Raw genomic sequence first — 42,181 nt, forward strand, 5'->3', positions numbered from 1 at the left:
GCAACGTCCTAAACGTTCCTGCTTGAAAAATTGAGTGCCTCTCAGGTACGGCCTTGCCACGCCTGAAGGAAATGCTGCGTCCGCATTCGCGGATGCGGAGGAATGACTATGTTTAAAAATATTACCCGGCAGCTGCAGGCCCTGCTGAGCCGCCACCTGCCACACCGTCTTGTTCAGCGCGACCCCCTGCCAAACGCCAAAAACATGGCGGGCACCGCGATCCCCGCGTCCCTGACCGAGCGCTGCCTGAATGTGGCGGCAATGGATGAAAACGAAGTCTGGCGCGCCTTTGGCGGACACCCGGAAGGGCTAAACGCGGCCGAAGTGGAAAAAATCCGCGCCGTGCACGGCGATAACCAGATCCCGGCGCAAAAGCCGTCTCCGTGGTGGGTGCATCTGTGGCTCTGCTACCGCAACCCGTTCAACCTGCTGCTGACGGTGCTTGGCATCATTTCCTACGCGACGGAAGATCTGTTTGCCGCAGGCGTGATTGCTCTGATGGTGGGCATTTCCACGCTGCTGAACTTTATTCAGGAGGCCCGCTCCACCAAAGCGGCGGATGCCCTGAAGGCAATGGTCAGCAACACCGCGACCGTCTCGCGTGTGATTAACGATCTCGGCGAAAACGCCTGGGTGGAGCTGCCTATCGACCAGCTGGTGCCGGGCGATCTGGTGAAGCTGGCGGCAGGGGACATGATCCCGGCGGATTTACGCATCATCCAGGCGCGCGATCTGTTCGTCGCGCAGGCCTCCCTGACCGGGGAGTCCCTGCCCGTTGAAAAGGTGGCGCGCAGCCGTGACCCGCAGCAGATGAACCCGCTCGAGTGCGACACCCTGTGCTTTATGGGGACCACGGTGGTCAGCGGCACGGCGCAGGCGATTGTCACCGCTACAGGGGGCAACACCTGGTTCGGACAGCTTGCCGGGCGCGTCAGCGAGCAGGAGAGCGAGCCGAACGCCTTCCAGAAAGGGATTGGCCGCGTCAGCATGCTGCTGATCCGCTTTATGATGGTAATGACGCCTATTGTGCTGCTGATCAACGGCTACACCAAAGGCGACTGGTGGGAAGCGGCGCTGTTCGCGCTCTCCGTGGCCGTTGGCCTGACGCCTGAAATGCTGCCGATGATTGTCACCTCCACGCTGGCGCGCGGGGCGGTGAAGCTCTCTAAACAGAAAGTGATCGTTAAACACCTCGACGCCATTCAAAACTTTGGCGCGATGGACATCCTCTGCACCGATAAAACCGGCACCCTGACGCAGGATAAAATCGTGCTGGAGAACCACACCGATATCTCCGGCAAAACCAGCGAGCGCGTCCTGCACAGCGCGTGGCTGAACAGCCATTACCAGACCGGGCTGAAAAACCTGCTCGACGTCGCGGTGCTGGAAGGGGTGGATGAAGAGTCCGCCCGCACGCTCTCCGGCCGCTGGCAGAAGGTGGATGAGATCCCGTTCGACTTTGAGCGCCGCCGTATGTCGGTGGTGGTGAGCGAGCAGACGGACGTGCATCAGCTGATCTGCAAAGGGGCGCTGCAGGAGATCCTCAACGTGTCGACGCAGGTTCGCTATAACGGTGACATCGTGCCGCTGGACGACACCATGCTGCGCCGCATTAAACGCGTCACCGACAACCTGAACCGTCAGGGGCTGCGCGTGGTGGCGGTCGCCAGCAAGTTCCTGCCTGCGCGGGAGGGGGACTATCAGCGTATCGACGAATCCGATCTGATCCTTGAGGGTTACATCGCCTTCCTCGATCCGCCGAAAGAGACCACCGCACCGGCGCTGAAGGCGCTGAAGGCGAGCGGTATTACCGTCAAAATTCTCACCGGCGACAGCGAGCTGGTGGCGGCTAAAGTGTGCCATGAAGTGGGGCTGGACGCGGGCGACGTGGTGGTGGGGAGCGATATTGAACACCTCTCGGATGACGAGCTGGCGAAGCTTGCCCAGCGCACCACGCTGTTTGCCCGCCTGACGCCGATGCACAAAGAGCGCATCGTCACCCTGCTTAAGCGCGAAGGGCACGTGGTGGGCTTTATGGGCGACGGCATCAACGACGCGCCCGCGCTGCGTGCGGCGGATATCGGTATCTCCGTGGACGGGGCGGTGGATATCGCCCGCGAAGCGGCGGATATCATTCTGCTGGAAAAGAGCCTGATGGTGCTGGAGGAGGGCGTGATCGAAGGACGCCGTACCTTTGCCAACATGCTCAAGTACATCAAAATGACCGCCAGCTCCAACTTCGGTAACGTCTTCAGCGTGCTGGTGGCGAGCGCGTTTCTGCCGTTCCTGCCGATGCTGCCGCTGCATCTGCTGATCCAGAATCTGATGTACGACGTGTCTCAGGTGGCGATCCCGTTTGATAACGTTGACGACGAGCAGATCCAGAAGCCACAGCACTGGAACCCAGCGGATCTGGGGCGCTTTATGCTGTTCTTTGGGCCGATCAGCTCCATCTTCGACATTCTGACCTTCTGTCTGATGTGGTTCGTGTTCCACGCCAACACCCCGGAACATCAGACGCTGTTCCAGTCCGGCTGGTTCGTGGTAGGCCTGCTGTCGCAGACGCTGATTGTGCATATGATCCGCACGCGTCGTATCCCGTTCATTCAGAGCCGCGCGGCGTGGCCGCTGATTGTGATGACGGGGATTGTGATGGCGCTCGGCATCGCGCTGCCGTTCTCACCGCTGGCAAGCTACCTGCAGCTGCAGGCGCTGCCGCTGAGCTACTTCCCGTGGCTGGTGGCGATCCTCGCCGGTTATATGGTGCTGACGCAGATGGTGAAAGGGATTTATGCGCGTCGGTATGGGTGGCAGTAAAAACATACCTTTACCCTCACCCTAACCCTCTCCCTGGAAGGGAGAGGGGACCGCTCGGTGCCGCCTTTCACCCTCGCCCCTTTGGGGAGAGGGCCGGGGTGAGGGGACTGGCTTTCCTCTCAAATTCAACAACCTGTGATCTCCGTCGGCGCATTCGCTTGACGACAAATTGAGCGCATGTTAACAGAATGTTTTGCCTTTATTTGGCCCGTCAGATAAGGAACATTCATGTTACGGTACAGTCTCTTAACCGCCGGGCTGATGCTCGGCGCCTCTGCCTTTGCCGCCCCGGCAGGCGATCTCCCCTTAATGCCCTGGCCTGCGAAGGTCGAGCGCCCGACGACCCAGGGCACGCTGGTGCTCAGCAACAACGTATCCATTAGCGTCAGCGGGGACGATCTCGGTGACGCCGTCAACCGCCTGCGCCAGCGCATTGCCCTGCAAACCGGCTGGACGCTGCAGCCTCAGGCTGAAAAGCCCAACAAACCGACCATCCGCATCGCGATTGCCAAAAAGGTCAAACCGCAGCCGCTGCCGGACAGCGATGAGAGCTATAAACTCACGGTGGATGCCAACGGCGTTGATATATCCGCCAACACCCGCTTCGGCGCATTGCGCGCCATGGAAACCCTGCTCCAGCTGATGCAGAACGGGGCGGAAAACACCTCGCTGCCGTGGGTCACCATTGAAGATTCGCCGCGCTTCCCGTGGCGCGGGCTGCTGCTGGACTCGGCGCGCCACTTTATCCCGCTGGTGGATATTAAGCGTCAGATCGACGGCATGGCCGCGGCGAAACTCAACGTTCTGCACTGGCACCTGACCGACGATCAGGGCTGGCGCTTTAGCTCAAAGCGCTACCCTAAGCTGACGCAGCTTGCCAGCGACGGGCTGTTCTACACGCCAGAGCAGATGCGCGAGGTGGTTCGTTACGCCGCCGAGCGCGGCATTCGCGTGGTGCCGGAGATCGACATGCCGGGGCACGCCTCGGCGATTGCCGTGGCCTATCCGGAGCTGATCAGCGCCCCGGGGCCGTACGCCATGGAGCGCCACTGGGGCGTGCTGAAGCCGGTGCTGGATCCGACGAAAGACGCAACCTACGCCTTTGCCGACGCGATGGTCAGCGAACTGGCGGCGATCTTCCCCGATCCGTATCTGCATATCGGCGGTGATGAGGTGGACGACAGCCAGTGGAAAGCGAACACGGCCATCCAGCAATTTATGCGCGATAACAAGCTGGCGGACAGCCACGCGCTGCAGGCTTACTTCAACCGCAAGCTGGAGTCCATTCTCGAGAAGCATCACCGCCAGATGGTCGGCTGGGATGAGATCTCCCATCCTGACCTGCCGAAAAGCATTCTGATCCAGTCCTGGCAGGGGCAGGACGCGCTGGGGCAGGTGGCGCAGAACGGCTACAAGGGCATTCTCTCTACCGGTTTCTACCTCGACCAGCCCCAGTCCACCGCCTATCACTATCGCAACGAAATTGTCCCGCAGGGGCTGGACGGCGTGGATGTGATTGCGGACACCGACAGCGCCCAGAGCTGGGCCTTCACCATGCCGCGCCTGAAGGGCAAGCCGGTGGAGGGGAGCTTCACGCTGGTGAAAGGGGATGCCGGCTGGCGCGGATTTATTGATTTTGCCGGGAAATCCCGCCGTGCGGTGCAGGATATTGAATGGCGCGACGACAACCAGGTCACGTTTACCGTCGACACCTGGATGGGGGAAACGCGTCCGGTCGTCTCCGTTGATAACGATAAGTTGAGCGGTTATTTCCTTGTCGGGAATACGCGCTACCCAATCAGCGGCACGCGTCTGGACGAGGTGCCGAAAGGCATTCCGCCCGTTGTACCGGACGTGGCGAATCAGGCCAATCTGCTCGGCGGTGAAGCCGCGCTGTGGGCGGAAAACGTGGTGGCGCCGGTACTGGATATCCGCCTGTGGCCGCGCACCTTTGCGGTGGCGGAGCGGCTGTGGTCCGCGCAGGACGTCAACGATGTCGACAACATGTACACCCGCCTGCAGGCGATGGACAGCTGGTCGACGGTATCGGTCGGGCTACAGCAGCATACCCAGCAGCAGGTGCAGTTCACGCGCCTCGCCGGCAATGCCGACACGCTGCCGCTGCAGATCCTCGCGCAGGCGCTGGAGCCCGCGCAGTATTACACCCGTCAGCACCTGAAGTTCCAGGCCGGAAATTATCATCAGTTCGAACCGCTTAACCGCTTCGCGGATGCGCTTAACGCCGAAAGCGCCACCGTGCGCCAGATGCACAAATGGGCGGACCGTCTGGTGAGCGACGCGGAAGACGCGGAAAGCGCCGACGCGCTGCGCCACGTCTTTAACCGCTGGCAGAGCAACACCAGCGACGCGCTGGCGTTAAGCGAAAACAGCTATCAGCTGAAGGCGATGAAGCCGGTGATCCAGGAGGTGGATAAACTGGCCTCGATTGGCCTGAGGCTGACGGATCTGGTGGCGCGTCAGGGCACGCTGGATGATAAAGAGATCGCGTCGATTCAAAGCGAGCTGGATAACGCGGCGAAGGTTCAGGATGAAGTGGTGATTGCGGCGGTGTATCCGCTGGAGACGCTGCTCAGGGCGACGCGGAATCAGTAGCAGGTCATAAAAAAAGGCAGCCCAGGCTGCCTTAACTTCGACAAAGCGAATTAGCGACGTACGGCAATTGCTTCGATTTCAATTTTCACGTCTTTTGGCAGACGGGCCACTTCCACGCAGGAGCGTGCCGGGAAGGTGGCGTTGTGCTCGGTGAAGAATGCTTCGTAGGTGGCGTTAACGGTCGCGAAATCGTTCAGATCTTTCACGAAAACGGTGGTTTTCACGATATCACCCACTTTCAGACCCGCTGATTCAACGATCGCCTGCACGTTTTCCAGCGACTGACGCGCCTGTGCCGCGACATCTTCCGGCACCGCGCCGGTTTTTGGGTTCACCGGGATCTGCCCGGAAGTGATGATCATGCTGCCAAGATCAACGCCCTGAACGTAAGGGCCGATAGCCGCTGGTGCATTTTCCGTCGCGAGTACTTTGCTCATGTTTTCTCCAGAATTACAGCGTTAAGAATGTTCCCGGCCATTATAACAGCCGGGATTTCATTACCAACCTCAATTAGTTGGCCAGCACCACATAATGAGAAAACTCTTTTTCGCAGTATTTGCATTTGAGCGCGATATCATCGGCGCGTTTTTTCACTGCAAAGCTGGAGTAAACCGGCTCGGCATGGCTGATGCAGTTGCTGTTCGGGCAGACCAGCACGCGCTCGATGCGATCCGGCAGGCTCGGACGGGATTTGCCGACCACTTCATACTCGTCGATGCGGTTGACGGTGGCGTCCGGCGCGTACAGCGACAGCTGGTTGACCTGCTCGTCGGTCAGGAAAGTATTCTCGATTTTAATCAGGTCTTTGCGGCCCATCTCGCCCGACGGCAGGTTCAGGCCGATGGTGATGCGCTGGTCGGTTTCGGTCAGTTTGAACAGCGTCAGCAGCTTAAAGCCCACCTGCGCAGGGATGTGGTCAATCACGGTGCCACGCTTGATGGCTTCAACCTGGAGTTTGTTATCGTGTGTCATGGTCGTTTCCCCTTACAGTGCCAATTCGCGATTCAGAACCAGTGCCAGTAACGCCTGGCGGGCGAAGATGCCGTTCCCGGCCTGCTGGAAGTACCAGGCGTGCGGCGTTTTATCCACGTCTGTGGTGATCTCATCAATGCGCGGCAGCGGGTGCAGCACCTTCATGTTGTCGCGCGCGCCCTCAAGGTCGCTGGCGCGCAGCACGAACTGCGCCTTCACGTTGGCGTATTCGGACGGGTCCAGACGCTCTTTCTGCACGCGGGTCATGTAGAGAATATCCACGTGGCTCATCACCTCTTCGATGCTGGCGTGCAGGCTCCACTGAATGCCTTTCTCATCCAGCATGTCGAGAATGTACTGCGGCATCGCCAGCGCGTCCGGGGCGATGAAGAAGAAGCGGTTGCCGTTAAATTTCGCCAGCGCCTGGGTCAGGGAGTGGACGGTGCGGCCATATTTCAGGTCACCAACCATGGCGATATTCAGGTTCTCGAGCTTGCCCTGCGTCTCCTGAATAGTGAACAGATCCAGCAGGGTCTGCGTCGGGTGCTGGTTGGCACCGTCACCGGCGTTCAGCACTGGAATGCCGCCGGAAAACTCGGTCGCCAGACGCGCCGCGCCTTCCTGCGGATGGCGCATCACAATCGCGTCGACGTAGGTGCTGATCACTGAAATGGTATCCGCCAGGGTCTCGCCTTTTTTACCCAGCGACGTGTTGCTGCTGTCTGAGAAACCCACCACGCTCGCGCCCAGGCGGTGCATGGAGGTCTCAAAGGAGAGGCGGGTGCGGGTCGAGGCTTCGAAGAAGCAGCTCGCAATCACCTTGTGCTTCAGCAGCTCCGGTTGCGGATTGGCCTTCAGTTTTGCCGCGGTTTCCAGAACCAGTTCCAGCTCTTCGCGGCTGAGGTCGTTTATGGAAATGATGTGTTTTTGATAAAGCGGATTCATGTTTATCTCCTGACGCCGGGCAAAAAAAAGCCCCTCAAATGAGGGGCTCTGGGAATAGGTTGAGCAACGGGAAGAAAAACGGCAGGCCAGCGTCTGATTTCAGACGCGGTAAGACGTTATGTCGTACACGCTTGACCATGCTTCCTCCCGGCAAATTGTCGGGCATTATACGCAGCTCGCTTTTCGGATCAAGCGATTTAATGCACGCTTTACTCAATGCAAACGGTTCTTTATGAATATTAATGCGTTCTGAGTAAATAATTAATTTGCTTGTGAACCAATGCGGTGCGCTTCACCACCCGGGGAGCGACCCAGACGATACTGCTGCCAGCCACCACGCCTAAAATTTCCGGTAGCTGGTGATAATCCAGAATACGCGCCACCGCGCGGCCATATCCGGCAACGGTATGAACAAGGATAAACTCGCTATTATGCTCGACGCTGACCACCATTTCGGACACGGTACGCGCGGCGTCGGGGGCAGGGCGCAGCTGGGGATTCAGCGAATAAATCTTTAGCCCTTTGGCATTTCGAATTTTTATGACGCCGAGCAATTTAAGCAGACGTGAAACGGTGGACTGGCTGATGGTCTCAAAACCACGTTCCTGCAAATCCCGGCGGATCTCCTCCTGAGAGAGATAACTCTTTTCTGCGATCAGGCGCTGGCAGACCGTCAGCTGTAGTTGCTCTTTGGGAGAGTACTCTTCGTAATCCATCATAGTTCCCATATCAGTTCCCGAAATAACCGGTGGCACCGCACCGATCCGTAGGCCGGATAAGCGCAGCGCCATCCGGCAAATCACAACAAGGCACCCAGGCTTAACGCCACCATAATCACCACCGTTAAAATGCCCAGCAGCGGCGCCACCCATTTCAGATAACGCACGTAGGGCACACGGGCGATAGCCAGCCCGCCCATCACGACGGCAGAGGTGGGAGTGACCAGGTTAACGATACCGGAGGCCGACTGGTAAGCCGTAACCACCAGGTCGCGGTTGACGTTAGCGAAATCGGCAAGCGGTGCCATGATCGGCATCGTCAGAACGGCCAGGCCGGACGAAGAAGGCACAAGAAACGACAGCACCACTTCCAGCCAGTACATCACGTTGATGAACGCCACCGTCGATAACCCGCTGACCAGCCCTTCCGCGCTGTGCAAAATGGTGTGGGTAATCATGCCCTTATCCATGATGACTACGATACCGCGCGCGATGCCGATAATCAGCGCGACGCCCAGCAAATCTCGCGCGCCGTTGATAAACGTCGACGTCAGCTCCTCTTCGCTCATGCGGGCAATCAGGCCGACGATAATCGCGCTGGCGAGAAACACCGCTGAGATCTCCGCCATCCACCAGCCCAGCACCGCCACGCCGTAGATCATCACCGCGAAGGCGAGGGCGAAAATCACCAGGATGATTTTGCGCACCGGAGTAAATTCCAGCGACTGTTCGCCCTTGTCGCCGAGGAAATGGGCGCGGTTCTCTTCCTGTTTGTCTGCGACGATAGAGAGGGAAGGATCCTGGCGCACCTTACGGGCGTAACGCATCACCCACGCCACGCAGATGACCCAGCCAATCACCAGCAGCGCCACGCGCAGGGCGATACCGTTGGTGAAGGGGATCCCGGCGGCGTTGGCGGCGATCACCGTGGCAAACGGGTTAATGGTGGAGCCGAGCGTGCCGATCCCCGCCCCGAGCAGCACGGTGGAGGCGGCGACCACCGGATCGAAACGGGCGGCCAGCATCACCGGCACCAGCAGGGTGTAGAACGGCAGCGACTCCTCGGCCATGCCGTAAATCGTGCCGCCTGCGGCAAACAGCGCCATCAGGATCGGGATCATCCACTCCTCGCGTCCGCGCAGCCGGGTGGTGACGCGTTCGATCCCGGCGTCAATCGCCCCGGTTTTGGTGACGATCCCGAGAAATCCCCCGATGATCAGAATAAACAGCGCCACGTCGATCGCTCCGGCCTGGCCGGAAACCGGATCGTACAGCCCGGCGATGGGCGCCATCAGGACGGAAACCAGCCCCTGCGGATGCGCCGCCACGTGGGCGTACGTTCCGGCAATCGGGACTTCTTTACCGAGGGTTTCGTTCATCGCCATCTGGTACTGACCGGCGGGGACGACCCAGCTCAGCGCCGCCACAACGGCAATCAGAAAAAAGAGAATGGTGTAAGCGGAGGGAAACTTAAACTTGCCCATGATGTGCTCCTTAAACCCGGCGCACCCTGCGGCGCGCCGGGCGGTGATTAGTCGCCGAGTGTCGCCACCATGACCGCTTTAATGGTGTGCATGCGGTTCTCTGCTTCGTCGAAGACGATGGAGTTCGGTGATTCGAAGACCTCTTCCGTCACCTCCAGTCCCTTCAGGCCGTACGCCATCTCGATCTCGCGACCCACTTTGGTGTGCTCGTTGTGGAACGCCGGCAGGCAGTGCATGAACTTAACGTTTGGGTTACCGGTGGCTTTCATCACCTGCGCGTTAATCTGATACGGCTTCATCAGGCTGACGCGCTCGGCCCAGGCTTCCTTCGGCTCGCCCATGGAGACCCACACGTCGGTGTAGAGGAAATCGGTTCCCCGCACGCCTTCTTCCACGTCGTCGGTCAGCGTGATGCGCGCGCCCGTCTCTTTGGCGATGGCACGGCACTGTTCAACCAGACCGGCTTCCGGCCAGAAGGATTTCGGCGCGACGAGGCGGATATCCATCCCCATCTTGGCCGCCCCGACCATCAGGGAGTTGCCCATGTTGTTGCGCGCGTCGCCAAGATAGGCAAAGCTCAGCTCCGGCAGGGTTTTGCCCGGCGCGTGCTCGAGCATGGTCATCAGGTCGGCGAGGATTTGCGTTGGGTGGAACTCGTCGGTCAGGCCGTTCCACACCGGCACACCAGCATATTCGCCCAGTTCTTCGACGATGGCCTGTCCATAGCCGCGGTATTCGATGCCGTCATACATGCGGCCCAGCACGCGGGCGGTGTCTTTCATCGACTCTTTATGGCCGATCTGCGATCCGCTTGGCCCCAGGTAGGTGACCTGCGCGCCCTGGTCAAACGCGCCCACTTCAAAGGCGCAACGGGTGCGGGTGGAGGTTTTTTCAAAAATCAGGGCGATGTTTTTCCCGACCAGGGTTTGCTTTTCACGCCCGGCTTTTTTGGCGGCTTTCAGCTCGATGGCGAGGTCGATCAGGTACTGGATCTCTGCCGGGGTGTAGTCCAGCAGTTTCAGGAAGTTGCGGTTTTTCAGGTTAATGGTCATGTGGGAAATCCTTTTTAAATAAGTGTTCAGTTACGAATCAACGTGCCTTTCTCGCCTGCCAGAATCTCCGCGCCGTCGGCCAGCGCGCCGATCCCAGCAATGCCGTTGCAGGCCTCAACAAACTCGCGGCAGGCGGCCACTTTCGGCCCCATAGAACCGGCGTCGAACTGCATGCCTCTGAGCAGCTCCGGCGTCACCTGCGCCAGCGGGCGCTGGGTCGGCTTGCCCCAGTCGAGGTACACCGCGTCGGCATCGGTCAGGATCAACAGGGCGTCGGCCTCGATCTGCCTCGCCAGCAGGGCGGCGGAGAGGTCTTTGTCGATCACCGCCTCAATGCCGCGATAGCCGTTGGCGTTTTCCACCACCGGCACGCCGCCGCCGCCGTTGCAGATCACCAGATGGTCACGCTGGATCAGCGCCGTGATGGCGTCGCTCTCGACGATGCGCTTCGGCTGTGGCGACGGCACCACGCGGCGGACGTAGCTCCCGTCGGCCTTAAACACCCAGCCTTTTTCCGCGGCCAGCGCTTTTGCCTGGGCTTCGCTGTACACCGGGCCGATGTATTTGGTCGGGTTGCTGAAGGCCGGGTCGGCGGCGTCCACTTCCACCTGCGTCAGCAGGACGCTCACCTCGCGCTGCGGCAGGTTGTTTTTCAGCGCCTGCTGGAGCATGTAGCCGATCATTCCCTGGCTTTCGGCACCGAGAACGTCCAGCGGGTAGGGCGTCACTTTGTCGTAGGCGCTGTTCTGCAGCGCCAGCAGCCCGACCTGCGGGCCGTTGCCGTGCACCAGCACCACGCGCCACTGTTCCGTCAGCCCGGCGATGGTGCGAGCGGCCTGCTCGATGTTCTGGCGCTGGATTTCCGCTTCCAGCGGCTCGCCGCGTTTCAACAACGCATTACCGCCGAGGGCCACAACCAGAGTGGGTTTTCGTTCCATGATGGCTCCTTAAATTCCGTCGCGTTCCAGTGGGCAGCTCATGCAGCGCGCGCCGCCGCGACCGCGTCCGAGTTCGTCGCCAGGGATGGGCAGCACGGTGATGCCCGCTTTGTCGTACTTCTCGTTGGTCCAGACGTTGCGCTCGTAGCCAATCACCACGCCCGGACGAATGGTCAGCACGTTGTTGGCGTCGTTCCACTGTTCGCGTTCGGCTTCAAAGGCATCGCCGCCGGTGGTGATCAGGCGCACCTGGGTAATGCCGAGCGCTTTCTCGATGGCGTGCAGCAGGTCGGTTTCCTGGGTGCGCAGCAGGCCGCCGCGTCCGTCCGGGGTGAGCGTCCAGCACTGGGCGTCTTTGCGCACCACTTCCGGGTAGACGGAGAAGGTGTCCACGTCGATGTGGGTCATGACGGTGTCGAGGTGCATGCAGGAGCGGTGTTTTGGCAGCTCAACGGCGATCACGCGCTCGGCCTGACGGTGTTTGAACAGGCTGTTGGCGAGGAACTCCACGCCCTGCGGCGTCGTGCGCTCGGACATGCCGATCAATACGGCACCACGACCAATCACTAATACGTCGCCGCCTTCTAAGGTGGCGTGGTCGTAATTAATATTCTCATCGCCGAAATACTTAATAAAATCGCCGTCGGTAAACGCCGGGTGCCAGCGATATATTGCCCGCAGGTTATTGGTTTCACGCTGACGCGCCGGTTTCGCCATGGGGTTAATAGAGACGCCGTTATAAATCCAGCAGGAGGTATCGCGGGTAAATAAATGGTTCGGCAGCGGCTTCATAATAAAGTCATTCGCTGTGTGGGTATCCACCACCATATTTTTAATGGCCGCCGGAATTTCACCGTAAGTTAATCCACCGCTTAAACGCCGCGCCAGTTCTCGGTGTGGCATATCCGCCAGCCAGCCACGCACGTCACTCGCAAAGGTTGGCCCGAGGCGGTAGTCAGAGATTTGTGTATCCAGCAGCCAGGATTTCGCTTCTGCAATATCAAGGGTTTGTGTCAGAAGGTCGGTCAACAGCAGGACTTCCACACCCTGCTCGCGCAGCGTGTTTGCGAAAATGTCATGCTCCTCACCCGCCCGTTCAACAGAGAGCACGTCATCGAAAAGCAACTCCTGACAGTTTGATGGCGTTAAACGTTTCAGACTTAAATTTGGGCGGTGCAGCATAACGCTACGCAATTGACCAATTTCAGAACCGACGTAATGCTTTTCCATAATTATTCCTTTAACTGTTTTTCAGAATAAAAAGGGCATGCGCCATGTGATGTATTTAATTGCATGGCGGCTAAGCTCAATTGATTTCGTGATTCATACTAGGCAGTTAAATAATTCGTATTGTGATGTTGCTCACGCGAAATAGGATATTAAGAGGTTTATTTTCATTTGCATGATTCGCATCAGATAATGATTAATTTCATATTATTGATGGGTGAATAGCTAAGCAGGATCCGGTGGCATTATTTGAGGTTGTTATTATTTTGTAGATTTTAATTTTTTGAAATATATTGTTATATCGTTGATTTTAAATGATAAATATCATGCATAAGAATGGCTATGCAATTAACGTAATTAACTATTTTTGACTTAAGAAAAATAAATAAATAATTATGGTTTTTTAGAGCAAATTATCAAAACAGTAAAGTGTGAGACGGTAACGGGTTTTGTTAATTAGAGTGAATGATCAAGAGGTTAGAACAGTCGCGCGATAAGCGCTGATCGAGGTTATGCATAACCCCTGCATAATTGCCTGGGCAGGATTAACAGATAGTTAACACCTTTTCCGATAAACATGCGCTCGCGCAAACCTCTTCCAAAAAGGGCTGGTATGGCAGCCTGGATTCTCGTATAAAAGATAAAAATGAAACATTGTTTTATATTGAGGGTTGAAACATGATTATCGGCAACATCCACCATCTGCAGTCCTGGCTGCCTGACGAGCTGCGTCAGGCGATTGAGCACATTAAAGCGCACGTCACCGACGCCACGCCGCTCGGTAAACACGACATCAATGGTAACAGCCTGTTTTATCTGGTCTCCGAAGACACGACCCAGCCGTTCGCCGAGCGCCGCGCCGAGTTCCACGCGCGTTATCTGGACATCCAGATTGTGATGCAGGGTCAGGAAGGGATGACCTTCAGCACCCTGCCGCACGGCGCGCCGGAGACCGACTGGCTGGCGGACAAAGACATCGCGTTCCTGCCGGCAGGTGAGCAGGAGAAAACCGTGGTGCTGAGCGAAGGGGACTTTGTGGTGTTCTGGCCGGGCGAAGTGCACAAGCCGCTGTGCGCGGTTGGGGCGCCTGCTAAGGTCAGGAAAGTGGTCGTTAAAATGTTGGTTGCAAGGTAAAAGCAAAAACGGCAACCCTGTTGTCGTTTTTTAGTGTTTTCTCCCTCTCCCTGTGGGAGAGGGCCGGGGTGAGGGCATCAGGCCGCACTTACTAATATGTGATCCAGCTTAAATTTCCCGCACTCCTTCCTCATCTCCCATTTACCTGCCCTTTTTCTGCGTCGTAGTATGATCGTTAAATTAACGAACGCTGTTCTATAATGTAGAACAAAATGATTCAGCAAGGAGATCTCATGCCGCAGTCCGCGTTGTTCACGGGAATCATTCCCCCAGTCTCCACCATTTTCACCGCCGATGGTCAGCTTGATAAGCAGGGCACCGCCGCGCTGATCGACGATCTGATCCGTGCGGGCGTTGACGGCCTGTTCTTCCTGGGCAGCGGCGGCGAGTTCTCCCAGCTCAACGCCGAAGAGCGTAAAACCATTGCCCGCTTTGCTATCGATCATGTCGATCGTCGGGTGCCGGTACTGATCGGCACCGGCGGCACCAACGCCCGGGAAACCATTGAGCTGAGCCAGCACGCGCAGCAGGCGGGCGCTGACGGCATCGTGGTGATTAATCCCTACTACTGGAAAGTGTCGGAAGCGAACCTGATCCGCTATTTCGAGCAGGTGGCCGACAGCGTCACGCTGCCGGTGATGCTCTATAACTTCCCCGCGCTGACCGGGCAGGATCTGACCCCGGCGCTGGTCAAAACCCTCGCCGACTCGCGCAGCAACATCGTCGGCATCAAAGACACTATCGACTCCGTCGCCCACCTGCGCAGCATGATCCACACCGTCAAAGGCGCCCACCCGCACTTCACCGTGCTCTGCGGCTACGACGATCACCTCTTTAATACCCTGCTGCTCGGCGGCGACGGGGCGATCTCGGCCAGCGGCAACTTTGCTCCGCAGGTGTCGGTAAATCTTCTGAAAGCCTGGCGGGATAAAGACGTAGCGAAAGCGGCTGAGTATCATCAAACCCTGCTGCAAATCCCTCAGATGTATCAGCTGGATACGCCGTTTGTGAACGTCATTAAAGAGGCGATAGTGCTTTGTGGTCGCCCGATTTCAACGCACGTCCTGCCGCCAGCCTCGCCGCTGGATGAGCCGCGTAAGGCGCAGCTGAAAACTCTGTTACAACAGCTCAAGCTCTGCTGAGCCGGAGATAACGATGACCATTGAGAAAATTTTCACCCCGCAGGACGAGGCGTTTTATGCGGTGATCACCCACGCGGCGGGGCCGCAGGGCGCGCTGCCGCTGACCCCGCAGATGCTGATGGAATCTCCCAGCGGCAATCTGTTCGGCATGACGCAGAACGCCGGAATGGGCTGGGACGCCAACAGGCTGACGGGCAAAGAGGTGCTGATCATCGGCACCCAGGGCGGGATCCGCGCCGGGGACGGACGCCCGGTTGCGCTGGGCTACCACACCGGGCACTGGGAAATCGGCATGCAGATGCAGGCGGCCGCGAAGGAGATCACCCGCAACGGTGGGATCCCGTTTGCCGCCTTCGTCAGCGATCCGTGCGACGGGCGCTCTCAGGGCACGCACGGGATGTTCGACTCCCTGCCGTACCGCAACGATGCGGCGATTGTGTTTCGTCGTCTGATCCGCTCTTTGCCAACGCGCCGGGCGGTGATTGGCGTGGCAACCTGCGATAAAGGGCTGCCCGCCACCATGATTGCGCTGGCCGCTATGCACGACCTGCCGACCATTCTGGTGCCGGGCGGGGCGACGCTGCCGCCGACCGTGGGGGAAGATGCGGGCAAGGTGCAGACCATTGGAGCGCGCTTCGCCAACCACGAGCTGTCGTTGCAGGAGGCCGCTGAGCTGGGCTGTCGCGCCTGCGCGTCGCCGGGCGGCGGGTGTCAGTTCCTCGGCACGGCGGGCACCTCTCAGGTGGTCGCGGAAGCGCTGGGGCTGGCGCTGCCGCACTCCGCGCTGGCGCCGTCCGGGCAGGCGGTGTGGCTGGAGATCGCCCGCCAGTCGGCGCGCGCGGTCAGCGAGCTGGATAACCGCGGCATCACCACGCGCGATATCCTCACCGACAAAGCCATCGAAAACGCGATGGTGATCCACGCGGCGTTCGGCGGCTCCACCAATTTACTGCTGCACATTCCGGCCATCGCCCACGCGGCGGGCTGCACTATTCCGGACGTTGAACACTGGACGCGCATCAACCGCAAGGTACCGCGCCTGGTGAGCGTGCTGCCAAACGGCCCGGACTACCACCCGACCGTGCGAGCTTTCCTGGCGGGCGGCGTGCCGGAAGTGATGCTCCACCTGCGCGATCTCGGCCTGCTGCATCTGGATGCCATGACCGTGACCGGCCAGACGGTAGGCGAGAACCTCGACTGGTGGCAGGCTTCCGAGCGCCGTAAGCGCTTCCGCCAGTGCCTGCGCGAGCAGGACGGCGTGGAGCCGGATGACGTGATCCTGCCGCCGGAGAAGGCAAAAGCGAAAGGGCTGACCTCGACCGTCTGCTTCCCGACGGGCAACATCGCGCCGGAAGGATCGGTGATCAAGGCCACGGCGATTGACCCGTCGGTGGTGGATGACGATGGCGTTTACCGCCACACCGGCCGGGTGCGGGTGTTTGTCTCCGAAGCGCAGGCAATTAAGGCCATCAAGCGGGAAGAGATTATGCAGGGCGATATCATGGTGGTGATCGGCGGCGGACCGTCCGGCACCGGCATGGAAGAGACCTACCAGTTGACCTCTGCGCTGAAACATATCTCCTGGGGGAAAACGGTATCGCTCATTACCGATGCGCGCTTCTCGGGCGTGTCGACGGGGGCCTGCTTCGGCCACGTATCGCCGGAGGCGCTGGCGGGCGGGCCGATTGGCAAGCTGCGCGACAACGACATCATCGAGATAGCCGTGGACCGCCTGACCCTGACGGGCAGCGTGAACTTTATCGGCACGGCGGACAACCCGCTGACGCCGGAAGAGGGCGCGCGCGAGCTGGCGATGCGGCAGCCTCACCCGGACCTGCACGCCCACGACTTTTTGCCGGACGATACCCGGCTGTGGGCGGCGCTGCAGTCGGTGAGCGGCGGCACCTGGAAAGGCTGCATTTATGACACCGATAAAATCATTGAGGTAATTAACGCCGGAAAAAAAGCGCTCGGCATTTAATTATTTTTTAGATAACTCCGTCTGCGAAAAATATTTCGCGGACGGTTTTCGCTTGTCTGTAATTTGCTAATTTAAACAATGAGTTGTGATGTATCGTTGGCGTCACAAAAGCAAAATAACGTAATTCAGAAATAAGATATGACCATTGCTGGTTAATTGAACAGCTCATTACACTCTATTAACACGATGTTGTAATTCAGCACACTACATAAGGGTGTAATTCTGATGACGCAATTAACCATGAAAGATAAAATTGGCTACGGGCTGGGTGACACCGCCTGCGGCTTCGTCTGGCAGGCCACGATGTTCCTGCTGGCCTATTTCTACACCGACGTATTTGGCCTGTCGGCGGGGATTATGGGGACGCTGTTTTTGGTCTCCCGCGTGCTCGACGCCGTGACCGACCCGCTGATGGGGCTGCTGGTAGACCGCACCCGCACGCGGCACGGCCAGTTCCGCCCGTTCCTGCTGTGGGGCGCCATCCCGTTCGGCATCGTCTGCGTGCTGACCTTCTACACGCCGGACTTCTCCGCGCAGGGCAAAATCATCTACGCCTGTGTGACCTACATTCTTCTGACCCTGGTCTATACCTTCGTTAACGTGCCGTACTGCGCCATGCCGGGCGTGATCACCGCCGACCCGAAAGAGCGTCACGCCCTGCAGTCCTGGCGCTTCTTCCTGGCGGCGGCGGGCTCGCTCGCCATCAGCGGCATCGCGCTGCCGCTGGTCAGCATCATCGGCAAAGGGAACGAGCAGGTGGGCTATTTCGGCGCCATGTGCGTGCTGGGGCTGAGCGGCGTGGTGCTGCTCTACGTCTGCTTCTTTACCACCAAAGAGCGCTACACCTTTGAGGTGCAGCCGGGCTCGTCGGTGGCGAAAGATCTTAAGCTGCTGCTGGGCAACAGCCAGTGGCGCATCATGTGCGCGTTCAAGATGATGGCGACCTGCTCCAACGTGGTTCGCGGCGGGGCAACGCTCTATTTCGTCAAATACGTGATGGATCACCCGGAGATGGCGACCCAGTTTTTACTCTATGGCAGCCTCGCCACCATGTTCGGTTCGCTCTGCTCGTCCCGCCTGCTGGGCCGCTTCGACCGCGTCACCGCCTTCAAGTGGATCATTGTCGCCTACTCGCTGATCAGCCTGCTGATTTTCGTTACCCCGGCGGAGCATATCGCGCTGATTTTCGCCCTCAACATCCTGTTCCTGTTCGTCTTTAACACTACCACGCCGCTGCAGTGGCTGATGGCCTCTGACGTGGTGGATTACGAGGAGAGCCGCAGCGGGCGTCGCCTCGACGGGCTGGTGTTCTCCACCTACCTGTTCAGCCTGAAGATTGGCCTCGCGATTGGCGGGGCGGTGGTGGGCTGGATCCTGGCATACGTGAACTACTCCGCCAGCAGCAGCGTGCAGCCGGTGGAGGTGCTCACCACCATCAAAATTCTGTTCTGCGTGGTGCCGGTGGTGCTCTACGCGGGCATGTTCATCATGCTGTCGTTATACAAACTCACCGACGCCCGCGTGGAGGCCATCAGCCAGCAGCTGATCAAGCACCGCGCGTCGCAGGGTGAGGCCGTTCCCGACGCCGCGACAGCCGCATCCCATTAACCGGAGGCAATATGACAACCATTACTAATCCTATCCTGACCGGCTTTAACCCCGACCCGTCCCTCTGCCGTCAGGGCGAGGACTACTACATCGCCACCTCGACCTTCGAGTGGTTTCCGGGCGTGCGCATCTACCACTCCCGCGACTTAACAAACTGGTCGCTGGTCAGCACGCCGCTGGACCGCGTGTCGATGCTGGACATGAAGGGCAACCCGGACTCCGGCGGCATCTGGGCGCCGTGCCTGAGCTACGCCGACGGCAAATTCTGGCTGCTCTACACCGACGTGAAGATTGTCGATTCGCCGTGGAAAAATGGCCGCAACTTCCTCGTCACCGCACCCTCCATCGAGGGGCCGTGGAGCGAACCGATCCCGATGGGTAACGGCGGGTTTGACCCGTCCCTGTTCCACGACGACGATGGCCGCAAATACTACCTCTACCGTCCGTGGGGGCCGCGCCACCACAGCAACCCGCATAACACCATCGTCATGCAGGAGTTCGATCCACAGACCGGCACGCTCTCGCCCGAGCGCAAAACCCTGTTTACCGGCACGCCGCTCTGCTACACCGAAGGCGCGCACCTGTATCGCCACGCGGGTTGGTACTACCTGATGGTTGCCGAAGGCGGCACCAGCTACGAGCACGCCGTCGTAGTGCTGCGCGCAAAAACCATCGACGGGCCATACGAACTGCACCCGGACGTGACGATGATGACCAGCTGGCACCTGCCGGAGAACCCGCTGCAGAAGAGCGGCCACGGCTCGCTGCTGCAGACGCATACGGGGGAATGGTATATGGCCTACCTCACCAGCCGCCCGCTGCGTCTGCCCGGCGTGCCGCTGCTGGCGTCCGGCGGACGCGGCTACTGCCCGCTGGGGCGCGAGACCGGCATCGCCCGCATTGAGTGGCGCGACGGCTGGCCGTACGTGGAAGGCGGTAAGCACGCGCAGCTGACCGTGCCCGGCCCGCAGGTGGCGGAGCAGCCTGCTGTCGCTCAGGGCAACTGGCGGGATGATTTTGACGGCAGCACGCTCGACCCTGAACTGCAGACCCTGCGCATTCCGTTCGACGACACTCTCGGCTCGCTTACCGCGCGCCCGGGCTATTTACGGCTCTACGGCAACGACTCGCTCAACTCGACCTTCACCCAGTCGACCGTGGCGCGCCGCTGGCAGCACTTCGTCTTCCGGGCGGAGACGCGGATGCAGTTCTCGCCGGTCCACTTCCAGCAGAGCGCGGGGCTTACCTGCTACTACAACAGCAAAAACTGGAGCTACTGTTTTGTGGACTATGAGGAGGGGCTGGGGAGAACGATCAAGGTGATCCAGCTGGACCACAACGTGCCGTCGTGGCCGCTGCACGAGCAGCCGATTTCGGTGCCGGAACAGGCCGAGAGCGTCTGGCTGCGGGTGGATGTGGATACGCTGGTCTACCGCTACAGCTACTCGTTTGACGGCGAGACATGGCACGCCGTGCCGGTAACGTATGAGGCGTGGAAGCTGTCGGACGACTACATCGGCGGGCGCGGCTTCTTCACCGGCGCATTTGTGGGGCTGCACTGCGAGGACATCAGCGGTGACGGCTGCCACGCGGACTTCGACTACTTCACCTACGAGCCGGCCTAACGGCTCAGGCCGGGTAGCCCAGCGCACGTGAGAGCTGGAGCCCGGCCTGCTGAAGCTGCTCGCGGAAGTTAGCCAGCTCGGCGTCGTCCACGCGGGAGGTCAGCGTCGACAGGCTCAGGGCGGCGATGACGCGGGACTCGTGGTTCCACACCGGCACCGCCACGCAGCGCACGCCCTGCTCGTTCTCTTCGCTGTCCAGGGCAAAACCCTGCTCGCGGGTCTGCGCCAGGGCGCTCATTAAGGCTTCGCGAGAGGCGAGGGTAGCGGGCGTAAAGGTGGTGTACTGATAGCCTTCCAGCAGGGCGTTCAGCTCGGGTTCGCCCAGCCAGGCAATCAACACCTTGCCGATGGCGGTGGCGTGAACCGGCAGGCGGCGGCCGATGCGCGAATAGGCGATGGCGGCCAGCTTGCCTTCAATCTTCTCGATATAGACCCCTTCACGCCCGTCCAGGATCCCCAGATGGGTGGTCTGCCCGGTCCGCTGGGACAGCTCCGTCAGCCAGCCTTTCGCCTTCTGGCGAATATCCATCGAGCCCACGACAAAATGGCCGCGCTCGACCAGCTTCATGCCGAGGCGATACTTGCCGTTCTCCGGGTTCTGATCGATATAGCCGTGAAGCTGCAGGGTTTTCAGCAGCGAGTGGAGGGTACTCTTGCTCAGCCCCATCAGTTTGCTGATGTCGGTGATCTTAAGCTCGGTGGCCTGCTCGTTGAACAGGTCGAGGATCTGCAACGCACGTTCAACAGACTGAATAATCGGCATAATGCTGGTATGTCCACGCTGGAATTAAGGCGAAAACGTACCTTTTTCGGGGTGAAAAATCAATGAAATGGCGCCGGTGTTCTCCCTCTCCCCGTGGGAGAGGGCCGGGGTGAGGGCATCAGGCCGCATCGTCACCTGATTTGCCCGGCGGCGCTTCGCTTGCACGGGCCTACGGGTTGGGTGTTCTCCCTCTCGCCGTGGGAGAGGGCCGGGATGAGGGCATCAGGCCGCATCGTTGCCTGATTCGCCCGGCGGCGCTGCGCTTGCACGGGCCTACGGGCTGGGTGTTCTCCCTCTCCCTGTGGGAGAGGGCCGGGGTGAGGGCATCAGGCCGCATCGTTGCCTGATTCGCCCGGCGGCGCTTCGCTTGCACGGGCCTACAGGCTGGGTTTTCTCCCTCTCCCTGTGGGAGAGGGCCGGGGTGAGGGCACCAGCACGCAGAATACCCAATCACTCCCCAAGCGTCGCCACCATCACCGCCTTAATCGTATGCATCCGGTTTTCCGCCTGGTCGAACACGATGCTCGCCGCCGACTCAAACACCTCGTCGGTCACCTCCATTCCGCCGTGCAGATCGAACTCTTTCGCCATCTGCTTGCCGAGCGTGGTCTGGTCGTCATGGAACGCCGGCAGGCAGTGCAGGAACTTAACGTTCGGGTTGCCGGTCAGCGCCATCATCTGCGCGTTCACCTGATACCCGCGCAGCAGCGCAATCCGCTCTGCCCACTTCTCTTTGGCTTCGCCCATCGACACCCACACATCGGTATAGATAAAGTCCGCGCCCTTCACGCCCGCCGCCACGTCTTCCGTCAGGACGATCTTCCCGCCGTGCTTCTCCGCCAGCGCGCGGCACTCCGCCACCAGGCTCTCTTCCGGCCAGCAGGCTTTCGGGGCCACCAGACGCAGATCCAGCCCGGTCAGTGCCGCCGCTTCCAGCATCGAGTTGCCCATGTTGTTGCGCGCGTCGCCCGCGTAGACCAGCGTCATCTCGTTAAACGCCTTGCCCGGCAGGTGCTCCTGCATGGTCAGCAGGTCAGCCAGCAGCTGGGTCGGGTGGAACTCGTTGGTCAGCCCGTTCCACACCGGCACGCCTGCATACTGCGCCAGCGTTTCGACCACTTCCTGGCCGTGACCGCGATACTGAATGCCGTCGTACATCCGCCCGAGCACGCGCGCGGTGTCCTTAATTGACTCTTTATGCCCAATCTGGCTGCCGCTCGGCCCTAAATACGTGACGCGCGCGCCCTGGTCAAATGCGGCAACTTCGAAAGAGCAACGTGTACGGGTCGAGTCTTTTTCGAAGATGAGCGCGATGTTTTTACCGGTAAGCTTTTGTACTTCCTTGCCATTTTTTTTATCAGCTTTGAGCTGTGCGGCAAGAGTCAGCAGAGAAGTGAACTGTGCAGGGGTAAAGTCGAGCAGTTTCAGAAAGTGTTTCTTGTATAAATCGGACATCTTATCCTCGCATGGCGAACGCCACTTATTGAATTAAAATTCACTTTATATGTGTAATTATTCATTTGCAACCCCGTTTCACAATTCTTTCTTACAAAGGTGGAGGCAAACCCGTCCGTGTGTGAAAATAGAAGTATCTGCCGCACTTTAAAGAGGATTGAGCCATGGCAAACCCGGAACACCTGGAAGAGCAACGCGAAGAGACGCGTCTGATTATTGAAGAACTGCTGGAAGACGGTAGCGATCCGGACGCGCTGTACACCATCGAGCACCATTTCTCTGCGGATGATTTCGACGCGCTGGAAAAACTGGCCGTGGAAGCCTTCAAGCTGGGTTACGAAGTGACCGAGCCGGAAGAGCTGGAAGTGGAAGAGGGCGACACCGTCATCTGCTGCGACATCCTGAGCGAAGGCGCGCTGAAGGCGGAGCTGATCGACGCGCAGGTCGAACAGCTGATGAACCTGGCCGAGAAGTTTGAAGTGGAATACGACGGCTGGGGAACCTACTTCGAAGATCCGAACGGTGAAGACGGCGAAGAAGGCGACGACGAGGATTACGTCGACGAAGACGACGACGGCGTGCGTCACTAAGCGTTTCAGGCGGTGGCGCACGCCACCGCTTTTTCAAGGCAGAACCATGGATTACCCGCAGATACTCGCCCCCGTACTCAACTTCCTCCAGTGCCCGACCCCGCAAGCATGGATTGATAAAGCCCGCGACCCGGCGAACCTGCCGCTGCTGCTCACTGACCACATGGTGTGCGAGCTCAAGGCCGCCCAGACCGCGCTGCTGCTGGTGCGTAAATACGTCGCCGACGAAAGCGGTGCCGACGCGCTGCTCGACTGGCTCAAGCCCTACGAACAGTTCACCTTCCGCGACGGCCCAGAGCCGGACTTCATCGCCCTGCACAGGCAGATTGGCAAAAGCGTGATGCCCAAAACCGACGACCCGTGGGGCCAGGCGCTCATCGACAGCATGGTGCTGCTGATCAAAGAGGAGCTGCACCATTTCTGGCAGGTGCGCGAGGCGATGCTGGCCCGCGATATTCCGTACGTCAAAATCACCGCCAGCCGCTACGCCAAAGGGATGCTGAAGGAAGTGCGCACCCACGAACCGCTGACGCTGATCGACAAGCTCATCTGCGGTGCCTACATCGAAGCCCGCTCCTGCGAACGCTTCGCCGCGCTGGCCCCGTTCCTCGACGACGACCTGCAGAAGTTCTATCTCTCGCTGCTGCGCTCGGAAGCACGCCATTATCAGGACTACCTGACGCTGGCCCAGCAGGTGAGCGACGACGATATCTCACCGCGCATACAGCTTTTTGGCGAAATTGAAGCCACACTTATCTCGACACCGGACAACGAGTTTCGCTTCCACAGCGGCGTGCCGGTGTAAACCGGCACAACTCAAGGATAAGGATGCGAGATGAATAAAACGTGGACCCGTACCGTGATGGTTGTTGTGGTGGCCGCCGCCGTGGCGTTCTGGGTGTTCTTCGACAGGCAGCGTGCTCCGGAACGGCAGATGGATACCGCCCTTAACGAAATGCCCGCCTGGCAGGTGATTAAGGAGCAGGAGCCCGCGCTGCATCAGCGTATCTTGGACCAGATGGCCGCCCTGCAAAAAGCGGGCGAGCCGGAGCAGCAGATTATCGACACCATCCAGCCGCAGATCCTGCATCTGCAGATGTCGCGCCTGCAAAACGCCCCGGACGCCAACGTGGTGAACTACATGACCATCAACATGGAGCAGACCGCCGCCATTCAGAAGGTGAGCGATGACGCCTGCTTCCGCTTCCTCTACCCGACGGTGAAGGGCGGCGTGAACCCGATGCGCATGCTGGATAAAGACCTGATGGCGCGGCGCATGCAGGCCGACGCCGACATGATGCGCGCGGCCTACGGCAAAAACCGCCACACCGTGACCCCGGCCGAACGCGAGGCGGCTGTCGAGGATGTGCGACCGATTATGAAGGCACTTGCCGATAAGTACGGCGAGGACATCCAACTGCTGCAGATGCCGGAGAAGGCGGCGGGCAAAGAGAAGCTCTCCTGCGATATGGTGCAGGAGATGTGGGCGAAGGTGCTGGCGCTGCCGGAGCAGAAGGCGGCGGGGGTGATTCGTCTGGCGGTGTCTGAGCTGGAGTGACGAAGGGCGCTGGTTTTTTGGGCACTTAGCGCGGGTTTAGCGCGTCGTCGCTTGCATGGCGGCGCGCGACAGGTATAATCCACAACGTTTCCGCATCCCCTTCAGTGCCGAAGTGGCGAAATCGGTAGACGCAGTTGATTCAAAATCAACCGTAGAAATACGTGCCGGTTCGAGTCCGGCCTTCGGCACCATTAGTATGTAAATGGACCTCAACTGAGGTCTTTTTTTATGCCTAAAATCCAGTCCCCGCAAGGCTTTGCCCCGCTTTTCAGTCAACCGACATCAATCTGACTTACCCCACATCAACCTGCTTGTGAGTATACAACCGAGTATATATGCTGGTTCGATAATGCTTATATACTCACGGCAGCATATGGAAGGAATACCATCATGGCCCTGACTGATACCAAGGTGCGCTCGGCAAAACCTGAAGCAAAGGAATACTCGCTCATCGATGGCGACGGCATGTTTTTGCTGATACACCCTAACGGCTCCAAATATTGGCGCTTTCGTTTCCGTTTTGGCGGTAAACAACACCTGATGGCATTTGGTATTTACCCCGAAACCTCACTGGCTGGTGCTCGTCAAAAGAGGGAAGAGGCCAGGAGGCTTGTTGCTGCCGGTGTTGATCCTCGTGAGCATAAGCGTGCCGTAAAAGAAGAACAGGCTAAAGAGGTCATCACTTTTGAATCTGTTGCCAGAGACTGGCATGCCAGCAATCAAAAGTGGTCTGAGTCGCATAGTGGCCGTGTTCTTAAAAGCCTGGAAGATAATCTGTTCGATGCGATTGGTAAGCGTAATATCGCTGAGCTAAAAACCAGAGATTTACTTATTCCCATTAAAGCCGTGGAGATGTCTGGACGTCTTGAGGTGGCGGCACGACTACAACAGCGAACAACAGCAATTATGCGATTTGCCGTGCAAAGCGGTTTAATCGACTACAACCCTGCACAAGAGATCGCTGGAGCGGTTGCTACAGCTAAACGTCAACATCGCGCTGCGCTAGAGCTTAATCGCATTCCTGAACTACTTCATCGTATTGACACATATAACGGCAGGCCACTAACACGCTTAGCTGTGGAGCTGACGTTGTTAGTCTTCATACGATCAAGTGAACTACGTTTTGCACGCTGGAAAGAAGTCGATTTTGAAAATGCAATGTGGACGATTCCGGGAGAGCGTGAGCCTTTGGAGGGGGTGAAGCATTCACATAGAGGATCAAAAATGCGGACTCCTCATCTTGTTCCTTTATCTCTCCAGGCTTTGACCATTCTGGAGCAGATCAAAAGCATGAGTGGAAATCGTGAACTGATCTTCGTTGGCGATCATGATCCACGTAAACCAATGAGTGAGAACACGGTCAACAAGGCGCTACGGGTGATGGGCTACGATACGAAGGTTGAGGTTTGCGGGCATGGTTTCAGGACTATGGCATGTAGTTCATTGATCGAATCGGGGTTGTGGTCGAAGGATGCGGTAGAGCGGCAGATGAGCCACCAGGAGCGTAGTTCTGTTCGGGCGGCTTATATCCATAAGGCGGAGCATCTTGCAGAACGCAAACTTATGCTGCAGTGGTGGGCAGATTATCTGGATGCAAATCGGAAGCAAGGAATCAGCCCGTTTGATTTTCACACGATCAATTCTCCAGGGAAATTAGCGGGCATTATCCCAAAGTAGACAGTATATTAAATAGATAGGTTCATATTCTATCTATTTTGAATTAAATTTCGCTTTTATAGATAAAGCCTCTGGGAATGGATGTATAAAAATGCAAATAATCGAAATAGTATATTTTCTTATTTTTAATTAGTTATGTGAAATAAATTAATTATATTTCAATTGGTTAACGAGAGGGGATATGGGAAAGTATAAATTGGATTTATATGCTAATGCAATTGATAGTCTTAATGAGGCTTTGCTCAAGTATGAACTTGGACTCCGAGGTGAGGCCAGGGCCCATAAATTTGTATTGCTCCATTTCTGCCATTTTATGGAGTTAACACTCAAAGCATATTTATGGGATAAAAATGAAAATTTAATTTATTCTAAGGTTTATAAAGAGATAAAAAAAGAAGCGAAAAAACGAGCGCTTGGGATTTTCAATACCTTCGAGCTATTGGAATCAGAATCATATGACTTTTCAAGAATAGTACAAAATGTTGATGATCCTTATACAATTACAGTGGATGATGCAATTGAGTTTATTTATTCAGAAGGAGAGTTAGATGATGAATTGGTGCAAGATATTAAAGCTATAAAAAAAATAAGAAATAATATTGAACACTATGCATTTGAAATGGATACAAAGCAAATTAGATTAACTATTGGTAGATTAATGAGAGGATTTTATGAGTTTACCGATTATGTTGGGCTAGGTGATCTTAATGATGCTGTGCATAAACAAAATATTAAAATTTTTGAAATGCTTGCTGATGAATATGAAAGTAAATTACAAGAAGCACATGCTGATGTGAGAGAAGCTCATTCAGAAGCGTTCAGAGGTGTTCGATTTAAGGAATATAATCTTGTAGATTGGAATTGCTATATTTGTGATTCTTGCGGAGAAGAAACTATGATACCAAACCATAACTCACCGACAGGTTATGAATGTACCCATTGTAGGGCTACGGAAAGTGGTAATATAGAGGTTGAATGCGATGTGTGCTCAACAAGCTGGCCTAAGGACGAAATGGACTATTGGGATGGCGTTGGTAATCTATGCCCATGTTGTACAGATTTTGACTCTAAACCTTAGTTTAAACGATGCGTGGGGAATCTTCCCCACGTAATGAAATTAGTCATGTAAAATGTGCAGCAATAAAAACTAATTGTGTGAAAATAGAATATGCGATCTATTCTAGATTTAATATATCTTTTACTTCGGGTAATTCTCTATGTGCTCTTAAATAAACAACGGCAGCGCGTGAGAATTTTTCAGTATCACGTACCATACGCTTAAGTTTCGCCTTTGCTCCTTGTATATCATCATTGTTCTTTATTTTTTTAATTTGTTCCTCTACTTCAATACGTAATCTATTCCGTGCTCTAACAATACGGGCTTCGTGTAAATGAAATATATCGATAGAATTTTCGACTTTTATTTTTTGCTCCGCAGTTGCTCCTGGCTTAGAAGTAGGAAGACCATCATTATCAAACCAAAGGAGCTTTTCATCATCTTGATTATATGGGTCAAGAAAATTAGGCCGTTCGTTACAAAGCTTATCATTGTCCTCAGGATTCGATGCTCGTTCATCTGGATTTTCAAGAGGAAATCTACATGCTTTTCCCCCTTGAGTTTCTTCAAAATTTCTGCGGCTATTACAGAATGTACATGCACAGCGATAGTTATCCCAATCAAATGCAAGCCACCAATAACCGTCATGTTCTTTATCATTCTCCACTTTATTTTTTGGTCTGAAGTGATCAATTGCCACGTCGGAACGGATTTCTTCAGATTCACAATACCAGCACTTTTTCTTCAATGTATCGGGTAAAAGATCATAAAAATCACGCCAGACCTTACTGGAAGTAAGCCGTTTTAATATCTCTTTTCTTGATTTTGCATCAGGAGCAGCGAGTATTTCAGCTTTAGCTTTTTCGGCCATTGTGTGCCAAGCTTGAGTTAAGCATTCTTCGATCTCTCCCTTACATATCCAGCGCATTATGCTCCCTCCTCTGACGTAGGGTGATATTTTTTACGCAGAAATTCATGATAATCAGGGTCATCAGTCGCTAGATTGAAGCCTAGTTTTCCCAGTTCAGTATTTAGCCGGGTGAGATATTCTTCTTCATCTTCAGGTTGCTTACCCATTTCACGAACAAGTTGAACTTTTGATAAATTATCTTTTGCAGCCAAATAATTTCTAGCGATTAGCTTTTGATTAGTGTCATCGTCAAGAGTTGTTAATAGGCCAAACATATCACTGCGCAAGATAAGATTGATACCCATTCCTCTAGGACTTTCCTCTGGTTCGATTGCGTGGATCTGATACTTGCTATCTTTTTTCATAACTTGTATCTGCCCTTTTTGCAATTCTGCAATGGCTAGAGGATGATGAGTGACCATCAATAAGTGGCTAGTTTCATGATTGGGCACAAAGTCATGAAGAAATTTTAAATATTTCACCGCCCAAGAAGGATTTAAGTGAGTATCTGGCTCATCAAGTAAAAATAGAGAGTCTTTTCCACCCGTAAATTTAAGTAGGCCTAAAACGGTTAATAATTGCTGTTCGCCTTCACTGAGCTCTCGGAAGGTGAGTGGTTCTTCACTACTTGAAATTTTTACACGAATACTAACTTCGGAAATTATTTCAGATAGTAACGTACTCTCTAGCATTTTAAATAATTCATCGGCACTAAGATCTTTGGCAAATTTGCGTAGTGCATTTACGTCTGGTAAAAATAAATGAAAAAACTCGTTGCGGATGTTTTTTCCTGTTAATGATGTATCTTCGAGGCGCGTCACTTTTACTGGAGATAAGCTATGCTTAATTAATTCGTCTAAAAAACGACGCACAACGCCGTATGATCCCCAAAAAAGCTCTCCTTTTTCTTTGGCCCAACCAGGTTGTCTCATCACAAAATGAATACTGTCTAACTCTTCGATGCCTAAATGTTCGCGCAAAAAGTCTTTCTCAATACTATCATTTTCGTTCAAGAAAAAAGCTAGTAAAACGAATTGGCTGTGGAATGGCTTGGCGTAAAAAAGAGGGCGAATATCTCCTTTTAGATCCAGTTTGTCTTGAAGTAAACGTCTGTAAAAATCTGTTCGGTGTTTTTTAAAGTAGTTTTCCAGTCGATCACTGGGACCTGAGTAGTAGGCAAATACATACTTAGGCAAATAAGGTGCATTGCCATTTTTGTCACGCTTTAACTTTGAAAAAGGTATTGGCTGCTTCTTTGAATTTTCGTCAAATAAATCTGTCAGTTGATCACTTAATAGATTACGAATACTAACTTCATATTGCTTGGACAAAGCCCCTCGAGTTGGGTCGGCATCAATCGTTACTTCTAACCATCTATCGCTAGGTTGGTCTGACTTATGAGGCTGGCCAAGTCTGTAAACCAGTTCATAAGAAAAAAGTGGTGGTTCGCCCAAATCGATGTTGCGGAATATTGATACCAAAGCCTCCAGCACATTGGATTTTCCAGAACCGTTACGACCTACAACAACAGTCATTAAGTGCTCTTCATCAAAATCCACTTGAACATCTTCAAGATTTTTAAAGCGCGTACGAATATGTAATTTATCGACTTTCATTGGCTTTCCTTAGCTCTTTTTATTAATATCAGCCAGTGCAAACCAGTCTTGTCCGTCATCACTGCGTTCCAGTTTCAATATGGATTTTTCACGAATTAAGGATTCACGAATGTCCAAAAAGAACTTCTCTAACTCTTCAGTGGTACTGTCAATAGGGTAGCCAGCGGCAGTTAAAAGCTGTTGACCAGTAAGTGGACCAGCGACTTGTTTTAATGCTTCTACAACTGGGATAATTTGTTTTTTCATACGGCTCCCCACCTTTGTTTTAATTATCGTACTCTTTGTCTTTGGATGTTCTTTTATTATCTCGCGCTCTGACTTTATTTTTTTTAGCAGCGCTTGCGCACTATTCTTTCCAGCGATTAAGTCTGGGTTAGCTATCCGCCAATTAGTTGTAAGGTCACCACGAAAAGCTTTGGCTAAAATGGATTGTACGAGATTGTTAGCTCGATCTAATGCAATATTTGTTTTTTTTTCGATCGTATCAGCAAATATGAAAAGCTCTTCAACTCGCCGAACTATTTCTACCTGTTCTTTCAGGGAAGGAACGGGAATAGGATAGTTTCGAATATCCTTCATGTTTACTCTCGAAGCAGTACTCCCAAGTGTTTTACTTCTAGCAATTGAGAGAATTTTTTCTGAGTTAAGAACAATTGTTAAATATTTTGAATTAACTTCACGCCCAGAACGAATGAGTACCATACGTTGCCCTAAACATAGCTCAATCCCTGGAGGAATTTGGCAGGCAACTCCAACAGTTCCTTCTCTACTGTATAGGATATCCCCTTCAATTGGTTTTAGGCGACGAATGCGATCCTGATATATGGCCTCGCTGACGAAACCTTGCTCAGACAAATCTAAATAGAATGGGCTAAATGCAGTAGTTCTAACACAATATTTCCCTTTCTCACTCCATTCAGGAGTTGAATGTGGGCAATCCACAATGTTAGCGGCGATATTCTCAAGTTTTTTTTCAACCCATTCTGGGCTTGTTTCTTTCTTCCATCCCTCAGTTAACCTCCCACTTACCGCTGAAACCAACACTGATTGGCGGAAGCGTTTTAGGATATTATGGATACGAATTAGGCTTGTTTTAGCATTTTCAACCTGCGCCAGTAGAATATCGAGTTTATCAGCGATGATTTTTTGTTCTGCTAACGGGGGGAGAATGAAGGGCAATGTCTTAGCTGTCGAACCTGAGATCTCTTTAAACGTGGTACCTGTTCCCAAGTTTTCGGCTAACTCACGTATGCTTCGGAGAAAATAATAGGCATAGCTTGAATCAATTCCATTTGGGAGAATAAAGTTTTTAAAACCTTGATTTGTAGATATATTGTTTTTGGCGATAACTACGTATCCAATAGGCGCTCTACTACTGAATAATATGCTTCCTGCGGGAATTAATTTGGCTGAGCTGGATTCATAACCAGTTTGAGTAAGGTCTCTAGCTCCGTGACTAATATATTTCGCTGTATAACCACTTAGGTCGGCTGGAGTTAGCCAAGCAATCCCTTTAGCAGGTTCAGCAAAGTTATCTGGATTATTGGCTTTGGGTGTTCCACCAGATACAACATCAGAAATTGCACCTATAGAAGTAATAAGCCAATCATCAGGTAAACTCTCTCGCTCACGAAAATGATGTGAGTTTGTCATCAATTGTCCCCTTCTAGTGCAGCTAATATTCCATCTATTTCTCCTAACACAACTTCTAATTCATATTTGGCTTCACGTGCTAACGCCTCAGGTTCCGGAATGTTCATCTCATCGACACTATTTTTATCTTTCAGCCAACTAATATCTAGAGAATCATCTTTATATTCGCGGATCCAATCGCGTGAAAATTTTCGCCAGCGACTATGGGCTAAACGAGGATCAATATGTTGATTTTCATCTGTTTGTGTTATTTCTACTTGCTCGGCATTAAAACTGTACTCACCCTCTTTACGCATGTTTGGGCTATTGTTGTCTACACCATACACCCGCTCGAATGGCGCTAAATGTATTTCACTAAAGGGAGTTCGTTTTCCAAAATTAGGCATATTAGTACGCAGGTCATAAAACCAAACATCTTTGGTGCAATTTTCGTTCTGGGTCTTATTGATTGCCTTACCTTTCGTGAAAAATAATACATTAGTTTTCACTCCCTGGGCGTAGAAGATACCCGTAGGAAGACGTAAGATGGTATGCAAATTGCATTTATTCATTAGATCACGACGCACATCCGTACCGACGCCGGATTCGAACAATACATTATCCGGTAATACAACAGCAGCTCGTCCCCCTTCCTTAAGACCAAGATAAATATGCTGTAAGAAAGCGAGTTGTTTATTGGTGTTGGGAAATGGAATATCTTTCCGCAGAGTGCGTTTACTTCCTGCTTTATTTCCAAACGGTGGATTAGCTACTATTACATCTGCGGCTTCCAGCTCGACTGCATCATCAGTGAGTGCGTCACCGTAAATAATATTTGCATTTAGGTCGTGTAAAAAAGTATTCATCAAACAAATTCGACGAGTGTTTTTCTCTATTTCAACGCCTTGGTATTTTGGTGGATTTTTATTGTATAGATCCGTAGGTACTGAACGACGAATGTAACTATCTGCAGCAACTAAAAAACCACCACTCCCTGTTGCTGGGTCTTGTATCAACTCATCAACTGTTGGTTGAATCAGCCTAATAATAGATTCGACCAGCGGTCTTGGTGTGAAGTACTGACCGGCTCCAGAGCGACTGTCTTGGGCACTTTTATCAATTAAACCACTATAAAGATCACCAAAGCCGTCTTTTCCAACTTGATGCCATGCTATTTTAGAAATACCGTCAACCACTGCCTTCAGGTTCGCTGAATGTGAAAAAACAGTCGTTGGAAAAGCATAAATTGCTTTGATAACCTCGCTGTCTACGGACGCCCCTAACCGGGTAAGCATTTCCTGATAGAAACCGAGTAGTCCCTCTTCGCCGTGCCCAGTTAGATCTGCCCACCGACAGCCTTCTGGGAGCTGCTTTTCTGAACCATTTTCTTGGGCAATTTTTAGAAACAGTAGGTAACTTAGTTCTGACACGTACTGATAATAGGTAATCCCGTCGCCACGCAGGATGTTACAAAGACTCCATATTTTTTGGATGACCGTTTCTTGTTTCATCTGTCTCTCTGGTCTAGGTGATGGTGCTTTGACTTTGTAGGTTAACGTCAGTACAGCCACAAATTCTTTGTGTCAGGGTATCATATTTTAGGCAATAAATCACTTTGTCACTGGAACCATTGATGACATATATTGCGTATTATAATATGCTGGGGACATCGGCCTTTAGATTCATGATTTCGAGTTAACTTGTTGATATAATATTGTTTTATAATTGCCCGGGAGTTTAAAATTCTTACGTTAGTGATACTAAATGAGTTGTGCCAACTGAGTCTCCACGGGTTTAACAGGCACCTTCGAGCCATTTAAGATGACTTACAGAGAGGTGTCATAAGCGGCAAGCGTTATTCCGAAGAGTTTAAAATTTAAGCAGTCAAACAGTTTGTTTATCGTGGCCATTCTACTTCCAGCGTGGTAACACGTCTCGATATCACCACCCACAGTCTTTACGCCTGGATAAAGAAGTACGGGCTGGACTCTTCCACCAACAAGAAACAATTAGATGCTCAGGCCGAGAAGAGCGTCTAGGGTAGCCAATACACAAGCTATGAGTGGCAATCGTTCCTGAAATCGCACAGCCTAGAGTTAGCATGAGTGCCGCGGTAACTGTCATGATCACGCAGTTGCAGGCAGTTTTTCCAGCTACTGAAACGCGAGAGTATAAAGAAAAAGGTCTACCGAACGCAGGAAGCAGCCCGCAGAGATGTTTTTGATTACATCGAAATATTTTATAACAATAAGCGTCGATATGGTTCGAGCGATCAGATGTCACCGGCGGAATATGAAAACCAATACTATCAACTGCTCGGAAGTGCCTAGATGACCCGTGGTGATTCAGATCGTGGATAACTACATCAATTATAAAAGCCATGAAACACATTGCTGGCTGAAGGTTAGCATTGGAGATTACCTACCAGTTTTATATAGAAAAAAACATCGCTAAAATTGCTGATGCCTCTGAATAAACTGGCGAATGAGATGTGCGATTTAAAGTCTGTTGTCACGCCCGATTTATCTTCGACACGATTTCGATACAGCCCCAAAAAATGACGAGCCTCCACCAGCGCATGCCTGTACAAAAACACTTTTATTTTTTTGTTTTGATCTAGTTCCGCCAAGCGGATGATTTCTGCGATCACCTCGATATAGCTCATTGCACGAACATAGTAGTAATCAGGTCGGTGCGTGATAGATGCTGTATTACTGATATAGATATAATCCTTAACATCCAATATACCGAACCGGCCATTATTCGCCGCAAGATGAACCGTCCACAGAATGTCTTTATGGCTCTTGCCGGACTGGAAGCATAGTGAATGCTGTCTGATATAGGATGACCTGACCATTTGCAACCACAAGTAATGCGGCCATTCACGGCGGGTAACGCAGTGTCTGATCCACTCATGACCTAACAGAGTCGCCTCATAGGGCTGCTTTGTGTGAACGGCTCTTCGATGATGGTCAGCGCCAGAATGCCAGCCATTAAAGATCACGACGTCGGCTTGCGACGTACTAGCTGTTTGCCATCGTTTTTCAATGAACCCGTCGACAATATCATCGTCAGCATCGAGGAAAATCACCCACTCTCCCTGGTGCAAGGCTAGAGCAGCATTTCGGGCAGCATAGACCCCTTGATTGGCCTGCTCAATGAGAATGAGCCGGTCATCGTGGATTTGACGGATAATGCTGCCGGTATCATCCGTAGAACCGTCGTCGACAACGATAAGTTCAATAGCTACGTGGGTTTCGCTGAGGATTTTATTAACCAGACAACCAATAGTCGCAGCGGCATTGTAAGCAGGAATAATGACGCTAATGTCGATACTATTCTTCATACCGGGCTACGATTTCCCTTGGTTGTCATCTTTAAAGCGCCTAATAGGAATAATTCGTCTTTCCCTGATCTCCTGGGTGATATCAAATAAGCACTCATCGCAGAATTCTTTATCGAGTGAGAGCCACCGCTCAAGGACGCTTCTTTTTTTGTTGCATCGTGCACATCTCTTCATCTTTCCACGCCTTTGTGGCCACTAGATTTGGGTTACTTGAAAAATGGGCGCAGCAAGCTTAGGCTGGATAACCAACCGTAATCAAAGGCTTTTCTGCGAGCATTGTGAGACAAGGATAACTAGGCAGGGTGGAAAAAAGATAATCGTTTTAATAGATCGGTTTTTCGATATTGATCGTTAGCGCCGATCGATTCTGCACGGGGAAGTACCCAGCCTACTGTGCAAATTTCTTCGGTCTGGTTACCGTATCCAGGTCCTTCATTTCGGTTATGTAGATATGTTCACCACATCCAGGGCATTGTCTGGAGCCATGATATTCATACTGACAAAGCACACAGACATAATCCCTGGAACTCGGCTTCTTTGGTTTCGATTCAGTACGTTGCAAAATTTCACTGACCGCTTGAGTGAAAGGAGACGGTGGTGGAGGTGATGAGGTGATCAGATATTCGCAATGTTTCAGTATGATGTTTTCTGCCACCTCAAGGTCGTGTTCAAAGTACCCACCGTTGTCGTGCCTCCAGCACAGTCGAAGAGCACTACGACAGGAGCGGCATAACCAGGTTCCTCGGGAGCGAGGCGTCAACTCGCTGGCACGAACAATATTGTCCTCATGGTCAAATGCGGTACGAATAGTTCGAAATTGCATAATAATATTCCTTATGTGATACCTCGCCTGAGCGACGGCACAGGTATGAAGGCGCGGGACCAGCTATTGATGGTAGATTTCAGTACTGTATTCACCGGTACTGCAATCCACGCAGTAGCGTTCTCCGCGGTAATGGCTGTCGCAACCAGAACAGAACCAGTCAGCCTTACGCACTATCGGGAGTACATCCGGTACGTAACGGCGTAGCATGCGTATCCGGCGCTTCCTCCGCCTCCGGGAGCACGTACGGGAAGTAGTGGCGACTGTTATCCGTGGGCTCAAACCATGGGCGGTTGGTACTCCACTCAGGATGAAATACCAGCGGGCTGGCGCAGAGGTGACAGGTGTAATGGTCGTAAGGGTAAATCTGGGCAGCGTTCGCACCCGTGAGGTGCACGTTGCCATCGTGAGCTAAGAAGGATTTTGCGTACATCGTATTGGTCCTTTGCCATGGGACAGGCAGCAGTAACCCGTCCCGGTATAGGCAGGCAGTGGATGCGCATGGCGGAAATACTCGATTAAGGGGACGTGTGCAGCGGTAATGGCTTATACCGTTACCGGTTTATGACGAGGCTTCAGATGTATTGACCTGATATCAGAAGGGACAGGGCCTGGCACCGCAGAACTGTCGTCGGCATTTGTCGCATATCCAGCGGGTAGGGATACTTCTGGGTCGCATCGTGGTCAGTTCCGTGAGGCGGCTATACGCTGCTGCAGCCAGGCTTCCACTTCGCTCTCAAGCCAGCGGGAACTGCGACCTAATTTAATAGGTTTGGGGAATTTTCCTTCGCTAATCAACTGGTAAAACCATTTGTCGCTCAGGCCCGTGAGTTGGGTGATAAACGCCATATTGACGAATTTATCGCTGAGAATATTTGCTGGGGTGGTCATCGTTTTTTCTCCGTTGGTGGTAAGGGAGAAGGAATGGCTAGTGGAAATCAGCGCACTTCTTCAAACGATGTGGCAGTGGCGTAGTTTTTAATCGACGACGGTTATTGCCCGACTGTTCCCCTTCGACGTCCGCAGCGATTGACTGCAGGCACATCACTCAACTGGCAAACCACTTTCTCGCCCTTCTGGTCCTGTTTGCTCAGGTAGCTCAGGATGTACTGCATACCCTTACGGCCTTTCGTATCGCTATGCGACGTCACCCGCTCTCCCTGCACTTTGTAATACTTCTGCGGTGTACAGCGAAAAGCATGCCCCTCACCCGGAGTGACATCAACTCAGAGAGCTTGCAGGGCTTTAAAGGTCGGCCATACCTGCCGATGCTGCTGACCATTGAGATAAAACGCAGCGTGGATATGAAAACCGTGTTGATCGGTATGTTCCAACACCCAGGTAAATCCGACTAACCCTGCCATAGCATCACAGCGCTGGAGTAGCAGGGTCATGTCTGCCGCCGTGGAATGTTTATCAGCATGGAGCCAGGCGTCACTGCTCAATGAGTAGTAAAAATCGACCCGAAGCATCAGAAGTTTGGAATAGCGTTCATATAATCGGAAGAGGTGATGACGCAGGTAACGTTGTAGGGTACGGTGCTGGACGTAGTTAAGATTGGTATCGGTAATGTTGGGGGAGTCCATGTGCCATTCTCCAGTGAATGTTTGTCATGGGAATAGGCACAGACTTCAGATTTGACGGATACGCAGATCACGAGATAGAGAATCAGTATCATGAGATATTCCCTTCGGGAAGATTATCGGTATGTCGATCAGACGGAACAGTCTTGCTGGATAGCATCAGCCATCAGCATCGGGGTAATGTGATGATAGCTCGGGGGAAAGAATGATAATGAGAAATATCTCTTCTTTAGAAACAGTATTATTTACCTTAATGACAGCGTGTGCCTGACCAACAACACAGCATTGAAGCCGCTCAATTTATCGTTAGGAAACACCGTTAATGCGCCATTTTTTGACAACGTACCGGGACTCAATCCTCGCGCTTACAGGCATCATCATTGCCATTATTTCACTTGGGTTCGCTATCTGGCAGGGAAGAGAGGAAATCAAGCACAACCATATTTCTGTAGAACCGAGGATAAATGCCTATTTCGCCAATGATGGTCGAAAAAATCAGTGGGGAATTTATGCCATCAACAACGGTATGGGAACGGCCTTTGTTAACAGGATGACTGTGATAGTCGATGGCAAACCCGTGGATACCATTGACAACAATATCTTCTACGGGGCTGTTCTGGCATTAGGACTTCGAGCTGAGTGTTTTGTGATTGGTGGCCCGCGCCCGAATGATTCTTTCAAGGTTGGAGAAGAAATATTTCTGGTGGAAGCAAGGGGCTCAGATACAAGTTGTGCAGAAGACCTGTTACGTCTAAAACGGGCCTCAAAGGATCCACATCTTTTGGACTTTGTGCTGGATACGGAATCCATCTACGGCGATAAGTTTCGTTATACCTATTCGTTGAATCGCCAGGTAAGACTGGATTAACGCCGGGAGGCACATGAACGTGGTCTGCCGCCAGCGCCTCGCACAGGTATATCGCTAACCCAACAAACCCTGGCATCCAGCGTGTCTTTTTGCTCCTCTTTCGCCAGATAGCTCAGGATAAATGCCAAATCCCGATAGCCCTTGCGGTCCAGGTAGTGCAAACTCCTGCCCCCGTTGACTTTGTGGTAAATCTTCTTTTGGCAGTTATCGAATATTCCGGCTTCATGGGTAATGTCCCGCCACTCCTCAGCAATAACACGAGCCGAGCGATAACTATTGCGTTTACGTTGCCCGTTGAGATAAAACACGGCATGGAAGTGCAAACCATGTTGGTGAGTGAACTCCATTACCCACGCATAGCCAATAACGCAGCCAGAGCGTAATACCCGCTCAGCCAGCCGGTACATGTCCATATCCCAGTGGTCTTGATAGCGGTCAATAAAACGTTGGCTGGTCGTCTTGTAAGCGAAGTCCATACGCAGTGGAATAATGTCGGAGTATCTGTCTCGCATCTGTTCCATGTGATCCGTCAGCGTGGAGAAGAGTTCATCATCGATGGTATAGTTCAGGTTGATTCGATAAGTCATGTGGGCTCTCTCAATGTGGTTAACATTGGATGAGAGAAATACTTCAGATTTGAATGATTCAGGTGTAACTGGCTTAGGTTGAATCACCTGATAAATAGGCATGTGGAGAGGGTAATACTGAGTATTTTAATTGGGTCAGATAACTGTGAAGATTCAGAGCACTTCTTTAAGTAACAATAATAATACCTAAATTCACGTCCCCTGATAAATACGTTCGGGTGGTATTGCTGCCCATATCCATTCTCTGAGCTTGATGTTAATCACACAAGCGACAGAGTCATTCGCATTTTGCCTTTCGTTGCTTTTATACTGACTAAAGCAACTTGCTGGTATCGGAGGCTGTCAGTGAGGTTAGCGTATTAATGCAGACTGATGTAAAAAATGATGCTGTGGTCGCTCAGGTACACATCAGCTTGCATTGCCTTGACAGGTAGATTGTTGGCAGCGACTTTGCTAAATAGGTTAAAGTAGTCATCCAGAAAGACTCCAATGCTCCCTCCAGACCGTATACGCCCACTCCATTTTGATCATCTAAAAAACCTATTAATTATCAACAATAAAAATATGATTTAACCTTAAAATCCGCATCTTTTTCCTTTAAAAAATGTCTGTTTCAAGCGTAGAATCGAACAAGTCAGGACAACATTTAAGCACAGCGATGATGATAATAATTATCATCTAAGCGTGCGAAGGGAGAATGAAATGTCGGATATGATGAGTGATCTGAGAGCTTTCGAGTTGCGCAAGAAAGATACAGGTCGTAAAGTAAAATTGTTAACCTACGGTGAAATCAGCGATCGTTATACCTTCATCTGTTTTGACGAAAATGTCATACGTAACGACCAGCCTCAAACCTCCCTTACAAGAAACTCTGCAGGAAAAAATAAGGTTCCGATCGATTTTCTTGACTACCTCTATACCGAACAGAAAATACGTTATGAAGGTCGGCAGAGAATTAATTACCGGAATAGAGACCTTTGTAAAATTAATGTAGGTATGACGATAGCGCAGGAAGAATGGCTGAAAAAATCAGTGGCTGATAAAGAAGATACGGCCAGCTATCTGTGTGAAAAATACAAATCGCTGTTGGCTGAGCACAAAAAAATCACGTTGCTACCATTTGCATTCTATCTTCCTGATGACTGGATTCAGAAACACGAAGATCCACATACCCAGATATTTTCTCATGATGCTCTGAAAACTTCGCTAGAAGAGCTTCAGCGGCGTTTTGACGAGATGACGAAAAGATTAAAACAACAAGCTAAATACGACCCGGCCTGTGCATATACTCGATTGATTGTTATTGATGAAAAATTCAAACCTTTTTACCTGGTGAATTTTTTCTTCAGTGTTGACGATCTAAACGCTCACTTTGCTGAAGATATCTGGTTCGAATGGCTGGCAACCAGTAGCTCATCCAAAAAAGAAAAAGAACTGGCTGTATTTTATGCATTTGATGATGAATATAAACCTGACAGAAACGATGTGGAGGGATTAATGTTTCATGTCCCGGAAGCCGGGATCATCAGTCTTTATAATGCTCAGGGGGATAACGCCTGGAAAATCCTCCTGACTACTAATCAATACAGCAGCCCTGAACCGTTAAAAAATGACCGTAAGAGGCATGAACAATTTTTCCGCCTTCAGGCTCAGAAATACAACACGATTCCGGGCTCAAGAGCTAAAGTATTCTCAGATAACTTTACTTACTCACCATCAGGAAAACGTAAAAAGACAGAAGGTCAAAAGTAAAAAAATCTCATCTATATATCACCTTACTGAATTCCCTACTGTTTCATTCTGACAGGCCATCCATATCGGATGGCCTTTTTGCTATCTGGAATCCACCATGAAAAATCCTTCAGGATATACTCTGATCCGTCGCCATCTGAGGCGCTATCCCCGCACCTTGCGTCAGTCTTTAATTCATGAGCTTAGCCGGCTTGTGACCTATGAACCGGTGATTGGCATCATGGGGAAAACCGGCGTCGGGAAGAGCAGTTTGTGCAATGCGTTATTCCGCAGTGAGGTCTGTGCAGTTAATGCGGTAGAAGCCTGCACCCGTCAGCCACAACGTGTCCGTTTACACTTCGGGAAGCATTATCTGACTTTAGTGGATTTACCCGGTGTGGGTGAGAGTGTCTCCCGCGATGATGAATATCGTGAACTGTACCGGAATCTCATGCCACAGCTTGATATGGTGCTGTGGGTGCTAAAAGCAGATGACCGTGCCTTCTCGGTGGAAGAGCAGTTTTATCAGGCAGTATTTGCGCAGTATGACGGACCGTTGCCGCCGTTGCTATGGGTTCTCAATCAGGTGGATAAAACCGAACCGGCCGAGCAGTGGAACCGGGCATCCGCACAGCCTTCTGCGTTACAAACGCAGCATATTGTACTGAAACGCCAAACCGTAGCCCGTCAACTTCCTGTGGCTGCTGATGACATTCTGCCGGTATCAGTCAAGGGGCGTTACCAGTTGGCTAAAGTCGTGGAGGCCATGATCACCCAGCTCCCAAAGCAGGCCCGCAGCCCACTAGTACCTCACCTTCACAGTGCTTACCGCACGGCTTATACCACCAGCACCGCCCGCGACAGCTTCGCAGAGCTCGTGGCAGACACCGTTGATCACGTCATTAACCTGATACCTATGCCTCAGGTAGCCCGCAATGCTCTTCACGCCGTAACTCATACCGTGGCTCGTGCTGCGCGTAGCATCTGGTCGTTCTTTTTCGGTTAATACCATCCACAAGCAATTTTGCTGAATCACGATCGATTTTGTCGATCGAACCGATCGGGTTTATTCATTATCCACTATCAAAATTGGGTTATAGAATCCCTCAGGGATTGCTTTGATTAGAATTTTATTTATTAAAAATCAATGTGATGAATCGCATGATTGATCACGTCTTAAGGACTCAGATGAAAACTCTTTATCCCGTCACCGCTGCCATCTCACTACTTGTAACTCTGTCTGCGCCCTCCGGAGCGGCTGAAAATGATGTTATTAAACTCGATGTTCAGAAAAGTGGTTTTGAGCTGCTTGTCACTGTTGTCGCCAGGACTGACAGCATCCAGATCAAGAATATTGATGTAAACCGGGGTAGATGCCTACTGCTGGCAAAGGGCACCGTCACCTATCAGGGCATCACGGTTGAAGGCTGGGTGCCCAAAAAGGGGGAATTCACCCCCACCACCATGCAGTTTGCTGATGGCCTGACCTGGCATTTCGGCAACCCACTCCAGCAGAAGGGTATTAATTGTAGTTTCGTTGAAGCCAGGGTGTTTACCAACAAGGGAACTTTCACCATCAGCGAATGAAATAAACGGCATATCAGCAATATCTCCCTTCACTTTCCAAAGGAATAAAACTATGACGCTAAACTATTAGACGTCAACTACCTTGGCCGATACGCGTCAACTACTCTGGCCGCCTTTGAGTTATTTCTTAGCTGACTGCTG

General features: G+C 52.9%; 38 protein-coding genes, 1 tRNA gene and 4 pseudogenes. 20 read left to right on the forward strand and 23 right to left on the reverse strand.

Going from position 1 to position 42,181, the window contains the following annotated elements; translation table 11 throughout:
* Positions 1-108 precede the first annotated feature (108 nt).
* Positions 109-2,817, forward strand: a complete 2,709-nt coding sequence (gene mgtA, locus FU672_RS18965) for a magnesium-translocating P-type ATPase (RefSeq protein WP_148244404.1) — start codon at positions 109-111, stop codon at positions 2,815-2,817.
* A 228-nt stretch (positions 2,818-3,045) separates the two neighbouring features.
* The gene (locus tag FU672_RS18970; protein WP_148244405.1) at positions 3,046-5,430 is read left to right on the forward strand and encodes a beta-N-acetylhexosaminidase; all 2,385 of its coding nucleotides are present in this window, start codon (positions 3,046-3,048) and stop codon (positions 5,428-5,430) included.
* A 50-nt stretch (positions 5,431-5,480) separates the two neighbouring features.
* On the opposite strand, the gene ridA is transcribed toward FU672_RS18970, so the two are convergent.
* From ridA to FU672_RS18990, 4 genes are all read right to left on the reverse strand, one after another.
* The gene (ridA, locus tag FU672_RS18975) at positions 5,481-5,867 is read right to left on the reverse strand and encodes a 2-iminobutanoate/2-iminopropanoate deaminase (RefSeq protein ID WP_008501391.1); all 387 of its coding nucleotides are present in this window, start codon (positions 5,865-5,867) and stop codon (positions 5,481-5,483) included.
* 73 nt (positions 5,868-5,940) lie between these two features.
* Entirely contained in the window at positions 5,941-6,402 is a 462-nt protein-coding gene (gene pyrI, locus FU672_RS18980) for an aspartate carbamoyltransferase regulatory subunit (RefSeq protein ID WP_023334315.1), read from the reverse strand.
* A gap of 12 nt (positions 6,403-6,414) precedes the next feature.
* Positions 6,415-7,347: an aspartate carbamoyltransferase gene (gene pyrB, locus FU672_RS18985; protein ID WP_023310198.1), complete on the reverse strand. Its 933-nt coding sequence runs from the start codon at positions 7,345-7,347 to the stop codon at positions 6,415-6,417.
* A gap of 34 nt (positions 7,348-7,381) precedes the next feature.
* On the reverse strand, positions 7,382-7,486 hold the full coding sequence (locus FU672_RS18990) for a pyrBI operon leader peptide (RefSeq protein ID WP_022646880.1): 105 nt from the start codon (positions 7,484-7,486) through the stop codon (positions 7,382-7,384).
* On the opposite strand from FU672_RS18990, the pseudogene FU672_RS18995 reads away from it, so the two are divergent.
* Positions 7,466-7,583 (forward strand): annotated as a pseudogene (locus FU672_RS18995) (hypothetical protein). The gene FU672_RS18990 and the pseudogene FU672_RS18995 overlap by 21 nt on opposite strands.
* 3 nt (positions 7,584-7,586) lie before the next feature.
* Here FU672_RS18995 and FU672_RS19000 read toward each other — a convergent pair.
* From FU672_RS19000 to arcA, 5 genes are all read right to left on the reverse strand, one after another.
* Positions 7,587-8,066 carry an arginine repressor gene (locus FU672_RS19000; protein ID WP_029739272.1) on the reverse strand — a complete coding sequence of 160 codons (480 nt, stop codon included), beginning with the start codon at positions 8,064-8,066 and terminating at the stop codon, positions 7,587-7,589.
* Positions 8,067-8,146: 80 nt separating this feature from the next.
* Positions 8,147-9,550 (reverse strand): YfcC family protein, encoded by a 1,404-nt coding sequence (locus tag FU672_RS19005; RefSeq protein ID WP_033144505.1) that lies wholly within the window; start codon positions 9,548-9,550, stop codon positions 8,147-8,149.
* Between the two features lie 47 nt (positions 9,551-9,597).
* Positions 9,598-10,602, reverse strand: coding sequence for an ornithine carbamoyltransferase (argF, locus tag FU672_RS19010; RefSeq protein ID WP_032651476.1), 1,005 nt, complete (start codon positions 10,600-10,602; stop codon positions 9,598-9,600).
* A 26-nt stretch (positions 10,603-10,628) separates the two neighbouring features.
* A complete protein-coding gene (arcC, locus tag FU672_RS19015; RefSeq protein WP_033144506.1) occupies positions 10,629-11,540 on the reverse strand; it encodes a carbamate kinase in 912 nt (303 codons plus the stop codon).
* 9 nt (positions 11,541-11,549) lie between these two features.
* Complete coding sequence (arcA, locus tag FU672_RS19020) at positions 11,550-12,770, reverse strand: arginine deiminase (RefSeq protein WP_148244406.1); 1,221 nt, start codon at positions 12,768-12,770, stop codon at positions 11,550-11,552.
* A 675-nt stretch (positions 12,771-13,445) separates the two neighbouring features.
* Between arcA and FU672_RS19025 the strand changes: the two genes are divergently transcribed.
* From FU672_RS19025 to FU672_RS19045, 5 genes are all read left to right on the forward strand, one after another.
* Entirely contained in the window at positions 13,446-13,901 is a 456-nt protein-coding gene (locus tag FU672_RS19025) for a YhcH/YjgK/YiaL family protein (protein WP_148244407.1), read from the forward strand.
* A 233-nt stretch (positions 13,902-14,134) separates the two neighbouring features.
* Positions 14,135-15,043: a 2-keto-3-deoxygluconate aldolase gene (yagE, locus tag FU672_RS19030; protein ID WP_148244408.1), complete on the forward strand. Its 909-nt coding sequence runs from the start codon at positions 14,135-14,137 to the stop codon at positions 15,041-15,043.
* A gap of 13 nt (positions 15,044-15,056) precedes the next feature.
* Positions 15,057-17,024, forward strand: coding sequence for a xylonate dehydratase YagF (yagF, locus tag FU672_RS19035; protein WP_148244409.1), 1,968 nt, complete (start codon positions 15,057-15,059; stop codon positions 17,022-17,024).
* A gap of 225 nt (positions 17,025-17,249) precedes the next feature.
* Complete coding sequence (locus FU672_RS19040) at positions 17,250-18,632, forward strand: MFS transporter (protein WP_148244410.1); 1,383 nt, start codon at positions 17,250-17,252, stop codon at positions 18,630-18,632.
* Positions 18,633-18,643: 11 nt separating this feature from the next.
* Entirely contained in the window at positions 18,644-20,257 is a 1,614-nt protein-coding gene (locus FU672_RS19045; RefSeq protein WP_148244411.1) for a glycoside hydrolase family 43 protein, read from the forward strand.
* A 4-nt stretch (positions 20,258-20,261) separates the two neighbouring features.
* Here the strand turns inward: FU672_RS19045 and xynR are convergent, their stop codons facing one another.
* The 3 genes from xynR to argL form a co-directional block, all read right to left on the reverse strand.
* The gene (gene xynR / locus FU672_RS19050) at positions 20,262-21,020 is read right to left on the reverse strand and encodes a DNA-binding transcriptional repressor XynR (protein WP_148244412.1); all 759 of its coding nucleotides are present in this window, start codon (positions 21,018-21,020) and stop codon (positions 20,262-20,264) included.
* 450 nt (positions 21,021-21,470) lie between these two features.
* A complete protein-coding gene (gene argF, locus FU672_RS19055) occupies positions 21,471-22,475 on the reverse strand; it encodes an ornithine carbamoyltransferase (protein ID WP_148244413.1) in 1,005 nt (334 codons plus the stop codon).
* On the reverse strand, positions 22,445-22,540 hold the full coding sequence (gene argL / locus FU672_RS25005) for a putative translational regulatory protein ArgL (protein WP_213705005.1): 96 nt from the start codon (positions 22,538-22,540) through the stop codon (positions 22,445-22,447). The genes argF (FU672_RS19055) and argL overlap by 31 nt, the downstream gene beginning before the upstream one ends.
* 99 nt (positions 22,541-22,639) lie before the next feature.
* On the opposite strand from argL, the gene rraB reads away from it, so the two are divergent.
* From rraB to FU672_RS19085, 6 genes are all read left to right on the forward strand, one after another.
* A complete protein-coding gene (gene rraB, locus FU672_RS19060) occupies positions 22,640-23,065 on the forward strand; it encodes a ribonuclease E inhibitor RraB (RefSeq protein WP_029739283.1) in 426 nt (141 codons plus the stop codon).
* Positions 23,066-23,111: 46 nt separating this feature from the next.
* Complete coding sequence (miaE, locus tag FU672_RS19065; protein ID WP_023324078.1) at positions 23,112-23,870, forward strand: tRNA isopentenyl-2-thiomethyl-A-37 hydroxylase MiaE; 759 nt, start codon at positions 23,112-23,114, stop codon at positions 23,868-23,870.
* A gap of 30 nt (positions 23,871-23,900) precedes the next feature.
* A complete protein-coding gene (locus tag FU672_RS19070; RefSeq protein ID WP_148244414.1) occupies positions 23,901-24,623 on the forward strand; it encodes a topoisomerase II in 723 nt (240 codons plus the stop codon).
* Positions 24,624-24,729: 106 nt separating this feature from the next.
* Positions 24,730-24,814 (forward strand) — tRNA-Leu (locus FU672_RS19075).
* Positions 24,815-25,013: 199 nt separating this feature from the next.
* Complete coding sequence (locus FU672_RS19080) at positions 25,014-26,300, forward strand: tyrosine-type recombinase/integrase (protein WP_148244415.1); 1,287 nt, start codon at positions 25,014-25,016, stop codon at positions 26,298-26,300.
* Positions 26,301-26,481: 181 nt separating this feature from the next.
* Positions 26,482-27,378 (forward strand): hypothetical protein, encoded by an 897-nt coding sequence (locus tag FU672_RS19085; protein WP_148244416.1) that lies wholly within the window; start codon positions 26,482-26,484, stop codon positions 27,376-27,378.
* A 97-nt stretch (positions 27,379-27,475) separates the two neighbouring features.
* Here FU672_RS19085 and FU672_RS19090 read toward each other — a convergent pair whose 3' ends face one another.
* The 4 genes from FU672_RS19090 to FU672_RS19105 are packed head-to-tail and all read right to left on the reverse strand — an operon-like array spanning position 27,476 to position 33,026.
* A complete protein-coding gene (locus FU672_RS19090; protein ID WP_148244417.1) occupies positions 27,476-28,285 on the reverse strand; it encodes an HNH endonuclease family protein in 810 nt (269 codons plus the stop codon).
* Positions 28,285-29,883 carry an AAA family ATPase gene (locus FU672_RS19095; protein ID WP_148244418.1) on the reverse strand — a complete coding sequence of 533 codons (1,599 nt, stop codon included), beginning with the start codon at positions 29,881-29,883 and terminating at the stop codon, positions 28,285-28,287. The genes FU672_RS19090 and FU672_RS19095 overlap by 1 nt, the downstream gene beginning before the upstream one ends.
* A gap of 9 nt (positions 29,884-29,892) precedes the next feature.
* Complete coding sequence (locus tag FU672_RS19100) at positions 29,893-31,536, reverse strand: restriction endonuclease subunit S (protein ID WP_148244419.1); 1,644 nt, start codon at positions 31,534-31,536, stop codon at positions 29,893-29,895.
* On the reverse strand, positions 31,536-33,026 hold the full coding sequence (locus FU672_RS19105; RefSeq protein ID WP_148244420.1) for a class I SAM-dependent DNA methyltransferase: 1,491 nt from the start codon (positions 33,024-33,026) through the stop codon (positions 31,536-31,538). The genes FU672_RS19100 and FU672_RS19105 overlap by 1 nt, the downstream gene beginning before the upstream one ends.
* 330 nt (positions 33,027-33,356) lie before the next feature.
* On the opposite strand from FU672_RS19105, the pseudogene FU672_RS25200 reads away from it, so the two are divergent.
* Together FU672_RS25200 and FU672_RS25205 are read left to right on the forward strand one after the other, a co-directional pair.
* Positions 33,357-33,554, forward strand: a pseudogene (locus tag FU672_RS25200) (transposase).
* Positions 33,555-33,845, forward strand: a pseudogene (locus tag FU672_RS25205) (IS3 family transposase); the annotation flags it as partial.
* 74 nt (positions 33,846-33,919) lie between these two features.
* Here FU672_RS25205 and FU672_RS19115 read toward each other — a convergent pair.
* The 6 genes and pseudogenes from FU672_RS19115 to FU672_RS25410 form a co-directional block, all read right to left on the reverse strand.
* Complete coding sequence (locus FU672_RS19115; protein ID WP_148244421.1) at positions 33,920-34,861, reverse strand: glycosyltransferase; 942 nt, start codon at positions 34,859-34,861, stop codon at positions 33,920-33,922.
* A 388-nt stretch (positions 34,862-35,249) separates the two neighbouring features.
* The gene (locus tag FU672_RS19120) at positions 35,250-35,684 is read right to left on the reverse strand and encodes a putative zinc ribbon protein (RefSeq protein WP_148244422.1); all 435 of its coding nucleotides are present in this window, start codon (positions 35,682-35,684) and stop codon (positions 35,250-35,252) included.
* 63 nt (positions 35,685-35,747) lie between these two features.
* Positions 35,748-36,117 (reverse strand): annotated as a pseudogene (locus FU672_RS19125) (putative zinc ribbon protein).
* 251 nt (positions 36,118-36,368) lie between these two features.
* The gene (locus FU672_RS19130) at positions 36,369-36,575 is read right to left on the reverse strand and encodes a helix-turn-helix transcriptional regulator (protein ID WP_148244423.1); all 207 of its coding nucleotides are present in this window, start codon (positions 36,573-36,575) and stop codon (positions 36,369-36,371) included.
* Between the two features lie 101 nt (positions 36,576-36,676).
* On the reverse strand, positions 36,677-36,835 hold the full coding sequence (locus FU672_RS25405) for a hypothetical protein (RefSeq protein ID WP_316043731.1): 159 nt from the start codon (positions 36,833-36,835) through the stop codon (positions 36,677-36,679).
* Positions 36,836-36,910: 75 nt separating this feature from the next.
* Positions 36,911-37,270 (reverse strand): hypothetical protein, encoded by a 360-nt coding sequence (locus FU672_RS25410; protein WP_316043732.1) that lies wholly within the window; start codon positions 37,268-37,270, stop codon positions 36,911-36,913.
* A 319-nt stretch (positions 37,271-37,589) separates the two neighbouring features.
* Between FU672_RS25410 and FU672_RS19140 the strand changes: the two genes are divergently transcribed.
* A complete protein-coding gene (locus FU672_RS19140; RefSeq protein ID WP_148244424.1) occupies positions 37,590-38,135 on the forward strand; it encodes a hypothetical protein in 546 nt (181 codons plus the stop codon).
* On the opposite strand, the gene FU672_RS19145 is transcribed toward FU672_RS19140, so the two are convergent.
* Complete coding sequence (locus FU672_RS19145; protein WP_187360831.1) at positions 38,132-38,722, reverse strand: YagK/YfjJ domain-containing protein; 591 nt, start codon at positions 38,720-38,722, stop codon at positions 38,132-38,134. The two genes, FU672_RS19140 and FU672_RS19145, sit on opposite strands and share 4 nt — an antisense overlap.
* A gap of 702 nt (positions 38,723-39,424) precedes the next feature.
* Here FU672_RS19145 and FU672_RS19150 point away from each other — a divergent pair.
* The 3 genes from FU672_RS19150 (at position 39,425) to FU672_RS19160 (ending at position 42,040) form a co-directional block, all read left to right on the forward strand.
* Positions 39,425-40,474, forward strand: coding sequence for a hypothetical protein (locus FU672_RS19150; protein ID WP_148244426.1), 1,050 nt, complete (start codon positions 39,425-39,427; stop codon positions 40,472-40,474).
* Between the two features lie 97 nt (positions 40,475-40,571).
* A complete protein-coding gene (locus FU672_RS19155; RefSeq protein ID WP_148244427.1) occupies positions 40,572-41,459 on the forward strand; it encodes a GTPase family protein in 888 nt (295 codons plus the stop codon).
* Between the two features lie 182 nt (positions 41,460-41,641).
* Positions 41,642-42,040 (forward strand): hypothetical protein, encoded by a 399-nt coding sequence (locus FU672_RS19160; protein ID WP_148244428.1) that lies wholly within the window; start codon positions 41,642-41,644, stop codon positions 42,038-42,040.
* Positions 42,041-42,181 lie beyond the last annotated feature (141 nt).

The sequence above is a fragment of the Enterobacter asburiae genome (genome assembly GCF_008080435.1).
GTDB classification, from domain to species: Bacteria; Pseudomonadota; Gammaproteobacteria; order Enterobacterales; family Enterobacteriaceae; genus Enterobacter; species Enterobacter asburiae_C.

Excerpts from the sequence above, each read along its gene's own strand:
- FU672_RS19120 (WP_148244422.1), bottom strand. The coding sequence starts at position 35,684 with ATGCAATTTCGAACTATTCGTACCGCATTTGACCATGAGGACAATATT.
- FU672_RS19000 (WP_029739272.1), bottom strand. The coding sequence starts at position 8,066 with ATGATGGATTACGAAGAGTACTCTCCCAAAGAGCAACTACAGCTGACG.
- FU672_RS19095 (WP_148244418.1), bottom strand. The coding sequence starts at position 29,883 with ATGAAAGTCGATAAATTACATATTCGTACGCGCTTTAAAAATCTTGAA.
- FU672_RS19025 (WP_148244407.1), top strand. The coding sequence starts at position 13,446 with ATGATTATCGGCAACATCCACCATCTGCAGTCCTGGCTGCCTGACGAG.
- yagE (WP_148244408.1), top strand. The coding sequence starts at position 14,135 with ATGCCGCAGTCCGCGTTGTTCACGGGAATCATTCCCCCAGTCTCCACC.
- FU672_RS19045 (WP_148244411.1), top strand. The coding sequence starts at position 18,644 with ATGACAACCATTACTAATCCTATCCTGACCGGCTTTAACCCCGACCCG.
- argF (WP_148244413.1), bottom strand. The coding sequence starts at position 22,475 with ATGTCCGATTTATACAAGAAACACTTTCTGAAACTGCTCGACTTTACC.
- FU672_RS19105 (WP_148244420.1), bottom strand. The coding sequence starts at position 33,026 with ATGAAACAAGAAACGGTCATCCAAAAAATATGGAGTCTTTGTAACATC.
- FU672_RS19070 (WP_148244414.1), top strand. The coding sequence starts at position 23,901 with ATGAATAAAACGTGGACCCGTACCGTGATGGTTGTTGTGGTGGCCGCC.
- FU672_RS19130 (WP_148244423.1), bottom strand. The coding sequence starts at position 36,575 with ATGACCACCCCAGCAAATATTCTCAGCGATAAATTCGTCAATATGGCG.
- FU672_RS19155 (WP_148244427.1), top strand. The coding sequence starts at position 40,572 with ATGAAAAATCCTTCAGGATATACTCTGATCCGTCGCCATCTGAGGCGC.
- pyrI (WP_023334315.1), bottom strand. The coding sequence starts at position 6,402 with ATGACACACGATAACAAACTCCAGGTTGAAGCCATCAAGCGTGGCACC.
- FU672_RS19085 (WP_148244416.1), top strand. The coding sequence starts at position 26,482 with ATGGGAAAGTATAAATTGGATTTATATGCTAATGCAATTGATAGTCTT.
- arcC (WP_033144506.1), bottom strand. The coding sequence starts at position 11,540 with ATGGAACGAAAACCCACTCTGGTTGTGGCCCTCGGCGGTAATGCGTTG.
- xynR (WP_148244412.1), bottom strand. The coding sequence starts at position 21,020 with ATGCCGATTATTCAGTCTGTTGAACGTGCGTTGCAGATCCTCGACCTG.
- miaE (WP_023324078.1), top strand. The coding sequence starts at position 23,112 with ATGGATTACCCGCAGATACTCGCCCCCGTACTCAACTTCCTCCAGTGC.
- FU672_RS19040 (WP_148244410.1), top strand. The coding sequence starts at position 17,250 with ATGACGCAATTAACCATGAAAGATAAAATTGGCTACGGGCTGGGTGAC.
- FU672_RS19115 (WP_148244421.1), bottom strand. The coding sequence starts at position 34,861 with ATGAAGAATAGTATCGACATTAGCGTCATTATTCCTGCTTACAATGCC.
- FU672_RS25410 (WP_316043732.1), bottom strand. The coding sequence starts at position 37,270 with ATGGACTCCCCCAACATTACCGATACCAATCTTAACTACGTCCAGCAC.
- ridA (WP_008501391.1), bottom strand. The coding sequence starts at position 5,867 with ATGAGCAAAGTACTCGCGACGGAAAATGCACCAGCGGCTATCGGCCCT.
- FU672_RS19005 (WP_033144505.1), bottom strand. The coding sequence starts at position 9,550 with ATGGGCAAGTTTAAGTTTCCCTCCGCTTACACCATTCTCTTTTTTCTG.
- FU672_RS18990 (WP_022646880.1), bottom strand. The coding sequence starts at position 7,486 with ATGGTCAAGCGTGTACGACATAACGTCTTACCGCGTCTGAAATCAGAC.
- mgtA (WP_148244404.1), top strand. The coding sequence starts at position 109 with ATGTTTAAAAATATTACCCGGCAGCTGCAGGCCCTGCTGAGCCGCCAC.
- FU672_RS19100 (WP_148244419.1), bottom strand. The coding sequence starts at position 31,536 with ATGACAAACTCACATCATTTTCGTGAGCGAGAGAGTTTACCTGATGAT.
- FU672_RS19080 (WP_148244415.1), top strand. The coding sequence starts at position 25,014 with ATGGCCCTGACTGATACCAAGGTGCGCTCGGCAAAACCTGAAGCAAAG.
- arcA (WP_148244406.1), bottom strand. The coding sequence starts at position 12,770 with ATGGAAAAGCATTACGTCGGTTCTGAAATTGGTCAATTGCGTAGCGTT.
- FU672_RS19090 (WP_148244417.1), bottom strand. The coding sequence starts at position 28,285 with ATGCGCTGGATATGTAAGGGAGAGATCGAAGAATGCTTAACTCAAGCT.
- pyrB (WP_023310198.1), bottom strand. The coding sequence starts at position 7,347 with ATGAATCCGCTTTATCAAAAACACATCATTTCCATAAACGACCTCAGC.
- argL (WP_213705005.1), bottom strand. The coding sequence starts at position 22,540 with ATGAATAATTACACATATAAAGTGAATTTTAATTCAATAAGTGGCGTT.
- FU672_RS19150 (WP_148244426.1), top strand. The coding sequence starts at position 39,425 with ATGTCGGATATGATGAGTGATCTGAGAGCTTTCGAGTTGCGCAAGAAA.
- FU672_RS19140 (WP_148244424.1), top strand. The coding sequence starts at position 37,590 with ATGCGCCATTTTTTGACAACGTACCGGGACTCAATCCTCGCGCTTACA.
- yagF (WP_148244409.1), top strand. The coding sequence starts at position 15,057 with ATGACCATTGAGAAAATTTTCACCCCGCAGGACGAGGCGTTTTATGCG.
- argF (WP_032651476.1), bottom strand. The coding sequence starts at position 10,602 with ATGACCATTAACCTGAAAAACCGCAACTTCCTGAAACTGCTGGACTAC.
- rraB (WP_029739283.1), top strand. The coding sequence starts at position 22,640 with ATGGCAAACCCGGAACACCTGGAAGAGCAACGCGAAGAGACGCGTCTG.
- FU672_RS18970 (WP_148244405.1), top strand. The coding sequence starts at position 3,046 with ATGTTACGGTACAGTCTCTTAACCGCCGGGCTGATGCTCGGCGCCTCT.
- FU672_RS19145 (WP_187360831.1), bottom strand. The coding sequence starts at position 38,722 with ATGACTTATCGAATCAACCTGAACTATACCATCGATGATGAACTCTTC.
- FU672_RS19160 (WP_148244428.1), top strand. The coding sequence starts at position 41,642 with ATGAAAACTCTTTATCCCGTCACCGCTGCCATCTCACTACTTGTAACT.